This is a genomic window from Streptomyces sp. NPDC039430 (assembly GCF_055639435.1).
This window is the reverse complement of the sequence record NZ_JBVKAK010000004.1, coordinates 226,363-284,033: the sequence shown is the minus strand read 5'-3', so window position 1 is coordinate 284,033 and position 57,671 is coordinate 226,363. Positions and strand designations below refer to the sequence as shown.

The 57,671-nt window shown below is 72.1% G+C and carries 45 protein-coding genes (2 of these 45 only partly in view); 23 read left to right on the top strand and 22 right to left on the bottom strand.

The genetic code is table 11. The features are described 5' to 3' along the window. From ACZ7LS_RS13040 to ACZ7LS_RS13025, 4 genes are all read right to left on the bottom strand, one after another. Positions 1-527, bottom strand: the 5' portion of a protein-coding gene (locus ACZ7LS_RS13040; RefSeq protein ID WP_385129707.1) for a DUF5947 family protein. Its footprint begins 232 nt before the window's first position; 527 of the gene's 759 nt are visible here — the first part of the coding sequence; the start codon lies at positions 525-527; the stop codon falls past the left edge of the window. After that, the gene (locus ACZ7LS_RS13035) at positions 524-1,477 is read right to left on the bottom strand and encodes a NifU family protein (RefSeq protein ID WP_382519011.1); all 954 of its coding nucleotides are present in this window, start codon (positions 1,475-1,477) and stop codon (positions 524-526) included. Before ACZ7LS_RS13035 ends, ACZ7LS_RS13040 begins: the two co-directional genes overlap by 4 nt. A 69-nt stretch (positions 1,478-1,546) precedes the next feature. Then, complete coding sequence (locus ACZ7LS_RS13030; protein WP_382519013.1) at positions 1,547-3,328, bottom strand: nickel-dependent hydrogenase large subunit; 1,782 nt, start codon at positions 3,326-3,328, stop codon at positions 1,547-1,549. Between the two features lie 113 nt (positions 3,329-3,441). Continuing rightward, positions 3,442-4,530, bottom strand: coding sequence for an NADH-quinone oxidoreductase subunit B family protein (locus ACZ7LS_RS13025; protein ID WP_385129705.1), 1,089 nt, complete (start codon positions 4,528-4,530; stop codon positions 3,442-3,444). A gap of 318 nt (positions 4,531-4,848) precedes the next feature. Here ACZ7LS_RS13025 and ACZ7LS_RS13020 point away from each other — a divergent pair, with 318 nt between their 5' ends. Further along, positions 4,849-6,435, top strand: a complete 1,587-nt coding sequence (locus tag ACZ7LS_RS13020) for a PstS family phosphate ABC transporter substrate-binding protein (RefSeq protein WP_382665528.1) — start codon at positions 4,849-4,851, stop codon at positions 6,433-6,435. Here the strand turns inward: ACZ7LS_RS13020 and ACZ7LS_RS13015 are convergent. After that, positions 6,429-6,680, bottom strand: coding sequence for a hypothetical protein (locus ACZ7LS_RS13015; protein WP_385129703.1), 252 nt, complete (start codon positions 6,678-6,680; stop codon positions 6,429-6,431). The genes ACZ7LS_RS13020 and ACZ7LS_RS13015 overlap by 7 nt on opposite strands. Before the next feature lie 14 nt (positions 6,681-6,694). Further along, positions 6,695-7,840 carry an inorganic phosphate transporter gene (locus ACZ7LS_RS13010; protein WP_382519024.1) on the bottom strand — a complete coding sequence of 382 codons (1,146 nt, stop codon included), beginning with the start codon at positions 7,838-7,840 and terminating at the stop codon, positions 6,695-6,697. A 396-nt stretch (positions 7,841-8,236) separates the two neighbouring features. Here ACZ7LS_RS13010 and ACZ7LS_RS13005 point away from each other — a divergent pair, with 396 nt between their 5' ends. The 4 genes from ACZ7LS_RS13005 to ACZ7LS_RS12990 all read left to right on the top strand — a co-directional run bounded on the left by ACZ7LS_RS13005 (position 8,237) and on the right by ACZ7LS_RS12990 (position 16,883). Then, on the top strand, positions 8,237-11,134 hold the full coding sequence (locus tag ACZ7LS_RS13005; protein WP_385129701.1) for a carbohydrate-binding protein: 2,898 nt from the start codon (positions 8,237-8,239) through the stop codon (positions 11,132-11,134). A gap of 134 nt (positions 11,135-11,268) precedes the next feature. Continuing rightward, positions 11,269-13,887, top strand: a complete 2,619-nt coding sequence (locus ACZ7LS_RS13000; RefSeq protein ID WP_385129860.1) for a ThuA domain-containing protein — start codon at positions 11,269-11,271, stop codon at positions 13,885-13,887. A gap of 168 nt (positions 13,888-14,055) precedes the next feature. Continuing rightward, positions 14,056-15,483: a polyprenol phosphomannose-dependent alpha 1,6 mannosyltransferase MptB gene (mptB, locus tag ACZ7LS_RS12995; RefSeq protein ID WP_385129699.1), complete on the top strand. Its 1,428-nt coding sequence runs from the start codon at positions 14,056-14,058 to the stop codon at positions 15,481-15,483. Next, positions 15,480-16,883 carry a glycosyltransferase 87 family protein gene (locus ACZ7LS_RS12990; protein ID WP_469448319.1) on the top strand — a complete coding sequence of 468 codons (1,404 nt, stop codon included), beginning with the start codon at positions 15,480-15,482 and terminating at the stop codon, positions 16,881-16,883. Before mptB ends, ACZ7LS_RS12990 begins: the two co-directional genes overlap by 4 nt. On the opposite strand, the gene ACZ7LS_RS12985 is transcribed toward ACZ7LS_RS12990, so the two are convergent. Further along, on the bottom strand, positions 16,795-18,042 hold the full coding sequence (locus ACZ7LS_RS12985) for a PP2C family protein-serine/threonine phosphatase (protein ID WP_385129697.1): 1,248 nt from the start codon (positions 18,040-18,042) through the stop codon (positions 16,795-16,797). The genes ACZ7LS_RS12990 and ACZ7LS_RS12985 overlap by 89 nt on opposite strands. Positions 18,043-18,353: 311 nt before the next feature. On the opposite strand from ACZ7LS_RS12985, the gene ACZ7LS_RS12980 reads away from it, so the two are divergent. After that, positions 18,354-19,007, top strand: coding sequence for a DUF4232 domain-containing protein (locus ACZ7LS_RS12980; RefSeq protein ID WP_382665518.1), 654 nt, complete (start codon positions 18,354-18,356; stop codon positions 19,005-19,007). A gap of 40 nt (positions 19,008-19,047) precedes the next feature. Here the strand turns inward: ACZ7LS_RS12980 and ACZ7LS_RS12975 are convergent, their stop codons facing one another. After that, positions 19,048-20,394, bottom strand: a complete 1,347-nt coding sequence (locus ACZ7LS_RS12975) for a CAP domain-containing protein (protein WP_385129695.1) — start codon at positions 20,392-20,394, stop codon at positions 19,048-19,050. 283 nt (positions 20,395-20,677) lie between these two features. Between ACZ7LS_RS12975 and ACZ7LS_RS12970 the strand changes: the two genes are divergently transcribed. Then, on the top strand, positions 20,678-21,547 hold the full coding sequence (locus ACZ7LS_RS12970) for an aldo/keto reductase (protein WP_382665514.1): 870 nt from the start codon (positions 20,678-20,680) through the stop codon (positions 21,545-21,547). Positions 21,548-21,602: 55 nt separating this feature from the next. Here the strand turns inward: ACZ7LS_RS12970 and ACZ7LS_RS12965 are convergent, their stop codons facing one another. After that, on the bottom strand, positions 21,603-22,616 hold the full coding sequence (locus tag ACZ7LS_RS12965) for a ferric reductase-like transmembrane domain-containing protein (RefSeq protein ID WP_385129692.1): 1,014 nt from the start codon (positions 22,614-22,616) through the stop codon (positions 21,603-21,605). Between the two features lie 156 nt (positions 22,617-22,772). Between ACZ7LS_RS12965 and ACZ7LS_RS12960 the strand changes: the two genes are divergently transcribed. Together ACZ7LS_RS12960 and ACZ7LS_RS12955 are read left to right on the top strand one after the other, a co-directional pair. Further along, positions 22,773-23,450: a hypothetical protein gene (locus tag ACZ7LS_RS12960; protein WP_382665511.1), complete on the top strand. Its 678-nt coding sequence runs from the start codon at positions 22,773-22,775 to the stop codon at positions 23,448-23,450. 193 nt (positions 23,451-23,643) lie between these two features. Next, the gene (locus ACZ7LS_RS12955) at positions 23,644-24,327 is read left to right on the top strand and encodes a sigma-70 family RNA polymerase sigma factor (RefSeq protein ID WP_382519051.1); all 684 of its coding nucleotides are present in this window, start codon (positions 23,644-23,646) and stop codon (positions 24,325-24,327) included. Positions 24,328-24,420: 93 nt separating this feature from the next. Here the strand turns inward: ACZ7LS_RS12955 and ACZ7LS_RS12950 are convergent, their stop codons facing one another. From ACZ7LS_RS12950 to ACZ7LS_RS12935, 4 genes are read right to left on the bottom strand one after another with little or no spacing between them, the layout of a single operon-like run. Then, the gene (locus tag ACZ7LS_RS12950) at positions 24,421-25,749 is read right to left on the bottom strand and encodes an MFS transporter (protein ID WP_385129690.1); all 1,329 of its coding nucleotides are present in this window, start codon (positions 25,747-25,749) and stop codon (positions 24,421-24,423) included. Then, positions 25,736-26,980, bottom strand: a complete 1,245-nt coding sequence (locus ACZ7LS_RS12945; protein WP_382519057.1) for an ATP-grasp domain-containing protein — start codon at positions 26,978-26,980, stop codon at positions 25,736-25,738. The genes ACZ7LS_RS12950 and ACZ7LS_RS12945 overlap by 14 nt, the downstream gene beginning before the upstream one ends. After that, positions 26,977-28,002 carry a pyridoxal-phosphate dependent enzyme gene (locus ACZ7LS_RS12940; protein WP_382519445.1) on the bottom strand — a complete coding sequence of 342 codons (1,026 nt, stop codon included), beginning with the start codon at positions 28,000-28,002 and terminating at the stop codon, positions 26,977-26,979. Before ACZ7LS_RS12940 ends, ACZ7LS_RS12945 begins: the two co-directional genes overlap by 4 nt. A gap of 35 nt (positions 28,003-28,037) precedes the next feature. Further along, the gene (locus tag ACZ7LS_RS12935) at positions 28,038-28,778 is read right to left on the bottom strand and encodes a class I SAM-dependent methyltransferase (protein WP_382519060.1); all 741 of its coding nucleotides are present in this window, start codon (positions 28,776-28,778) and stop codon (positions 28,038-28,040) included. A gap of 126 nt (positions 28,779-28,904) precedes the next feature. Here ACZ7LS_RS12935 and ACZ7LS_RS12930 point away from each other — a divergent pair, with 126 nt between their 5' ends. Next, on the top strand, positions 28,905-29,225 hold the full coding sequence (locus ACZ7LS_RS12930) for a DUF6191 domain-containing protein (RefSeq protein WP_382519062.1): 321 nt from the start codon (positions 28,905-28,907) through the stop codon (positions 29,223-29,225). Between the two features lie 53 nt (positions 29,226-29,278). Here the strand turns inward: ACZ7LS_RS12930 and ACZ7LS_RS12925 are convergent, their stop codons facing one another. From ACZ7LS_RS12925 to ACZ7LS_RS12885, 9 genes are all read right to left on the bottom strand, one after another. Beyond that, a complete protein-coding gene (locus tag ACZ7LS_RS12925) occupies positions 29,279-29,968 on the bottom strand; it encodes an NADPH-dependent F420 reductase (protein WP_382519065.1) in 690 nt (229 codons plus the stop codon). Positions 29,969-30,048: 80 nt separating this feature from the next. After that, positions 30,049-31,281, bottom strand: coding sequence for a sialidase family protein (locus tag ACZ7LS_RS12920; RefSeq protein WP_385129687.1), 1,233 nt, complete (start codon positions 31,279-31,281; stop codon positions 30,049-30,051). After that, the gene (locus tag ACZ7LS_RS12915) at positions 31,278-32,075 is read right to left on the bottom strand and encodes an HpcH/HpaI aldolase family protein (protein WP_382665502.1); all 798 of its coding nucleotides are present in this window, start codon (positions 32,073-32,075) and stop codon (positions 31,278-31,280) included. The genes ACZ7LS_RS12920 and ACZ7LS_RS12915 overlap by 4 nt, the downstream gene beginning before the upstream one ends. Before the next feature lie 135 nt (positions 32,076-32,210). Further along, positions 32,211-33,191, bottom strand: a complete 981-nt coding sequence (locus ACZ7LS_RS12910) for an aldo/keto reductase (protein WP_385129685.1) — start codon at positions 33,189-33,191, stop codon at positions 32,211-32,213. Then, positions 33,188-34,066: an ATP-binding cassette domain-containing protein gene (locus ACZ7LS_RS12905; protein WP_385129683.1), complete on the bottom strand. Its 879-nt coding sequence runs from the start codon at positions 34,064-34,066 to the stop codon at positions 33,188-33,190. Before ACZ7LS_RS12905 ends, ACZ7LS_RS12910 begins: the two co-directional genes overlap by 4 nt. Continuing rightward, the gene (locus ACZ7LS_RS12900; protein WP_382968318.1) at positions 34,063-34,953 is read right to left on the bottom strand and encodes an ABC transporter ATP-binding protein; all 891 of its coding nucleotides are present in this window, start codon (positions 34,951-34,953) and stop codon (positions 34,063-34,065) included. The genes ACZ7LS_RS12905 and ACZ7LS_RS12900 overlap by 4 nt, the downstream gene beginning before the upstream one ends. 3 nt (positions 34,954-34,956) lie before the next feature. Beyond that, positions 34,957-35,955 (bottom strand): ABC transporter permease, encoded by a 999-nt coding sequence (locus ACZ7LS_RS12895; protein WP_382665495.1) that lies wholly within the window; start codon positions 35,953-35,955, stop codon positions 34,957-34,959. Between the two features lie 3 nt (positions 35,956-35,958). Beyond that, positions 35,959-36,888, bottom strand: a complete 930-nt coding sequence (locus ACZ7LS_RS12890; RefSeq protein WP_385129681.1) for an ABC transporter permease — start codon at positions 36,886-36,888, stop codon at positions 35,959-35,961. Between the two features lie 3 nt (positions 36,889-36,891). Continuing rightward, a complete protein-coding gene (locus ACZ7LS_RS12885; RefSeq protein ID WP_385129679.1) occupies positions 36,892-38,514 on the bottom strand; it encodes an ABC transporter substrate-binding protein in 1,623 nt (540 codons plus the stop codon). Positions 38,515-38,744: 230 nt separating this feature from the next. Between ACZ7LS_RS12885 and ACZ7LS_RS12880 the strand changes: the two genes are divergently transcribed. From ACZ7LS_RS12880 to ACZ7LS_RS12820, 13 genes are all read left to right on the top strand, one after another. Beyond that, complete coding sequence (locus tag ACZ7LS_RS12880; RefSeq protein WP_385129677.1) at positions 38,745-40,067, top strand: four-carbon acid sugar kinase family protein; 1,323 nt, start codon at positions 38,745-38,747, stop codon at positions 40,065-40,067. Further along, positions 40,064-41,122: a 4-hydroxythreonine-4-phosphate dehydrogenase PdxA gene (gene pdxA, locus ACZ7LS_RS12875; protein ID WP_385129675.1), complete on the top strand. Its 1,059-nt coding sequence runs from the start codon at positions 40,064-40,066 to the stop codon at positions 41,120-41,122. Before ACZ7LS_RS12880 ends, pdxA begins: the two co-directional genes overlap by 4 nt. Positions 41,123-41,157: 35 nt before the next feature. Continuing rightward, the gene (locus ACZ7LS_RS12870) at positions 41,158-42,000 is read left to right on the top strand and encodes a DeoR/GlpR family DNA-binding transcription regulator (protein ID WP_385129673.1); all 843 of its coding nucleotides are present in this window, start codon (positions 41,158-41,160) and stop codon (positions 41,998-42,000) included. 517 nt (positions 42,001-42,517) lie between these two features. Further along, a complete protein-coding gene (locus ACZ7LS_RS12865) occupies positions 42,518-44,371 on the top strand; it encodes a BTAD domain-containing putative transcriptional regulator (RefSeq protein ID WP_385129671.1) in 1,854 nt (617 codons plus the stop codon). A 65-nt stretch (positions 44,372-44,436) separates the two neighbouring features. Further along, positions 44,437-46,809, top strand: a complete 2,373-nt coding sequence (locus ACZ7LS_RS12860; RefSeq protein WP_385129669.1) for a TOMM precursor leader peptide-binding protein — start codon at positions 44,437-44,439, stop codon at positions 46,807-46,809. Between the two features lie 31 nt (positions 46,810-46,840). Next, the gene (locus ACZ7LS_RS12855; protein WP_385129856.1) at positions 46,841-48,781 is read left to right on the top strand and encodes a TOMM precursor leader peptide-binding protein; all 1,941 of its coding nucleotides are present in this window, start codon (positions 46,841-46,843) and stop codon (positions 48,779-48,781) included. Between the two features lie 135 nt (positions 48,782-48,916). Further along, positions 48,917-50,536, top strand: coding sequence for a SagB/ThcOx family dehydrogenase (locus ACZ7LS_RS12850; RefSeq protein ID WP_382968308.1), 1,620 nt, complete (start codon positions 48,917-48,919; stop codon positions 50,534-50,536). 5 nt (positions 50,537-50,541) lie between these two features. Then, complete coding sequence (locus ACZ7LS_RS12845; RefSeq protein WP_385129667.1) at positions 50,542-53,433, top strand: lantibiotic dehydratase; 2,892 nt, start codon at positions 50,542-50,544, stop codon at positions 53,431-53,433. Further along, entirely contained in the window at positions 53,421-54,548 is a 1,128-nt protein-coding gene (locus tag ACZ7LS_RS12840; protein ID WP_385129665.1) for a lantibiotic dehydratase C-terminal domain-containing protein, read from the top strand. The genes ACZ7LS_RS12845 and ACZ7LS_RS12840 overlap by 13 nt, the downstream gene beginning before the upstream one ends. Continuing rightward, positions 54,545-55,669, top strand: coding sequence for a peptidase M50 (locus ACZ7LS_RS12835; protein ID WP_385129663.1), 1,125 nt, complete (start codon positions 54,545-54,547; stop codon positions 55,667-55,669). Before ACZ7LS_RS12840 ends, ACZ7LS_RS12835 begins: the two co-directional genes overlap by 4 nt. 29 nt (positions 55,670-55,698) lie before the next feature. After that, complete coding sequence (locus tag ACZ7LS_RS12830; RefSeq protein ID WP_385129661.1) at positions 55,699-56,700, top strand: ABC transporter ATP-binding protein; 1,002 nt, start codon at positions 55,699-55,701, stop codon at positions 56,698-56,700. After that, a complete protein-coding gene (locus ACZ7LS_RS12825) occupies positions 56,697-57,452 on the top strand; it encodes an ABC transporter permease (protein WP_382519103.1) in 756 nt (251 codons plus the stop codon). The genes ACZ7LS_RS12830 and ACZ7LS_RS12825 overlap by 4 nt, the downstream gene beginning before the upstream one ends. A 50-nt stretch (positions 57,453-57,502) precedes the next feature. Continuing rightward, positions 57,503-57,671, top strand: partial view of a TOMM precursor leader peptide-binding protein gene (locus tag ACZ7LS_RS12820; protein ID WP_385129854.1) — the beginning only. 1,760 nt of this gene lie beyond the right edge of the window; 169 of the gene's 1,929 nt are visible here — the first part of the coding sequence; it begins with the start codon at positions 57,503-57,505; its stop codon lies beyond the right edge, outside the window.

Below are 57,671 nucleotides of genomic sequence, written 5' to 3'. Positions count from 1 at the left end.
AGCGCCGCCAGCCGGCTGTGGCCGAGGACGTCGCGCCAGGTGTCCGGGTCCAGCTCGCTCTCGGTGGCGCCCGCCGGGCTGGGGTAGAACGCGGCCAGCCGGTCCAGCTCGGAGTTGCGGAAGAAGAAGGCGAGGCCGACGGGGATCTGGAGCCGGTTCCAGCTCTCCTCGTCCAGGGTGAAGTCCGGGTCCGCCAGATAGCGGTCGGGCACCGCGCGGAAGTGGCCCGCACCCGCGCCCGGCCGGGTGAACAGCAGATAGCAGCCGGCGCAGGCACACATCAGCGACCGCTTACGGGTGTCGACCAGATGCCGGTGCTCACCGGACAGCGGCTCGGCGCACAGCTCGCACCGTTCCCGCGCGGGCGGCGGGCGGCGGGTGAAGCCGCGGAGCCCGGACGGGCCCGATACGGCGGCCGGTCCGGTCGGCCCCGTCGGTCCGGTCGGTCCCGTCGGCCCGGTCGGTCCGCCCGGGGAGTGCTCCGCCGCGCCGGGGACGCCCCCTGCCGGGGCGGGGCGGGCCGTCATGGCCCCGTCCCCAGCAGGACGCCCGGCAGCGCCACCCGCACGGAGCCGTTCTCCTCCAGCAGGGGGACGGGCTCCAGATGGCCGCGCTCGCCCCGGCCGGCCCGGCGGATGTCGTACTCCGCCGCGCAGGACGGACAGCGCAGCCGTTCGCCGACCACCGCCGCCTCGCCCAGCCGGCCCGCACAGCCCGGACAGTGGTCGCGGTACGCGTACAGATTGCCCGGCAGCCGGACCAGCAGCAGCGGGGTGCCCGCGCTCCCGTACACGGCGGACTCGCCGTCGGCGAGAGCCGGCAGCCCCGTCAGCGGCTGCCACTCGGCCGGAACACCCGCCGAACCGCCGGCGTCACCGGCGGGTACGTCACCGGCGGGTATGTCGCCGGCCGGCGCGTCCGGGGGCCGGGACATGATCTGGAGAAGCTCCGGTCCCGGCCGCTCCTCCGTCACTCCCTCGACCTCCACCTTCGAGATCTCGGGCACGCGCCGGGCCACGGCCTCCTCGATCGTCCAGCGCACGGTCTGCGCGGAGGACGGACAGCCGTCGCAGCTGCCCCGCAGCCGCAGCCGGAGGGTGAGTCCGTCCGCTCCCTCGCCGCCCTCCGGATCGAGCCCGGCGATGTCCACATCGCCCGCGTGCGACCCCAGATACGGGCGGACCTCGTCCAGCGCCCGGCCCACCCGGGTCAGCGTGTCCTCGGGGTGGAGGTCGTGCAGCACCAGCAGTCCGCCGACGAGTTCGTCGCCGCCGAGCAGGCTCAGCGGGTCGGCGCCGTCCGGCGCGTCGCGCAGCAGCTCGACCACACGGGCCAGCCCGCTCCCGTAGAACTCGACGATGCTGTGCACGAGTTCGTCCGCGAGATCGCGCCCCGCGGGCCCCATCGATCTCCCGAGATCATCGAGCAGCGCGGCGATGTGCTCACCCGCCTGCTGCTCCTTGGCCGTTGCTGCCATGTCACGGTGCCTTTCCTCCGGTGGGGACGGCTCCGGGCGGACCTGCGACTGCGACTGCGCCTGCGCGGATCAGCCGGCGAACCCGCTGAGCCCGGTGGGCATATGGGTCTCCTGGATGGTCCTGCCACCGCCGACGTACATATGGACGCCGCACGGCAGACACGGGTCGAAGCTGCGCACCGCCCGCATGATGTCGATGCCCTTGAAGGACTCCGGGGGGTTCTCCTCGAAGATCGGTGTGTTCTGCACCGCGTCCTCGTACGGGCCCGGTGTGCCGTAGGAGTCACGCACACTGGCGTTCCACGGAGTGGGCGGGTACGGATGGTAGTTGGCGATCTTGCCGTCCCTGATCACCATGTGGTGGGAGAGCACACCGCGTACCGCCTCGGTGAAGCCGACGCCGATCGACTCGTCCGGCACCTCGAAGCTCTCCCAGGTCTGGGTGTGGCCCGAGCGGACCTCCTCCATCGCCTGCTCCGCGAAGTGCAGCGCGCAGGCGGCGGCGTACGCCTGGAAGTAGGTGCGCGCGCGGTTGCGCTCCAGGGCGTTGCTCCACTGGGGGATCCGCCACTCGAAGGTGGTCTCCGGCTTGGTCATGGTGCGCGGGAGGTTGATCTCGACGCTGTGCCCGGTCGAGCGCACGTACCCGAAGTCGACCAGCCCCGACAGCGCGGTGGACCAGAGCCGGGCGAGGGGGCCGCCGCCGGTGTCCAGCGCGAGATGGTCCGTACCGTCGAACCAGCGCGGGGACATCACCCAGCTGTACTTGTCCTCGAAGTTCCGCTTCTGCGGGGCCGGGATGGTGTGCTGGTTCCACGGATGACGTCCGTCCACCGGGTTGCCCAGCGGGTCGCGCTCGACGAACTTCTCCTGGCCCGCCCAGTCGTCGTAGTACGAGCTGCCGAGCAGGATCCGGATGCCGAGGTTGATGTCGACCAGGTCGTTGGTGATGAGCTTGCCGTCGACGATGATGCCCGGTGTGACGAACATGCGCCGTCCCCAGTCGGACATGTTCCGGTACGTGAAGTCGCAGTGCTCCGGGTCGTTGAAGGCGCCCCAGCAGCCCAGCAGCACCCGTCGCCGGCCGACCTCCTCGTACCCGGGCAGCGCCTCGTAGAAGAAGTCGAACAGGTCGTCGTGGAGCGGGACGACGCGCTTCATGAACTCCACGTAGCGCGTCAGCCGGGTCAGGTAGTCCGTGAACAGCTGGATGGTGGCCACGGTTCCGACGCCGCCGGGGTAGAGCGTGGACGGATGGACATGCCGCCCCTCCATCAGACAGAACATCTCCCGGGTCTCCCGGCTGACCTGGAGCGCCTCGCGGTAGAACTCACCCTCCAGCGGGTTGAGCGAGCGCATGATGTCCGCGATGGTGCGGTAGCCGTGGTCGCCCGCGTGGGGCGCCTCGGTGCGCTCGGCCAGGTCCAGGACGCCGGGGTTGGTCTCGCGGACCATCTTCTCGCAGTAGTCCACGCCGACCAGGTTCTCCTGGAAGATGTTGTGGTCGAACATGTACTCCGCGGCCTCGCCGAGGTTGATGATCCACTCGCCGAGGTGCGGGGGCTTCACGCCGTACGCCATGTTCTGCGTGTACACCGAACAGGTCGCGTGGTTGTCGCCGCAGATGCCGCAGATGCGGCTGGTGATGAAGTGCGCGTCCCGGGGGTCCTTGCCCCGCATGAAGACGCTGTAGCCGCGGAAGACGGACGAGGTGCTGTAGCACTCCGCGACCCGCTTCTGCTTGAAGTCGATCTTCGTGTGGATCCCGAGACTGCCCACGATCCGGGTGATCGGATCCCAGGACATCTCCATCAGGCCGTTGCTGTCCTCGGCTCGCTTCGTCGGCGCCATGGGGTGCGCACCTTTCCTCAACGGTGGGGGACCGGATCACCAGGGGGTGGGACCACGGGGTGGGACACGGGGCGGGGCGGTTCACCAGGGGCCGGTACACCGCGCGGGGCGGCTCACCACGGAGGGTGGTAGCCGGTCAGGACCGTGTCGCCCTTGCGCCGCCACTTCGGTTCCTTGTCGACGGTCCTGGCCGTGACACCGCGCAGTTTGCGGATGACCTTGCCGTAGGCACCGCTGGCCGCCGCCGACACATGACCGCCCGGTGGCTCGTCCATGAAGGGCATGAACTTGTCCGGGAAGCCGGGCATCGTGCAGGCGATACAGATGCCGCCGACGTTGGGGCAGCCCCCGACGCCGTTGATCCAGCCGCGCTTGGGGACGTTGCACTTGACGACCGGACCCCAGCAGCCCAGTTTCACCAGGCACTGCGGCGAGCCGTACTCGGTCGCGAACTGGCCCTGCTCGTAGTAGCCGGCCCGGTCGCAGCCCTCGTGGACGGTCGCGCCGAACAGCCAGGTCGGGCGGAGCTGTTCGTCGAGCGGGATCATCGGCGCGGATCCGGCGGCCTGGTAGAGCAGATACAGCAGCGTCTCCGACGCGTTGTCCGGGTGGACCGGACAGCCGGGGATGCAGACGATCGGGATGCCCGCCCCGGACTTCCAGTCCCAGCCCAGATAGTCGGGCACCCCCATCGCGCCGGTCGGGTTGCCCTCCATGGCGTGGATCCCGCCGTACGTCGCGCAGGTGCCGATGGCCACGACGGCCAGCGCCTTGGGGGCGAGGCGGTCGATCCACTCGCTGGTGGTGATCGGCTGCCCGGTCTCGGGATCGTCGCCGAATCCGCACCAATAGCCTTCGCTCTTGATCGATTCATTCGGAATGGATCCCTCGACGACCAGCACGAAGGGTTCGATCTCTCCGCGATCCGCCTTGAAGAACCATTCGATGAAATTGTCGGCGCCCTGCACCGGGCCGCATTCGAAATCGATCAGGGGCCAGTGCACGGCTACCTTGGGCAGTCCGGGAAGGGCCCCGAGCGCTATTTCCTCGATGCTCGGCTGGGTGGCCGCGGTGAGTGATACGGAGTCTCCGTCGCAGCTCAGACCCGCGTTGATCCAGAGAATATGGACCGTCGGGTCTTCTTTCTCATGCTCTCCGCCGGGCGTGGCGCTGCCCTCGGAGACCGGTGTGGCGGTATCCATCATCCCCTCCTCGCGGGAATCGGGGCGAGGCTTTCCGGGAGGGGTGCGCACACGAGTGGCGCGCCTCTCCCACGAGCTTCCCTACCTGGATAGCGGAGACGGGCCGCTTTCGGTAAGTGCGGGATGGTCCTATGAACCGGCCGACGGACGGCCCCGCCCGGAGCCCGGGTTCCGCCCGCGCCCCGCTGAACCTTTGGCGAACAGCGGAGCACGGAGTGGCGAAGTGGGCGGCCCGTCGCCCATGGCGACCGTACGGTGACCGGACGATTTCGCTATCGGTCGCTTGTTCGAGTCCGTTTTCGAGGGGGGCGCACGGCCATGGAATGGCTCAGCGCGGAGAACATCATCGCCGTCGGCACCGCGGTCCTCGGTGTCGTCGCCTCACTGGGGGTGCTCTGGTACGAGCGGCGCGTGCCACGGCGCACCCGCATCGGCTACCGGGTCCAGTTGGACACCCCGGTGAGCAGCGCGGAGCGCACCGGCCGGGCCGGGGTCAGGCTCGGCCTCTTCCAGGACAACCCGCATCTCTCCGATGCCACGCTCGTCCTGCTGCGCATCGAGAACGACGGCTCCCAGAGCATCGCCGACGCCGACTACACGGGACGCGAACTCCACGGTCTGACGGTGGAGTTCAGCTCCCGCACCATCCGGGGCATCGCCGTCACCGCGCCGGGCGGCGCCGACCATCTGCTCGACCACTTCACCCCCTCCGCCGGGCTGCGCCACGCCGACGACAGCGTCTACCTGCCCCGGGTACCGCTCAACCAGGGCCAGTACTTCAAACTGCTCGTGCTGCTCACCGGCGGGCGGGTCGGCGACGCGATCCGGGTGACCGGTGGCATCAGGGACGGCGGGGTCTTCCCGAACCGCGGGACGACCCCCGACGACACCCCGCCCCTGTTCAGCAGGGCGTCCCGGCTGATCATCGTCCTGCTGACCGTCTGTGTGGTCACACTCGCCTCGATCATCGTCGTACGCGACGACGTCCGGCCGCCGATGGGGTGCGCGAGGGGCGTGCTGACCATCACGGGGTCCACCGCCTTCAACCCGGTCGCCCGGGAACTCGCCGACAAGTACGAGAAGGACTGCGCCGGTTCCACCGTGCACGTCGACGCGCGCAGCAGCCGCGAGGGCATCCAGGAGCTGGACGAGCGCGGCGCCGCCGCGAAGGACGGCTCACCCGCGCTGATCGCGTTCTCCGACGGTCCCAAGACGGACGGCTTCCCCCGGCTGCGGGAGAACCCGGTCGCGGTCTCCGTCTACACCCTGGTCGTCAACGACTCCGTCCCGCTGCCCGGCCTGACGACCGAGCAGGTCCGCCGGATCTACCGCGGCGACCTCACGCGATGGAACGCGCCCGGACTCGGCGGCCCCGATCTGCCCATCATCCTCGCCAGCCGGAAATCCGGCTCGGGGACCCGCGACATCTTCCAGCGCAGGGTGCTCGGCGGCGAGTTCGAGGAGGCCGACTCGTCGGCGGACTGCCGCCGCAAGGACGACCCGCGCGCCCGGGTCTTCCGCTGCGAACTCGACAGGACGGACCGGGTCCTGGCCACCGTCGCCGGCACTCCGGGGGCCATCGGCTACACGGAGCTGCGCTCCGGCAGCATGCCGGAGGGCCTGCATCCGCTGAGCCTGGACGGACTGTCCGCCTCCGCCGACACCATCGCCGAGAGCGCCTATCCGTTCCGGGAGGTCGAGTACGCCTACACCTACGGGAATCCGCCCGCGGACTCCCTCGTCTCCAGCTTCCTCAACTATCTGCTGCGCGGCAGCGGGCAGGACGTGGTCCGTACCCACGGCCATCTGCCGTGCTCCTCGCCGAAGGGGCAGACGGTCTGCGCCGGTGGGGCCGTCGGCGAGAGCCCGCCCGCACCCGCCGGCGGGACCGCCCGGTCTCAGTGAAACTGCGGGACGATCAGATAGAGGCCGTACGCGACCGCCGCCGCGCAGGAGAGGAAACAGACCGCGGCGACGGCCTTCGCCCCCGCGGTCGGCGGACGGACCCGGGCTCCGTCCCTGCGCCGGACGCCGTTCACGTCCCGAGGCGCCACGGCGCGTACGCCCAGCGAGAAGACGATCACGACCCCCACGGTGGCCCCGATGCTGACGAGGGCCACCTCCCCGAAGTCGTTCCAGTTCAGAGCCATGCGGTCTGCTCCCTTCAGGCACTCGCCTTGGCGCTTCCCGAGCGGACGGTGACGGTGCGTTCGTCGTTGACGTTGACCGGTGTGACGGGATGGCGCCGGGAGACGATCACGATGAAGACGGCCACGGCCGCGGCGGCCAGGGCGATGACGATGGTGCCGATGGTCCCGCCGTAGACGACCATCACGGCGGCGAGCGCGCCGACGGCCGCCGCCGCGGGCAGGGTGACGCACCAGGCGATGAGCATCCGCCCCGCGATTCCCCAGCGGACCTCCGCCAGCTTCCGGCCCAGCCCCGCGCCGAGGATGGCGCCGGAGCAGACCTGGGTGGTGGAGAGGGCGAAGCCCAGATGGGCGGAGGTGAGGATCACGGTCGTGGCGGACGACTCGGCGGCGAACCCCTGGGGAGCGCGGATATCGGTGAGACCCCGGCCCATGGTCCTGATGATCCGCCAGCCGCCGATATAGGTACCGAGGGCGATGGCCAGCCCGGCCGAGCCGATGACCCAGAGCGGCGGTCCCGACTTCGGCGCCAGCGCGCCCACGGAGATCAGAGTGAGGGTGATGACGCCCATGGTCTTCTGGGCGTCGTTGGTGCCGTGCGCCAGGGAGACCAGGGAGGCGGAGACGACCTGCCCCAGCCGGAAGCCCCGGTCGACCGAGGGGCCCCGGCCCCGGACGGTCAGCCGGTAGGCGAAATAGGTGGCCGCCAGTGCGGCGAGCCCGGCCACCAGCGGTGAGGCGATCGCCGGCAGGATGATCTTCTCGATCACCTGGTCGAAATGTACGCCCTGCCGCCCCGCGCCCACCCACACGGCGCCGATCAGTCCCCCGAACAGCGCGTGCGAGGAGCTGGAGGGCAGACCGAGCAGCCAGGTCGTCAGATTCCACAGGATGGCCCCGATCAGTCCGGCGAAGACCATGCCCGGCGTGACCAGGCTGTCGTTCACGATGCCGCCGGAGATCGTTCTGGCGACCTCGGTGGAGAGGAACGCGCCCGCGAGGTTCAGTACGCCGCTGATCAGTACGGCGATCCTGGGGCGGAGTGCCCCGGTGGCGATCGACGTCGCCATCGCGTTCGCGGTGTCATGGAATCCGTTGGTGAAGTCGAACGCCAGAGCGGTCAAGATCACCACTGGCACCAGCAACGTGATGTGGTCCATTCGCCTCATACAAGCGCAGGTACCGGTGTCCGGACGCCGGGCGGAGCGGGGACACCAGGTGCTTCCTCCCAAAGGATGAGTGGATCAGCCACTTCGCGCCGTGCTCCGACGAGAGCCGCCTTCGGGCGTGCCCGAACGGGCTCCGAGGGTGCGGACCGGAATTTTGACACGGCCTTGACAAATTAGGGTGGCCGTTGCCAGCATGCAAAACTCTCGCGAGTTTTCGCAATACGTTGATGCCGCATCGAAAACCCTCCGCCAATACGGTTCCACTGCACCGCGGGTGACGGGACATCACCCGTGGACGCAGGCTTCGCCCCTCAGTGAGACGGCTGCGCGGTTTCGCGTGCCCGCACGCCTGGCTCACGCCCCCCACCAGGTCAGGAAGGAAGCTCCATGTCTGGACCGTCAGGACTGTCAGGGCCGCCGAAACGGAAGCGGTCGTGGACGAGGTGGCTCGCCGTGCTCTCGCTGGTCGTCGCGGGCGGTGCCGTCACCGGCCCCGCGGCGGGCGCCCCCGCCGCCCCCGCAGCCGTGGCGCCCGCCGCGCCGGCCGCCCCCGCGGTCATTCCGGCCGGCGACTACCAGCAGGTACAACTTGCCCTCGGATCAGCCGAGTTGGGCGAGGCCATGTCGCTCGCGGTGCTGCCCGACCGTGCGGTCGTGCATACCGCCCGTGACGGCACGGTGCGCTTCACCGACGCCGCGGGCAACACCAAGACGGCGGGGAAGCTCGACGTCTACACCCATGACGAGGAAGGGCTCCAGGGCATAGCCGCCGACCCCGGCTTCGCCTCCAACCGGTATCTCTACCTGTACTACTCACCTAAGCTGAACACCCCGGGCGGCGACGCCCCGGTCACCGGCTCCGCCGCCTCCTTCGAGCCGTGGAAGGGCCACCTCAATCTCTCCCGGTTCACCCTGAAGACCGACGGCACCCTCGACATGGCGAGCGAGAAGGTCGTCCTCGAAGTGCCCAACGACCGCGGCCAGTGCTGCCACGTCGGCGGGGACATCGACTTCGACGCCGCCGGGAACCTCTACCTGACCACCGGTGACGACACCAACCCGTTCGAGTCGAGCGGCTACTCGCCGATCGACGAACGGACCGACCGCAACCCGCAGTTCGACGCCCAGCGCTCCTCCGGCAACACCAACGACCTGCGCGGCAAGGTCCTCAGGATCAAGCCGACGGCCGCCGGCGGCTACACCGTCCCGGCGGGAAACCTGTTCGCCCCCGGTACGGCGCAGACCCGTCCCGAGATCTACGCGATGGGCTTCCGCAACCCCTTCCGGATGTCGGTCGACAAGGCCACCGGCATCGTCTACCTCGGTGACTACGGACCCGACGCGGGCGGCACCGACGGGGGCGGGCGCGGACCCAGCGGCCAGGTCGAGTTCAACCGCGTCACCGGACCCGGCAACTACGGCTGGCCGTACTGCACCGGCACGAACACCGCCGCCGAGACCTACGGCGAGTACACCTTCCCGAGCGGTCCCACCGGGGCGAAGTACAACTGCGCCGGCGGCCCGGCCAACAACTCCTTCCGCAACACCGGCCAGGCCACGCTGCCCCCGGCCAAGGCGAGCTGGATCAGGTACGGCGGCGACGCCGGCTCCCCGCCCGAGTTCGGCGGCGGCTCCGAATCCCCCATGGGCGGACCGGTCTACCGCTACGACGCGAACCTGAACTCGAACGTGAAGTTCCCGGAGTCCCTCAACGGCCGCTTCTTCGCCGCCGAGTACGGCCGGAAGTGGATCAAGGCCATCGAGGTGAAGGCCGACGGCTCCCCCGGGGTCATCGAGGCCTTCCCCTGGACCGGCACCCAGGTCATGGACCAGGCGTTCGGCCCGGACGGCGCGCTGTACGTGCTCGACTACGGCACCGGCTCCAACAACCAGGCCCTCTACCGGGTCGAATACGTCGGCGGCAGCAACCGCAACCCGGTCGCCGCCGCGGCGGCCAACAAGACCTCGGGACCGGTCCCGCTCACCGTCGCGTTCTCCTCGGCGGGCAGCTCCGACCCCGAGGGCCAGGCCCTGACCTACTCCTGGAACTTCGGTGACGGCACCACGTCCACCGCGGCCAACCCGTCGCACACCTACACCACCGCGGGCACCTTCCGGCCGACCCTGACGGTCAGGGATCCGCAGGGCCTCACCGGCACGGCGAGCCTCGTGGTGACGGCGGGCAACACGGCGCCGACCGTCAATCTCACCGGCCCCAAGGACGGTGAGCTGTTCTCCTTCGGCGACACCGTGCCCTTCGCGGTCACCGTCAGCGACCCCGAGGACGGGGCCATCGACTGTGCCAAGGTGAAGGTCACCTATCTCCTGGGCCACGACGAGCACCGTCACGCGATCACCTCGAAGAACGGCTGCACCGGTACGATCGCCATACCGACCGACGGTGAGCACGACAGCGCCGCCAATCTCTACGGTGTCTTCGACGCCGAGTACACCGACGGCGCCGGACTGACCACGCACAGCATCCGTATCCTCCAGCCCCGCCACCGGCAGGCCGAGCACTTCTCGGCGCAGTCCGGCATAGAGGTGGCGGGACACGGTCCCGCCGAGGGCGGCAACACGGTCGGCTTCACCGACAACGGTGACTGGATCTCCTTCAAGCCCTACGCGGTGGGGAACGCCAACAGGATCACCGCCCGGGTCTCCTCCGGCGGCCCCGGCGGCACGATCGAGGTACGCACAGGATCGGCCACCGGCACCCTGCTCGGCACACTGACCGTACCGACGACCGGTGGCTGGGAGACCTTCACCGACGTCTCCGCCAATCTGACCAACGCACCGGCCGCCTCCACGGAGTTGTTCCTCGTCTTCAAGGGCGTCACGGGACAGGGCAACCTCTTCGACGTGGACGCCTTCACCTTCACCACCGGCAGCGGAGCCACGAGCCAGACGGTGGAGGGGGAGTCGTACTCCTCGTCCCAGGGCGTCCAGATCGCCGACCACGCCCCGGCCAGCGGCGGCAAGACACTCGGCTACATCGAGAACGGTGACTGGGCGGGGTACGCGTCCGTGCCCACGGCCGGGACCAAGACCTTCAGCGCGAAGGTCTCCTCGGGCGGCGCGGGCGGCACCATCCAGGTCCGGTCGGGATCGGCGACCGGCGCCCTGCTCGGCTCCGTCGCCGTCCAGCCCACCGGCGGCTGGGAGACCTTCACCACCGTATCCACCGCTCTGACGGGCACAGCCTCCTCCGGACCGCTGTTCCTCTCCTTCACCGGCGGCGCGGGCTCCCTGTTCGACATCGACACCCTCACCCTCACCAAGTGAGGCGCGGGAAAGGGACCGTGATGACACATCAGCCCCCACACCGACCCGCCGCACGCCGGCGCCGAATACCATCGGCGCTGGCCGCGGCCCTCGTGACCGCCCTCGCCCTCATCGGGGCGTTCCTGACACCGGCCATGACCGCGCAGGCCGCCGACCCCGCCTACAAGGTGCTCGTCTTCTCCAAGACGGCGGGCTTCCGGCACGACTCCATTCCGGCCGGTACCCAGGCCATCCGTGATCTCGGTGCGGCCAACAACTTCACCGTCACGGCCACCGAGGACAGCGGAGCCTTCACCACGGCCAATCTGGCCCAGTTCAAGACGGTGGTGTTCCTCAGCACCACCGGCGATGTGCTCAACGACTCCCAGCAGTCGGCCCTCCAGTCGTACCTCGACGGTGGCGGCGGCTATGTCGGTGTGCACGCGGCGGCCGACACCGAGTACGGCTGGCCGCAGTACGAGGGGATCGTCGGCGCCTGGTTCAAGAGCCACCCGGCGATCCAGCAGGCCACGCTGAAGACCGAGGACCGGTCCCACGCGGCCACCGCCCACCTCGGCCAGACCTGGTCCAGGACCGATGAGTGGTACAACTACCGCACCAATCCGCGTAACAACGTGCGCGTGCTGCAGAGTCTCGACGAAAGCAGCTACAGCGGCGGGGAGATGAGCGGCGACCACCCCATCACCTGGTGCCACGCCCAGGGCAGCGGCCGGTCGTTCTACACCGGCCTCGGCCACACCGCCGAGTCGTACACCGACCCGGCCTTCCGCACCTTGCTCCTCGGCGGGATCCGGTACGCGGCGGGCTTCGCCAAGGCCGACTGCCGGCCGGAGAGCGGCTACACCACGCTCTACAACGGCTCGACCACCGGCTGGTCGCAGGCGGGCCCCGGCAGCTTCAGCAACACCGACGCCACCCTCACCTCGCAGGGCGGCATGGGGCTGTTCTGGTACCGCGCGAAGGAGTACAAGGCGTACTCCCTCAAGCTCGACTGGAAGGCGCAGGGAGACGACAACTCCGGTGTCTTCGTGGGCTTCCCCGCCTCCGACGACCCCAACTCGGCGGTGAACCAGGGCTACGAGATCCAGATCGACGCCACCGACGCGGCCGACAAGACCACCGGCGCGGTCTACGGCTTCAAGTCGGCCGACATCGCCGCCCGGGACGGTGCGCTCAACCCGCCGGGGGAGTGGAACGGATACGAGATCCGGGTGGAGGGGGAGCGGCTCCAGGTCTTCCTCAACGGTGTGAAGATCAATGACTTCACCAACACCGACCCCGCCCGGTCCCTGTTGCAGGGCCATATCGGCATCCAGAACCACGGCACCGGCGACGACGTGTCGTTCCGCAACATCCGGATCAAGGAACTCGGCGGCACCGGCACGCCGCCGTCGACCTTCGAGGGCGAGTCGTACACCTCGTCCTCCGGGGTGCAGCCCGCCGACCACGCCTCCGCCAGCGGCGGCAGGACCCTCGGCTACATCGAGAACGGCGACTGGGCCGGCTACTCCCAGGCCTCGCTCGCCGGGACCAGGACCTTCACCGCCAAGGTCTCCTCGGGTGGTTCCGGCGGCACCATCCAGGTCCGCTCCGGATCAGCCACCGGACCAGTGCTCGGTTCACTGGCCGTACCGAACACCGGCGGCTGGGAGAACTTCCGTACCGTCTCCACCGCGCTGACCGGCACCCCGACAGGACCGGTCTTCCTCACCTTCACCGGCGGGGCGGGCTCCCTGTTCGACATCGACACCTTCACCCTGGAGAAGCAGGCGGCGACCGCGGCCCTGTCGTCGAACGTGCACCTCTTCTACTACCCGTGGTACGGCAGCCCGGTGAAGAACGGCAGCTACCGCCACTGGCAGCAGGGCGGCCGCACCCCACCGCAGGACGTCGGCGCCGACCTCTACCCCAAGCTGGGGGCGTACGACTCCGGTGACTTCACCGGAGCCGTCGCCCAGCACATGCGCTGGGTCAAGCAGTCGGGCGCCGGCGTCATCGTCTACAGCTGGTGGGGAAGGGGCGGTTACGAGGACACCCTGGCCAAGGGCGTGCTGGACGCGGCCCAGCAGCAGGGCGTCAAGGTGGCCTGGCACATCGAGCCGTACGCGGGGCGCACCGCGGCCTCCGTCGTCTCCGACATCCAGTACCTCAACTCCACCTACGGCAGCCACCCCGCCTACTACCGCGACGCCGAGCACAACAACCGCCCGGCCTTCTACATCTTCGAGAGCCTGAAGATCACGGACTGGGCCGCCCTCGACCAGGTCACCCAGAACAACACGGTCCTGGCGCAGACCACCGACACCTCCAAGATCGCGCACTTCTCGGGTCTCTACACCTACGACGGCATCGCGGGCGCCACCGCCCCCGGCTGGAAGCAGGCCGGTGACTACGCCAAGGCCAACGGCCTGATCTGGGCGCCGTCGGTGGCACCCGGATACATCGACGACCGCGCGGTGCCGGGCAACACCACCCCCACGCTCGGCCGGGACAACGGCGCCACCTATGACAAGGAGTGGAACAACGCGCTCGACCCGGCCATCGGCGGATCGCCCACCTGGGTCTCCGTCACCTCGTTCAACGAGTGGCACGAGGGCAGTTCGATCGAGCCCGCCGCCGCCAACCCGCCCGCCGGTTTCGGCTACCAGACCTTCTCCGGCGCGTACGGGAAGACCGGCGCCGAGGCGGAGACCGTCTATCTCGACCGTACGAAGTACTGGGTGGACCAGTTCGACGCGCGGCGCGTGCGCTGACGCCGTGACCAGCTGATCCGCCACCGGTGACCGCCGAGCGGCGGCCACCGAACGGGCCCCGGCCTCCCGCCGGGGCCCGTTCCGGTTTAAGACGGCGGCTATGCGCCTGCCACCCGGCCGTGGTGATCACGTCGTCTTCCGGCCACCCCCTCCTGCGAGCCTCCACGAATGCTCGCCCTGAACGCTGATGTGGACCCGAACCGATGCCGGACGCTGGGGCTCGCGGGTTCCGTCGCGCTCACCGTCGGCGGGCTGACCGCGGGCGCGCTGCCGGTACGCGACGCGCTGCTGCCCTCCTCGGGCCGGGCCGCCCTGGGCGTGCTCTGCGCGTACTTCGGGCTCGTCCTGCTGATCGCCGCCTGGTGGTGGCTCGGCCGCGCGGTCCGCCGCCCCCGCCCGCCCGCGCCCCGCGAACTGCTGGTGACGCTCGCCGTCTGGGCGGCGCCCCTGCTGATCGGACCGCCCCTGTTCAGCCGGGACGTGTACAGCTATCTCGCGCAGGGGGCGATGGTCGACGCGGGGATCGATGTGTACAGCCACGGGCCCGCGCACCTGGGCGGCCCGCTCGCCACCGAGGTCGCGCCCGTATGGCAGCACACCCCCGCCCCGTACGGCCCCGTCTTTCTCGCCGTCGCCGCCAGGGCGTCCGGTCTCGCCCATACCGACCTGTCCGCCGGGGTGTTCGGCATGCGGCTGGTCGCGGTGCTCGGTGTCGCGCTGATGATCGTCTTCCTGCCGCCGCTCGCCGACCGCTGCGGCGTCGACCGTTCCGCCGCCCTCTGGCTCGGCGCGCTCAACCCCCTCGTACTGCTGCATCTGATCGCGGGAGCCCACAATGACGCCCTCATGCTGGGCCTGCTCGGCGCCGGACTCGTGGCGGCCCTCGGCGGCCGGCCGGCGACGGCCGCGGTGATCGTCGCACTGGCGGCGCTGGTGAAGGCGCCCGCCGCGCTGGGGCTGCTCGCGGTGGCGGCGCTGTGGGCGAGCCGGCTGACAGGCCGGGCACGTACGGTCAGAGCCACCGCGCTGACCTGCGCCGTCGCCCTGGCCACCACCGCCCTGGTCACGGCCGCGACCGGCACCGGCTACGGCTGGCTCGGCACGCTCTCCACCCCCGTGTCACCCGACAACTGGTCGCTGACCAGCGCGCTCGGCCGGCTCAGCGGCGCCCTGCTGGACACCGTGGGCAGCGGACTCGCCGACCGGGCCGTACCGGCGTGGCGGTGGTTCGGCCTCTTGGCCACAGCCGGTGCCGTGGCGGTGCTCTGGCTGCGCCGGGTGCCGTTGGGACCGGTCTACGCGCTGGCGCTGAGTCTGCTCTCGGTCTTCGCGCTCGGCCCGGCCTTCCGTCCGTGGTACGCGCTGTGGGGACTGTTCCTGATCGCCGCCGCCGCGCGCGACGGGCGGGTACGGCGCTGGGCCGCGGCCGGCAGCGGCGTACTGGCGCCGGCCCTGTTGCCCAGCGGATACCCGCCGGACGCCATGCAGGTGACCCTCGCCGTGGGCGGCGCCGCGTTCGGCCTGATCGCGCTGTACTGGATGTTCGAGATGTCCGACCCCGGCACGGTCCACTCCCGGGCGCGGGTGGCGTCATGAGGCGCGGACCCGGCACGGTCATGAGGCGCGTACGCGACGCACTGACGACACCGCCGGCCACCGGACGACGGCCGGCCATCGCGGCGGTCCTCGTCGTGGCCACCGCGGTCTTCCTGGCGACCGTTCCCCTGCACCGGGGATTCTTCGACGTCGGCGTCTACTACGGCACGGTCAACGACTGGATCCACCACGACGGCCGGATCTACGACTACCTCCGTCCCGGCACGCAGTACGGCTTCACGTACCCGCCCTTCGCCGCGGTGGTCATGCTGCCGATGGCGCTGGTCTCCTGGCACGTGGCCATCGCCATCAGCGCCGTGCTGAGCGCCGTGGCCTCGGCGCTGCTGCTGCGCTGGCTGGCCGGTCCGGCCGTGCGGCGCCTGGTCGCCCGGCGCACGGCCCCGGGCACAGGTACGGAGCGGAGCGGGGAGCGGCGGCCATGGTTCGTGTTCGTCGTGGCCGGGTGTCTGTTCGCCCTGTTCGAGCCGGTCCGTGACACCTTCAGCTTCGGCCAGGTCAATCTGCTGCTCGTCGCGCTCGTCTTCGCCGACGCGCGGCTGCTCGCCACCGGGCGCGGCCGGTACGCGGGCATCGGCATCGGACTGGCCACCGCGATCAAGCTCACGCCCGCGCTGTTCATCGGCTATCTGCTGATCACCGGCCGCCGCCGGCAGGCCGGGGTGGCGACGGGCACGGCGGGCGCGGCCACCCTGCTCGCCGCCCTGATCGATCCCGGCGCCTCCCGGACCTTCTGGACCGGCGCCCTGTGGGACACCGACCGGGTCGGCTCGCTCGGCTATGTCTCCAACCAGTCGCTGCAAGGCGTCCTGGCCCGGCTCCAGCCGGACCATCCGAGCCGGCTGGTGTGGCTGGTGTGCGTCCTGGCCGTCCTCGCCGTCTGGGCGTACCGCGCCCGCGCCGCCGTCCGCGACGGCGACGACCGGACCGGATTCGCCCTCACCGGTCTCACCGCCTGCCTGGTCAGCCCCGTCACCTGGGTGCATCACCTGGTCTGGCTGATTCCGGCCCTGCTCGTCCTGACGGACTCCGCGCTGAGCCGGGAGCCCGGCGCGCGCCGGCGGTCGCTGGCAGTGTGCGCCGCGCTGTACGTCGTGCTGTGCAGCAGCGTCGTCTGGCTCTGGCGCTGGGACTCGACCGGACCGGCCGCCTTCCTCGGCGCGAACGCCTACGTCTGGATCACCCTCGGTCTGCTGCTCGTACCCACGGGTCCCGGGGAGAGGACGCGACCCGTGCCCGGACCGGGCCCCGGGCCCCGCGCCCGGCGGCTGCCCGGGGCGGAGACCGCCGTCGTCACGGACGGGGTGGCCGCCACTCGATCAGCAGGAGCGTGGCGTCGTCGCGCAGCTGATCCTTCTGGTGGTCGAGGATCGCGTGGATGATCCGGCGCAGCGCCTCGGGGGCCGGCTCGCCGGCCGCCGCGCCCCGGATGATGGAGTCGGTGAAGCGCCGCAGGCCGAACTGGGCACCGCCCTCGATGCGCGCCTCCGTCACCCCGTCCGTGTACAGCAGCACCCGGTCGCCGGGTTCGAGTGCCACCTCGTGGGCGGCGCGCGGGGTCGCGGAAAACTGCTCGGGCAGTCCCATCGGAGGCTGCGCGGGCCGCTCCAGCGCCGAGTCGAGCACCCGCTGACCTCGCAGGAGCAGAGGCGGCGGATGGCCGCAGTTGCACCAGCGGAAGACACCCGTCGCCAGATCCAGCTGGGTGATGACGCCGGTGCAGTACTGGTCGGGCAGCCACTGGCCGAGCGCCCGGTCGATGGTGTCGACGAGGGCGGGCAGCTCGGCGCCCGCGCGGCGGGCGTTGCGGCAGCCCGCCACGGCCACCGTCGTGGTCAGCCCCGAGGCCAGATTGTGGCCCATGGCGTCGAAGATCGCGGCGTGCAGGGTGGACTGGGTCAGCGAGTGATCGAAGGCGTCACCGCCGATGTGGTACGCGGGCTCCAGCACCGCGGTCGACACGGCGTGGCTGTTGCCGATGGTCCGCGGTGGCAGCAGCGCGCGCAGCATCTCCGCGGGCAGATCCATGGGTTCGGTACGTGACTGGCGCGCGAAGCTGTCGCTGTAGGCACGCTTCGAGGTGACCGCCATCGCGAGTACCGACGCGAGCATGCGACAGCGGCGCAGCCTGGCGGGGTCGATCGCCGCTGTCCTGATACCGAGGACACCGAGCCGCTCCGCTCCGTCGACCAGCGGCAGCCAGGCGACGAGCCCTCCCTCGGGGGCTTCCTCGACCCGGAGATCGAGCGTGCGGTAGGCCCAGCCGGGGGTGGAGGTGTCCAGCTCGATGGTGGGCAGTCCACGCGTCAGCGGGATCAGATGCCGCTGCTGGATGTCGACGAGGTAGATGACCACGCTCCGCACGCCGATCATGGGCGCGCACCGGTCGACGAGGCCGGGCAGATCCATCGGCGCCGCGGTGTGGACCTCGGCGAGCAGCGTTTCGAGCAGCCGTTCGCCGGTGCCGGTGCCGGTGCCGGTGCCGCCTGTGCCTGTGCCTGTGCCGGTGTCGGGTTCGGGGCTGGAGGATCCGGTCGCCATCGGCGCTCACCTCCTCCTCTGAAGTCTCACACCACCGCCCCGGTTCCGCCCCGCCGGACGGGCCCGGACCCGGCCCCCGCCGCGGGCACGAGCGCTCCTCGCTTTTGCGGGTATACGTACGACGGGCATACGTACGACGCGAGGGGCAGGTGGGCAGAGTGTCCGGTCACTTCCAGACCTTCAGGACGTCATCCCAGGAACGGGTGCAGGGCCGGGCCCAGGGCAGGGCCCGGCGACCTGGCCCGGTCGTGGACCAGGAAGCGGGCAGGTCACGGCGGGCACGGGCCGGCCGTGCGTGGCGCGGGGGTGCCATGGCGGCGTCTGTGACGCTGCTGGCCGTCGCGACCGCGGCATGCGGCGGCGGTGGCGGCTCGGGCGGCTCCGCGGCGTCCGCCCCCGACGGTTCCGGCGGATCCGCCTCCTCGGCCCCGCCCGCTTCGTCCGCCACGGAGAGCGGCGGCGACGGAGCCCCCGGCACCTCCAGCGCGCCGCCCTCGACTGCGGCCTCGGTGCACTCCGCGCCCCAGGCGCGGGCCAGCGGTACCGGGCAGGCGGCCGCCGCGTCGGCGCGGTGTACGGCGGACCGGCTGGGGCTGAGTCTGAGCGCCCCGGACGTGGGCGCGGGCAATATCCGCTATGACCTGCGGCTCGTCAACAACGGCGCGGGCGCGTGCGTGCTGCGCGGCTTCCCCGGTGTCTCCCTGCTCGCGGGCGACGGCGCCACCATAGGCAAGCCGGCCACCCGCGAGGGCGAGCAGCTGCCCGCCGTGACCCTCGCTCCCGGCGGCACCGCTGACGTCACCCTGCACACCCTGAACAAGGGCATCAAGGGTTCCTCCTGCTGGGCCGCGCCCAGCCTCCTCAAGATCTATCCGCCCGGCTCCAAGGACGCCATGACGCTGCGGACTTCGACGCCGGTCGTCTGCGGCGACACCTTCACCGTGACCGCGGTGCGACCCGGCTGAACGGCCCCCGGACCTGGTCGTCGCAGCGGCGCCGTCACCGTCACGTCCGGCCGAAGAGCTGCGTCCAGTACGTCCCGGCCGGTCCGCCGCCCGCGAAGCCGACTCCCAGGTGGGTGAAGTCGGGCTTGAGGATGTTGGCCCGATGCCCGGGGCTGTCCATCCAGCCACGGACCACCTCGCGCGGATCGCGCTGACCGCAGGCGATGTTCTCGCCGATGCCGCGGTGCGCGGCCCCCGCGGCGGCGGCCCGGTCCCACGGCGCGAGTCCTTCGGGCGAGGTGTGGGAGTAGAAGGCGCGCGCGGCCATGTCGGCGCTGTAGGCCTGCGCGGCCGTCGCCAGCCGTGTGTCACCGGCCAGCGGACGGAGTCCGGCGCGGGTCCGTTCGGTGTTGGTGAGGGAGAGGACCTCCGCCGCTGTCCGCAGCAGACCGTCCGCGGTGAACGGCGCCGCCCACAGCGCCGTCCAGTAGACGTCTCCGGAGCGGGAGTCGTGGTGCTGGGCGATGCCCGCGTCCGTCAGGGCCGCGTCGTGGAGCGGGCGCCGCGTCGCCCCGTCGGTGAGGCAGTAGTCGACGAACTCGGCGGCGGTACGCGGACCGGAGACGAGCTGCTGGTCGATACGGAGATAGCGGTAGCCGCCCGCGGTGATCCGCTGGAAGACGGAGAGACCGTCGGGGCCCTCCGCGCTCAGCCGCCGCTGTCCCGCCATCACCGCCGCGTGGGCCCGCGCCGCGGCCGAGAGCCGCCAGTCCAGGGTCACGGGCGCGACCCCCGCCCCGAGGCGGGCGGCCCGTACGAGCCCCGCGAACTCCGCCTCCATACCGCTCGCCGGAACGGCCGGCACCGCGACACCCGGCACCGCGACGGCAGGCACCGTGAAGGGGGACGGCGATACGGGGCCGGGCGCCTCCTCCGCGACCTCGACGCCGAAGTCACGGGCGATTCCGGCCAGTCCGTCCGCGTACCCCTGGCCGAGCGCGCGCAGCTTCCAGGCGCCGCCGCGCCGGTAGATCTCCGCCAGCAGCAGCACCGTCTCCCGGGCCGGTCGCGCGGGGGTGAACCGGGCCAGGACGCGTGCGCCGGGCCCGGTGACCGTCAGCGCGGGGGCGGGCAGCCGGCCCAGGGGGGTGCCGGGCTCGGCCGGGCTGACGACCACGGTGGCGCGGCTCGCGCCCGCCCGCAGCCGCCGGGGATCCAGGCCGACGCCGTCGGCGCGCAGCCGGGCACCGGGGGCCGACGGCTGGTTGTAGAACACGAAATCGCCGTCACCGGCGACCTTCCCGCTGTCACCGGTGATCAGTACGGAGAGGTCGAAGGGGCCGGGGACGCGGAACCACAGCTCCGCGTCCGGCAGGGGCATGTTTCCGCCGGGAACCAGCTCGCTCATCGGTACCGTCCGTCCGGCTCGGGTCGCGTCACATCGCTCCGGTGGTGACACTGTCCGGGAAACGTCGCGGGAGGGCGCGACGGTTCCGTACGGGCGTCACGGTCCGCACGGGCGCCACGGCCGGCACGGGCATGACGGTCCGCGCGGGCATGACGGCCGGGTACGGAGGAGAATGGGTGCGGAAGACGGGGCTCCGCTGATGTCGGGCCATGGGAAAGAACCCGTCGCCCTCCTCACGTTCGCCCCCGAGTAACTAAACGTGTAGTTCAATCGGGAGCTGATCATGACCGTCACCCAGCAGCCCGCTCACGCGTCCGGCACGTTCCTCCTCGGCGGCGATCTGCCCGTCACGCGGCTCGGCTACGGCACCATGCAGCTGACCGGCCCCGGCATCTGGGGGGACCCGGAGGATCCGGCGGAGGCCGTGCGGGTCCTGCGCCGCGCCGTCGAACTGGGCATCAACTTCTTCGACACGGCCGACTCGTACGGCCCCTTCACGGCGGAGTTGCTGCTCAAGAAGGCGCTGCACCCGTACCCCGCCGGTCTGGTGATCGCCACCAAGGCGGGACTCGCCCGCACCGGCCCCGACGAGTGGGTGCCGGTGGGGCGTCCGGAGTATCTGCGCCAGCAGGTCGAACTGAGCCTGCGTCATCTCGGCGTGGAGCGTATCGATCTGCTCCAGCTGCACCGCATCGATCCGCAGGTGCCGCTCGCGGAGCAGCTCGGGGCGCTGGTGGCGCTGCAGCGCGAGGGCAAGATCCGTCACCTCGGCCTGAGCGAGGTCTCCGTCGCGGAGCTGGAGGAAGCGGGGAAGACCGCGCGGATCGTGTCCGTGCAGAACCGCTTCAACCTCGCCGACCGCGCGGCCGAGGACGTGCTGGAGTACGCGCAGGCCCGGGGCGTGGCGTTCATCCCCTGGTTCCCCCTGGCCACCGGCGCCCTGACGGGGGCCGACAGCCCGCTGACGAAGATCGCGGCCGACCGCGGGGTGGCTCCGGCGCAGCTGGCCCTGGCCTGGCTGCTGCGGCGCTCGCCCGTCGTCCTCCCGATACCGGGAACCTCCTCCGTGGCGCATCTGGAGGAGAACACCATCGGCGCCACCCTCGAACTGACCGACGCCGAGTTCGAGGCGCTCTCCCGCACGGCGGGCTGACGGGAAGCGGGCCGGCCCGGGCCCGGTACCGGGGCCCAGTGCCGTACCGGGCCGCTCAGTCGTGATTGTGGGTCGAGGACGTATCGGCGGGAGGGACGGTGCGACCGCCGTCCCTCCCGCTGAGGACGACCGCCAGGATCGCGACGACGACACCGGCCACGGCGACGCGTCCGAGGAGCCGCAGGGACCAGCCGGACCAGATCCGCCAGCCCGCGCCCCCGGTGCCGGTTGCGGCGCCGGGGCGCGCCAGCTGCTCGGAGCGGCGGGCCGGACGCAGCAGCCGTACGAGCAGCAGGGCCGCGATGGGCAGTTGCAGCAGCCAGACGGAGGTGCGGAACCACCCGTCGTACCAGACGTTCGTTCCGTACAGCAGCGTGTGCCAGACGCTCAGGATGTAGACGACGATGACGAAGCGGTGCAGTACGCGCCAGGTCTTGGGGCCGATGCGGTGTCTGACGTAGAAGAGCAGCCCCAGGGGGATCGCCAGATACAGCGCGGCCTGGCCCACCGGCATCGCGATCTGCCCCGTGCCCGAGTCGTAACCGCCGGGCACGAACGCCTCGATGAAGGCCGTCCACAGCCGGGAGTTCCAGCGCGCCGTGTCGTGCCGTACCAACTCGGCGGCGAACAGCAGGGCGTGAGCGGCGATCAGCGCGATCGTGTTGAGGCTCGTCGTACGGTGCATCCGTTCCAGCCGGGGTCCTGACAGCGGCAGCCGCTTCGGGCGGGGCCCGGAGAGCAGCAGACCGAGAATCACGGTGCCCCACGCCCACAGCAGCGCCGCCCAGCCGAACGCCTGGCTGAGGAAGTACATCCAGAAGCCCCCCGCGTCCGCCATGAAGGGCATGACGGTCACGGTCGAGGATGTCTTCGCCCGGATCCGGGCGTAGAGGAGTGCGAAGACGGCGGCGGTCACGACCAGCGCGATCAGACCGTCGGGGACCGACGCCCTGAGGTCGGACCGGAGTGTGGGCCGGGGAGGCCGTCGGCCCGGGGCGGCGACGGGCTCTTCGGCCGGTGCGGCCGGTTCGCTCGGCTCGGGGACGGCGGACGCGGGGGACGACTTCATACCGGAGCAGTCGGCCGCTGGGCCGGGAAAGTTCCCGGCGACGTGCTGTGACGTGGATCACATTTATCGGTGTCGTTCTATAACGGGCGAACCATCGACGTATCCCCATCAGCGGCTCTGTTCCGAAGCTCGGCCCCGGATGACACGATGTCAGCCATGGGAGCCGGGCCCGCATTCCGCCTCACACGTGCCGCGATCTTCGCGGTCGTGTGCGTAGCGGTGTCCGGTCTCGGACATGCCCTGAGTTCCGAAGTCCCGCTGCCCAGAACCGTGTTGGCCCTCGCCCTGCTGATGGCGGGTGGCGCCGGATGGTGGCTGGCCGGGCGGGAGCGCGGGGGTCTGGCCATCGCCGGGGCGAGCGCCGCCGGGCAGCTGATCCTGCACGCGCTGTTCAGCTGGACCCATACGTTTCCGCCACCCGCCGGGACGGCGGCGCCCACGACCGGCGTGCCGGGGGAGGGCCGCTACGGTACGGCGATGGCGCACGCCCACTCCGGGATGGGCGAGGCGCCGCAGGACGTCCTGGCGCTCGTCCTCGCCTACGACGGCCATTCCCTGACCTCGGGCATGGCGGCCGCCCACTTCGCCGCGGGGCTGCTGTGCGGCTGGTGGCTGTGGCGCGGCGAGTCGGCGGTCCTCCAACTGGGCCGCACACTCGCCCTGTTCGTGGCCGCGCCGCTGCTGCTCGCCTGGCGGGTGCTGGCCGGCGTGGGGTTCGCCGCGCCGCGTACGCCGGTCCGCGTCCCGGGCGGGCCGCGGCGCGGGCCGCGCCCGCTCGTCCTTCTGCGCGGCATCACCCGCCGGGGTCCGCCGGTCCTTCCGTCCCTCCGCTGACCCTTCGTCCGTCCGCGCTGTGCCGCGCGCGGCCGAGGGTCCTTCCAGGCACGTGCGCGTGCCTGTTCACAGGCATGCCGGTCGCAGCGGCCCCACCGCGGGGACCGGCCACCGAGGCAGCCGCGCGGACATCGCGTCCGGCGTGGCTCCGCGAGGACACGAAGGACCACCTGCGATGTGCCCTGCTCCGACGATGAATCCCCCTGCCCGCGGTGCGAGACCCGCCGCCACCACTCCCCGTACTCCCGCCGCCACGGCCCGCGCCCCGGAGGGCGGTTCACCGGGCGTCAGATCCGCACACCGCGATCCGCAGATCACCGCCTGGGCGCTGGCCGCGGGCAATGGCGACCGTGAGGCCGCCGAGCGGTTCGTCCACGCGACCTACGACGACGTACGCCGGTTCGTCGCGCATCTCACAGCCGATGTGCCCGGGGCCGACGATCTGGCCCAGGAGACCTATCTGCGGGCCCTGACCAGCCTGGCGAAGTTCGCGGGCCGCTCCTGCGCGCGCACATGGCTGCTGTCGATAGCGCGGTGTGTGGTCATCGACCGGTACCGGGGCGCCGCCGCCCGGCCCCGGCTCGCCGACACCACCGACTGGCAGAGCGCCGCCGAGCGTGCCCAGCCGCGCCAACTGCCCGGCTTCGACGAGGGCGTCGCGGTGTTCGACGCGCTGGGCGCGCTGGACCCGGCGCGGCGGCAGGCGTTCGTACTGACCCAGGTGCTGGGGCTCTCGTACGCCGAGGCCGCCGACGCCGCGGGCTGCCCCGTCGGTACGGTGCGCTCACGGGTCGCGCGGGCGCGGCGCGACCTCACCGCCGTATGGCTGGCGGACCGTGACCCCGGGCTGCTGCTCGTTCGCGCGGCTCCCCGGTAACGGCCGGGCCCGGTCCGCGCCGTCCTGTGTTCAGGTACGGCGCGGACCGCCGTTCGGCCGTCTCAGCCATGGCGCGGACCGTTGCCGGCCGGCTCAGGCGCGGCGCTGACCGCCGTCGGCCGTCGCGTGCTTCCGCGGCCGGGAGCCGGGGTACCGGCGGCGCGCCGCACCGGCCAGCGGGACCAGCAGCACCGGCAGGACCAGCGCCTGGAGCGAGACCGCGAACCAGAAGCCGCGCGCCGTCCCCAAGTCCTCGGCCACGCCGTACAGCTGACCGCCCGCCACCCCGCTGGCGAACGCGCCGATCCCCGCGGCCAGCCGCTGCCGGCCGAACACCACGGCGGGCACGGCGGACGAGCGGTCCAGTGCCTCCAGATCGTTCTTGAGGAAGAGCACGATCTCGCCCAGACAGATCAGCGCGGCCCCCACGCCGATCCCCGTCCGCCCGCCGGCACCGATGACCGCCGTGCCGGCGGCCATCGCGCCGAAGCCCACCCGCATCGCACGCCGGTAGGAGAGTCCGGCGATCCACTCCGACAACAGGGGCTGCGCCACCACCAGCAGACACGCGTACCCCATCAGCACCGCGGCGTAGAACGACGCCGAGGTGCGGGGGACGGCGTAGAGCGCCAGATAGTGCTGGAAGAACATGAAGACGTACACGCTCAGTACGGTCACCACGAACGGCAGACCGTCCCCGCCCGGACTCCCCGCCCGCGCGGCGCGCTCCTCCTCCGCCCGCGGCTCGCTCCCGCCGGGCCCGGAGGAGGACACGGCCGGCAGCAGTGCGTGTCCGAGCCCGACCACCGCGAAGAGCGCGGTGACACCGGCGAACAGGGCGCCCGGCGAGGTCATGACGAACGGCGCCGCGGCCGGGGGGCCCAGCGCGATGCCCGCGTTGAACGCCGAACCGCTCGCGGACAGCAGCCGGGGCCGCTCCGACTCGGCCGCCCCCTCCACCAGATACGCCTTGTTCGCGGGGAGATACAGCGCCGCCCCGCACGACACCAGGAACAGCGCGCCGATCGCGGCCGTCGGACTGCTGAGGCCCGGCACGAACGCGGCGAACCCCGCCGTACGCACGGCCAGCGCCACCAGCATGGTGGCGCGCAGCCCGATCCGCCGGGCCAGGGCGCCCCCGGCCACCCCGCCGGAGAACTGCACCAGCGAGGCGACGGCGAGCACGAACCCGACGGTGCCGAGTCCGAGCCCCAGCCGCTGGTGCAGCAGCACCGACATGTAGGGCAGTACGGCGAAGCTGCCCAGCGTGATCAGGAACGAGCAGACCAGCAGGAACGACCGCGGCCCGCTCGGCCGCCCTCTCCCGGTGACCCGCTCGTGCCCGGCCCCGCCGCCGCTCCGCCGGCCGCTGCTCTTCCGGCCGCCTGCCGCGCGTGCCGGCCCGCGCTCACGTCCCGCCATCGGCGACCCGGACGGGAGCCAGGACGGGACGCACCCGCGCCGCGGCGCTCGCCGCCCGGTGCAGCGCCAACTCGGCGGTGGCCGCCTCGGCGAGCACCATTCCCGTACAACCGCGCTGGTCGGCCACGGTGTGGATCGCGTCCCCCGGTGCCCTGACCGGGTACCAGCGCACCTCACCCGGATAGGCGGCCAGCTCATCGAGCCCCTGCCAGCCCACCAGCGTCCCCGGCCGGTCCGGATAGACGAGCACGAAACCGCAGGCGGCGCCGGAGTGGTCGAGTGGCTCATCCATGAGCCGGGGCCGGCGCCCGAGCGCGGCCTCGATCATCGCCTCGTACACATTCGTCCCCAGGGACCGGCACAGTGCCTCACCGACCAGGGCGCCGCCGATCCGCCGGTTGATCTCGACCAGCTCGGGCCCCTGGCCGGTGAGGATGAACTCCACATGGGCGAAGCCGCCGTCATGCCCCGCCGTCCGCAGCACCCGGCCCACCCACGCCTCGATCTCGCCCCGCTCGGCCGGCGGCAGCGCGACGGGAAAGGCGGCGGCCTCCTCCCGTACGGCGATGTCCCGCGAGGTCTGCCGGCTGAGCACTCCCAGCAGCCGGGTCTCGCCGGCCCAGCTGAGCGTCTCCGCGCTGTAGAGCGGCCCGGCGAGGAACGACTCCGCGAACAGCCCCCCGACGAGGGCCTGTTGGGCCGACTCGCGAAGCGCGGCCCGCAGCTCCTCCTCGTCCCTGACCACCCAGACGTTCCGCGACGAGGTGCCCGCCGAGTCCTTCAGGACGAGTGGCGGCGCGAGCGTACGGAGCACCTCGCCCGCGCTGTCCGGATCCGGCGTCACCGGCACGGCGGGGCTCTTGCTCAGCCCATGGCGGTGCAGCAGCTCGCGCACCCGTGCCTTGTCGCGAAGCACCCGCACCGCCTCGGGATCGGGCCCCGGCAGCCCGAACTCGGCCGCGAGAGCGGCGGCCGGCACACTCCATGTGTCCGTGGTGTTGAGAAGGCCGGCCAGTCCCGGCAGAGCGGCGAGCGCCCGCCGGGTCGCGGCCGGGTCGAAGGTGTCGACGTCGACGACGGACAGCGGCGCGTCGTCCGGCAGTGTGTCCAGCTCGTGCCGGTACACCGACCGGTCGCGGGTGAGCAGGGTCAGCCGGTGCCCGGCCGCGGCGGCCGCGGCGGCCATCCGGGCCAGTCCGAACGACAGTGACTCCAGCGCGGCGATGGTCACAGCGCGTCCCCTTCCGAACCGACTTCCGCCACCACGGGCTCCTTGTGCGGGCGGCGCGCCCACTCCATCACCGACCACGGCGGACCGAGGTCGTCGAGGGCGTGGATCCTGCGCGGCCGCAGCGTACGCAGGTCCAGGGCCTCGGTGTGCCGGGCGAACACCCGCTCCACGTAACGGTGTCCGGTGTCCGCGCCGATGACGAGATGCTGCCGTCCCGGGTCGCGCTCCGCCTCCCACGACGCGACCAGATGCCCGGCGCCCGTCGACAGCCCCGCGAAGACGGCGTGTTCGCGCAGCAGACCCACCGCGCCCGCCATGGCATGCCGGAAGTCCACCCAGTGCATCGTGTCGTACAGCTCGTGCCGGACGTTGCCGAAGGGGATCGAGCTGCCGATCCCCGCGATGATCGCCTCCGGATCGCTGAAGCGCTCGCTGCCGAATGTCACACTCCCGAACGGCTGGATGCCCACCAGCCGCACCGCCCGCCCGGAGCCGTGCCCCGGTTCCCGCAGCGCCCTGACCAGGCCGCCGGTGGAGGCGCCGGTGCCGACGGCGCCGACGACGGTCAGCGACCGGTCCGGCAGCGCCGCCGTGACCAGCTCGGCGAACTCCCGGTAGCCCGCGTAGTGCACGGCGTCGTGGTACTGCCGCATCCAGTGGAAGTCCGGCCTGCGGGCCAGCAGTGCGCGTACGTGCCGGACCCGCCGCTCCTGATCGAGCCGCAGACTCTCCGACGGGGGCATCTGGTCGACCGTCGCGCCCAGTACCTCCAACTGCGCCCGCATCACCGCGTCGACCGTGGTGGACGCCACGATGTGACACCGCAGCCCGTACCGGTGGCAGGCCATCGCGAGCGCCAGCGCGTAGATACCGCTCGAACTGTCGATGAGTGTCTGTCCCGGCACGATACGGCCGCGCCGCAGCAGCGTACGGACCGCGCCGAGCGCCGCGTAGACCTTCATCGTCTCGAAGCGCGCGAGCACCACATTGGGGCCCAGCCGGATCAGGTCCGGGGCCTTCATCGCGTCGGTGACATGCTCGTGCACGCGTACGCCCGTCACTTCCGTACCCCCCTGACGATCAGGCGGCGGGAGTTCTGGTCGTAGGGGCCGCCGTCGAAGCCCCCGAAGCACTCGACATCCGTGAACCCGGCCGCCACGAACAGATCGTGCAGCTCCGCGGCGCTGTAGAGAAAGGAGGTGAGGGACGCCGTACGGGCCGAAGTACCGCGTACCAGCGTCCAGTCGGTGCGCAGCCGGCGCCAGCTGTCGAGCACCACATCACGCTGCACCACATAGGAGCCGTCGGGCAGATCCACGGCCTGGGGCCGCCCGATCCAGCCGGCGAGCACCTCCTTGCCCATCACATCCACCACGAGCCGGCCGCCGGGGGCGAGGGACGCGTGGGCGTTGCGCAGGACCCGCAGATTGTCGTCGGGATCGTCGAAGTAGCCGAAGGAGGTGAACACGTTCAGCACGACATCGAAGGAGCCCGGTTCCCCGTAGTCGAGCATGTCGGCCCGCACCAGCCGGACGTCCGCGCCGGCCTCCGCGCAGACGGCCCGTGCCCTTTCCAGCATGGACGGACTGAGATCGACACCGGTGACGGTGTAGCCGCGCCGCGCCAGCGGCACCAGGAACAGCCCGGGACCGCAGCACAGATCGAGCACCCGCGAGCCGGGCGGGAAGTCGAGGAGCGGGGAACTCGCCACGATGCCGGCGGCCTGCTCGGCGCGGCCGGGAGAGAACATCGTGGGCGCGAAGTCGGACCAGAGGGAGTCGTCCTCGTACCACTGCAAACCGGCTGTCCTCCTCCGGAGCCTCAACGGCTCCTGACATGAGCGCTGGTACTCGCTTTCGTGTCAGTAGTCGGCCGCCGCGCCCGGCTGGTTCCCGGCGAGTTCCGGAACCCGCACACTGGAGCGATGGAGACAGTGGTGTTCATGACGCTTCCCGGCCTCGTCATCGTGCTGACGGTGGTGGCCTTCGCCGATCAGCTGCTGCTGCGCGCGGGGCGCGCGGGCATGCTGCCGTGGCGCAACAGCGCGCGGCAGGGGCAGATTTCCGCCACCGGGTTCGAGCAGCTGCACGCGAGCTTCTCGCCGGGCAAGCAGAACGAACTGAAGGAGCGGCAGTCGGCGCTGCTGCTCAGGGACGATGAGGAGGACGGCGCCCCGCCGCACCGGACCACGGTGGATCTGGACGGCGGGACGGCGGTCATACGGATGCCGGACGCGCGGCCGTAGCGGACCCCCTGGCCGGTGACCCCGGCCGGGGTCACCGGCCAGGGTTACCGGGCTCAGCCGCGGGTGGCGGCGGCCAGCGCCGTGCGGAGCGTCGCGGCGTCCGCGCTCCTGCCCGGGTCGTCGGCGATGGCGAGACCCTCCGGGTCCTGCGCGTACGGGGCGCCGTACGCCGGTGTGCCGGGCTGGAAGCGCCAGCTGTCGGCGAGCGTCCCCACGTCGACGGCGTCGAACCCGAGGAGATCGAGCAGCCGGGTCGCGGACGCCTTCGCCCCGGGATCGTCACCGGCGATCGGGAGGGCCGTGCGGTCGGCCGCGCCGGTGGGCCGGGCGAGTGCGGTCAGATGCAGGAAGAAGATGTTGTTGAACGCCTTGACGACGTGGGCGTCGGGCAGATGCCGCTGGAGGAGCTCGCTGCTGGTGGTCTCCTCCGCGTCCAGCTCGGCGATCCGCCCGTCGCGCTCGGGGTAGTAGTTGTTCGTGTCGAGAACGGCCTTCCCCGCCAGCGGCGCCACCGGCACCTGGCGGTAGTTCTTCAGCGGGACGGTCACCACGACCCAGTCCCCGGCCGCCGCCGCCTCGGCGGATGTCGCGGCCCGCGCCCGCGGCCCCAGCTCCGCCACCAGCTCGGCCAGGGTCTCCGGCCCGCGTGAATTGCTCAGGACCACATCCAGCCCGGCGGCGACGCCGAGCCGCGCGAGGGTGCTGCCGATGTGTCCACTGCCGATCAGTCCAAGAGTGCTCATGCTGGTCCCAGCCGCGTACCCGGCCGCGGTATTCCCCGTTCGCCCGCGACCGGTCACGACGGGCCACGAATGGCCCAGCCTCAGCCGTTCATATCCTCCCCGCCCGTCCAGGCGGGGCTCAGACGCAGGTACTTGATGACGCGGCGATGGTGGGTGAAGGCGATGTGCAGCGTCCCGTCGGGGGACCGGGCGATGGACGGGTAGGACAGTTCGCGGTTGAGGCCGTCCCGGGAGTTGTTGGTGAGGCAGTAGCCGTCACCGGTCTCCAGATCGTGGCGCACCGGCCAGGAGCGGCCGCCGTCCGACGAGAAGGAGAGCGTGAGCGGGGCACGCGGAGCGCCCCAGAAAGCGGTGTCGGTTCTTTCCGCGTCGTCCGGAGTCGCGGCCTCGTCCGGGGGCGCGGCGTCCCCCGCGGGCACGGCCTCGCTCACACCGTCGTCGTCGATCTCGTCGTACAGCGACACCCGCCGCTCGGTGGCGTCGGCGGCGCTGCTGTGGTTGTACGCCAGGGCGAGCCGGCCGTCGTCCAGCGGGACGTACTGGAGCGAGGAGTTGTTGTTGGGGACGGACAGCGGCTCCGGCGCCGTCCAGGTCTCGCCGCCGTCCTCCGACCGGCAGCGGTACACATGGTCCGCCCGGCGGCTGCGGAACAGCGCGAGCGCCGAACCGTCCGCCAGGGCATGGATGTTCATGTGCACCAGCCCGGTGGAACCGGGCACCGGCCGCTCGTCCCAGGTCGCCCCCGCGTCGTCGCTGATCATGACCGAGCTGGTGTCCCGGCCGCCCGACCACCGCTCGCCCGGCGTGGTGACACAGCGGAACACGGGCAGCAGCCAGCGCCCCGACGGCAGCACGGCGACCGGCTGGCGTACGAAGACCCCGCCCCCTGCCGTGGCCGGGAACAGGACGCGCGAGGGTCCCCAGGTCACGCCGTTGTCCCGGCTGATCCGCCGCCGTACCTCGGCCGTGTCCTGGTGGCCCGCGCGCTGCGCGGTGTGCAGCAGCCACAGCTCGCCGCAGGGCGCCGGGAACAGTACGGGGTTCTGCTCGGAGCGGGTGGCGTCGTCGGAGAGCCGGACCGGTGTGGACCAGCCGGGGGCCTTCGGGGCGAGCCGGGAGAACCAGACGGAGATGTCCGCGACGCCTTCCTGCGTTCCGGCGAACCAGACGCAGCCCAGGTCCCCGCCGGGCAGCACGGTCAGATTCGCGGCGTGGTTCTGCGCGGCGGGCGCGGCCAGCGAGGCTTCGGTACGGCCCGGTTCGCCGGGATGCGCGCGCAGGACACCGTCGGCGCCCGGGTTCGCCGGGGTCACCGGGCCTCTTCGGTGCCGCGGGCCGCGGCGAGATGGCTGCCCGCGATCTGTGCCAGATGCGTCAGGTCACTGGAGACGGTGGCGAAGGTGAAGCCCTCGGCCAGCCGCCTGGCGGCACTGGCGCCGTCCGCGTTGTGGATCCCCGCGGCGATTCCGGCGGCGGCCGCCGTCTCGCGCACGGTGACGAGCGCGGCCTCGAACCGGTCGGCGACGGCCGGGTCGGTGGAGGTGGCGCCGCCGAGGGCGATCCGCAGATCGGACGGGCCGACATAGACGCCGTCGAGCCCCTCGGTCGCACAGATCTCCGCGACGTTGGCGAGGCCGTCCGCCGTCTCGATCATCGCGAGGACGACGGTCTGCTCATGGGCCTCGGCCGGGTCGGGCCCGATCCGCAGCCCCGAGCGCATCGGGCCGTAGGAGCGGCGGCCGAGCGGCGGGTAGCGTACGGCGGCCACCGCGTCGGCGGCGTCCTGGGCGGTGTCGATCAGCGGGACGATGACCCCGGCCGCGCCCGCGTCCAGCGCGCGGCCGATCGGCGCCGGGTCGTTGGCCTCGGTGCGCACCAGGCCGACGGCGGTGCTGCCCTTGGTGTCGATGGCGGTGAGGGAGGCGAGCAGCCCCGCGTACTCGATCAGGCCGTGCTGGGCGTCCAGCGCCACATAGTCGTAGCCGAGGCGCGCGATGCGCTCCGTGGAGACGGGGGAGTCGAGGACGGACCAGTAGCCGATGAGCTGTTCGCGGGCGCGCAGGGCGGTGGCGAAGGCGGCGGGCGTACCGGACGGGGGGCGGGTCATGGAAGTCCCTTCGAGTGGGGCGGGATGGGCCGGCCCGGTGGCTGGGCCGGGACCGCGGGCCGAGGTGCCGCGGTGCGGGGGCCGGGGGCGCCGGGGGCGCCGGGGGCGTCGGGGGCGCCGGGGAGGGGCCCGGGGTCAGCGGTTGTACGCGGGCATCGGGCCGCGCAGCCCGGCTCCGACCTCGTCACAGGCGGCGGTCACCCCGGCGGGCAGCGGACCGGCCTGCGCGGCGGCGATGTTGGCCCGCAGCTGCTCCGTGCGTGAGCCGCCGAGCAGCAGCGCGTCGGTGGAAGGCCGTTCGAGCAGCCAGCGCAGCGCCAGTTCGGTGAGCGGGATACCGGCCTCGCCCGCGATCCCGGCGAGTTGGCCGACCGCGGCGAACAGCCGCTCGTCCCAGTAGCGCTGCCGGTACATCGCGGCGAGCTTGGAGTCCCCGAACCGGCCCGAATCCGGAGTGTGCTCGAATATATGACGACCCGTCAGGAGGCCGCCGCCGAGCGGGTTGTAGACCATGGTGCGCAGTCCCGTGACCGCCGCGTACTCGACGTACTCCTCCTCCAGCCGGCGCGCGAGCAGGTTGTGCAGCTGCTGGGCGACCACAGGGCGCGGAGCCCCCGTCTCGCCCGCCGTACGGACGAGTTCGGCGATCTGCCAGGCCGCGTGGTTCGAGACCCCGAGCGCGAGGATCTTCCCCTCGGCGACGAACTCGGCGACGGCCGCCAGGGTTTCCGCGAGCGGTGTGGCGCGGTCGGGCTGGTGCAGATAGAAGAGATCGACACGGTCGGTGCCCAGCCGCCTGAGGCTGCCCTCCAGCGCGGCGCGCATTCCGGCGGCGGAGAGCGGGGCGTGCTCGCCCTGGTCGGGGTGGGGGATACCGGCCTTGGTGGCCAGTACGATCCGGTCGCGACGGCCCGGCAGCAGTCCGGCGAGGATACGTTCGCTCTCGCCGCCCGCGTACCCGTTGGCGGTGTCGACACCGGTGATGCCCGCGTCGAGCGCGGTGTCGAGCATGGCGGCGGCGCCCGCGCGGTCGACGGTGTCGCCGAAGGTCATGGTGCCCAGGACGAGCCGGGACAGCGGGACGGGGAGCTGCGGCAGGTGGATGCCGGTGGTCACGAGCGGGTGCCTTCCGATACGGGGGTGGCGGTGCGTGGCTCAGCCGCGATGCCGAGCAGGTGGCGGGGCTTCACGCCCCGGATCGCCGTGGGGTCGAGGGCGGCGCGGCGCAGCGCCCGGGTGTAGGGCTCGGCCGGTGAGGCGAGCACGGCGCCGGTCGGGCCGCTCTCGATGATCCGGCCCGCGTTCATCACCAGCACCTCGTCGCTGATCTCCCGGACCACCCCGAGGTTGTGCGCGATGAAGAGATAGGCGATTCCGGTCTCGGCCTGGAGTTCGCGCAGCAGGTCCAGCACCTGGGCCTGGACGGAGACGTCGAGCGCGGAGGTCGCCTCGTCGCACACCAGCAGTTCCGGCCGGGAGGCGAGCGCGCGGGCGATCCCGATGCGCTGGCGCTGGCCCCCGGAGAACTCCGACGGCCTGCGGTGCAGGGCGGTGGCGGGCAGCCCGACCCGGTCGATCAGCCCGGCCGCGCGCCGCGCGCGCTCCGCCCTGTCCCCGACGCCCGAGAGGCGCAGTGGCTCGGCCACGATCTGCTGGGCGGTCAGATGCGGGTCGAGCGACCCGTACGGATCCTGGAAGACCATCTGGACGCGCCGCCGCAGCGGGCGCAGCCGCCGCTCGGCCATCCCGGCGATGTCCGTACCGTCGAGCACGATCCGGCCCGAGGTGGGCCTCAGCAGCCGTACGAGGGCGCGGGCGAGGGTGGACTTGCCGCATCCCGACTCGCCGACGACCGCGAGCGAGCCACCGCGCTCCAGCTGGAAGCTCACCCGGTCGACCGCGCGGAACGGGCCCCGTGCGGTGGGGTATTCGACCACGAGGTCCTCGACGCTCAGAAACGGACCGGCGCCGGTGGTGTGCGTACGGGTCATGGGCGTGCCTCCCCTGTCGCGGTCCGCGCGAGGGTGTCCTCGTCCCAGGCGCCGAGCCGGGGTACGGCGGCGAGCAGGTCGCGGGTGTACGGCGCGGCCGGCCGGTCTACGATCTGCCCGGCGGATCCCGACTCCACGAATCTGCCCTCCCTCATGACATGGATACGGTCGGAGACGACCCGGGCCACCCCCAGATCGTGTGTGATCATCAGCATCCCGAGAGACTCCTGTTCCTGTAGTTCCATCAGCAGATCGAGCACGCTCGCCTGCACCGTGGCGTCCAGCGCCGAGGTGGGCTCGTCGGCGATCAGCAGCTCCGGTTCCCCGGCGAGCGCGACGGCGATCAGCATGCGTTGCAGCATGCCGCCGGAGAACTGGTGCGGATACGCCTTCCAGCGCGTCTCCGGCCTGGGGATACGCACCTGGGCCAGCAGGTCGGTCCCGCGTTCCCTGAGCGCGGCGCGGGACAGTCCGGGGTGCCGCAGCCGCAGCGCGTCGCCGAGCTGACGGCCGATCGTATGGACCGGGCTGAGGGCCGTCATCGGGTCCTGCGGGATCAGTGACACGGTGCGGCCGCGTACCGCGCGGGCCGCGCCGGGGTCGGCGAGGATATCCCGCCCGGCGATCCGTACGCTCCCCGACAGCACCGCGAGGCCCTCGGGCAGCAGCCGGAGCACGCCCATGGCGGTGGTGGACTTGCCGGATCCGGACTCGCCGATGAGTGTCACGGTCTCGCCCCTGCCGACGGTGAAACTCACTCCGTCCACGGCGCGGACCACGCCGTGCGCGGTGATGAGTTCGATCTGCAGGTCCTCGACGTCCAGCAAGGGAACATCCTTCGGCGGCGCGTCCCTGAGCGGCGCGTCCTTCGGCGGAACATCCGTCATGGCTCAGGCTCCCTTCTCGGCACGTGCGGCGCGCGTGCCACGCGGCACCCGCGCCCCGCGCGGCGCCTTCGTCGTACCCGTACGGTCGCGCAGCCCGTCGCCGAGCAGGTTGACGCCGACCACCAGCAGGGCGATGACGAGACCCGGCAGGGTGACCAGCCACCACGAGGTGGTGATGTAGTCCTGGCCGTCGGAGATGATCCGGCCCCAGGTCGCGAACGGCCGCTGCGGTCCCGCGCCGAGGAAGCTCAGGGCGCTCTCCAGCAGTACGGCCTGGGCGAGCAGCAGCAGGACCACCAGGCTCGCCGGGCGGATCACATTGGGGATGACATGCCGGCCGAGTACCGACCAGCCGCGCAGCCCCAGGACCCGGGCGGCGGCCACATACGGTTTCTCCCGTTCCACCAGCACGAGCGAGCGGGTGAGCCGCGCCACCTCGGGCCACTGCGCGACCGCGATCACGCAGGTGATGACGACGACGGAAGGACCGAACAGGGCGACCACGAGCAGCAGCATCATCAGCAGGGGCAGCGCGAGCTGGGCCTCCAGCAGCCGGGAGACGGCCGCGTCGACCCAGCCGCCGAAGAATCCGGCCGCGGAGCCCGCCGCGACACCGATCAGTCCCGAGACGAGTACGGCGAGGATGCCGACCGTCAGCGAGACCTGGCCGCCGTGCAGCACACGGGAGAGCAGATCGCGGCCGAGCTGGTCGGTGCCGAACAGATGCCCGTCACTGAGCGGGGGCAGCCGGCGCCGGGACAGATCCTGCGCGTCGGCGCCCGGCAGCGGCAGCAGACCCGCGAGGGCGACCGGCAGCACGACGAGCGCGGTGCAGACGGCTCCCGCCCACAGTTTGAACCGGGCGCCGCGCCGCTGCCGGGTGGCGGTGGCACGGGCGAGATCGCGGGCGGTGACGGCGCTCGGCCGGACGCCTGAGGAGGAGGCGGTCGCGCCGGCGGGCGGGATGCCCGGGGACGCGGCGGTACGCGGGGCGGTGGTCATGTCTCAGGCCGCCTTTCCGAGGCGCACCCGCGGATCGAGCAGCGGGTAGGCGAGGTCGACGAGGAGTTGGACGAGGATCGCGAGGGTCGCGGTGACCAGCACGGTGGCCTGGATCAGCGGATAGTCCCGGGTCTCCAGCGCACGGACGACGAGCGAGCCGACGCCGGGCCAGCCGAAGACGACCTCGACCACGACCACGCCGTTGAGCAGCGCCGCGAACCGCGTACCGATGGCCGTGAGCAGCGGCACCCCCGAGTTGGGGAGGGCGTAGCGCCAGGTGAGGGTGCGTTCGGAGAAGCCGCGTGAGCGGGCGACGGTGAGGTAGGGGGAGGCGAGCGCCGTGGTCATCTCGCGCCGTACCAGCCGTGAGATCAGGGCCAGTTGCAGGATGGCCACGGTGACCGTCGGCAGGACGAGACCGCTCCAGGAGGTGAATCCGGAGGCGGGCAGCACGGGTAGCAGCACGGCGAAGACGGTCAGCAGCATCACGCCGGTCCAGAAATCCGGCATGGACTGCCCGGTGATGGTCAGCACATTCGCGCCCAGCTCGCGCTTCGAGTCGGCGCGGCGCGCCATCCACACACCGAGCGGTACGGCCACCACGGCGGTGACGGTGATCGCGGAGACGGCGAGCGTGATGGTGTACGGCATCCGGTCGAGCACCACGTCGAGGGCCGGGGCGTGGAAGGAGTAGCTGGTGCCGAGGTCTCCGGTGAGCAGATCGCGCAGGAAGATGCCGTACTGCGTGAGCAGTGGCTGGTCCAGGCCGAACTGGGCGCGGATACGGGCGAGATCGGCGGTGGTCGCGGTGGGGCCGGCATAGGCGGCGGCCGGATCGCCGGGGGCGAGACGTACCAGCAGGAAGACGGTGGTCAGGGTGAGGAAGACGGTGAGCAGGCTCTGGCCGAGCCGTTTGGCGAGATACGTCGGCACGGCTCAGCCCTCCAGCCGTACGGCGGACAGGTCATAGGAGTTGATCGGGAGCAGCGACAGGCCACGGACGCGGGTTCTGCGGGCGAGCAGCGTCTTGGGCGCGAAGGCCCAGAGGCTGGGCCACGTCTCCCAGATGGCTTTCTGCACGGCGGCCAGCCGCTTGTTCCGCTCGGTGTCGTCCACCTCGGTGGAGGCGGCGGTGAGCTGCCGCTCCACGCGCGGGATCACGTACCCCATGAAGGCGTCGCGGGTACGTTCCTTCGCCGCCGTGCCCCCGTACATGCCCTGGAGTGTGGTGAGCGCCTGGCCGGTGGGGCTGCCGTAGCCGTTGCCGATGACATCCCAGTCGCCCGCGCGGCCCTGACGCCAGGTCAGGATGTCGCCGCCCGGCTCGAACTGCTGGAGCGAGGCGCGTACGCCGACGGCCTTGAGCATGTCCAGGACGGCTTCCATGACCGAGGTGTCGGCGGCGAACTCCCCGGACTCCCAGATGATTCTGATCCGCAGATCCGTCGCGCCCAGCGACCTCAGCAGCGCGCGTGCCCTGCCGGGGTCGTATGTGTACGAGCCGGTGCGCACCGCGCCTTCGAGGGCGAGCGGCACCACACCGCCGGCCTCTTCCGCCGAACCGTTGAGCACGTCGTCGACCAGGGCGTCGCCGTCGATGGCGTACGTCAGCGCGCGCCGCACCCGGGGGTCGGCGAGCGGGGTGCCCGCGGGCTTGCGGAAGTTGTAGAACAACTGGCACATCCGGACGCCGGAGGTCTCCTCGACCTGGACGCCGGGCAGCCCGGTGAGCTGTTCGGCCGAGTCCGGGGTGAGGGTGTCGACGACGTCGAGTTCGCCGCTGCGCAGCGCGACGACCCGGCTGGACTCCTCCGGTACGAACCGGACCCGTACGGTCTCGATCCGCGGCCTGGCGCCCCAGTACCTCGGATTGCGGCCGAGGGTGTACTCGCCGGCTCCCGCGTTGGCCTTGAGGACGCGGTACGGCCCGGAGCCGAGTCCGGTCCGCAGCTCCTCGGGCCGGTTGGCGGCGGCGGGGGTGATGTGGATGTTGGCCATCAGCCGGTCCAGCACCGGCACGGGCTCGCGGGTGTGCAGCAGGAAGGTGCGGGGGCCGGTCTTCTCGACGGTGGGCAGCTCGGGGAAGAGACCGAGCAGGAAGGAACCGTTGACCTTCCCGTACATCCCGAGGGCCGTGGCGACGTCCTCGACGGTGACGGGGCTGCCGTCGGAGTAGCACACGCCGTCGCGCAGCCGCACGGTCCAGGCGGTGGGTCCGGCCATCTCGAACCGGTCGGCGAGGACCAGCCGCGGCTTCATCCCGGGACCGATACGGGTGAGCGCCTGCCGTACCGCGCGCTGCACGGTGACGGCGGCGTCGAACTGGTTGAGCTTGTTGTCCAGGCTCACCAGGGAGCGGTTCAGACCGAGGGTGAGGGTGCCGGGGCCGGGGGCCCCGGTGGGGCCCGCGCAGGCGGCCATCGGGCCGAGCGCCACGCCCGCGCCACCGGCGGCGCCCCAGCGCAGCAGGGTGCGACGGCCGAAGCCCTCACGTGCGGGCTTCGGCGAGGGCTCACGCGAGGGAGCGTCGGGAGGAGCGCTCTGAGGAGTAGGGGTCATCGTCGACCTTCTCGGGTGCTGGGAAGCGACCGGCTCAAGCTGTCGCCGTCGGATCCGGCGGACGCAGGGGCGTGATTCCCGGGGTCCGGTCTGTCCGGCGGCAACAGGTGTCGCGCCGCAAAAGGTGGCACGATTGCGCGTTCCGCGCAAGAGGTCTCGCGCACTTCGCGCAGCATGTGTCATCATCAGGCACCGAGGCAGCCCGCCCGGGCCGCCCGGAGGAGGTATCCGTGGTCATCAAGCCCAGCGCCGGGCGTGAACCGTGCCGCGTACTCGCTCTCGCGGACGATCTGTCCGGTGCGGCCGAGACGGCGGTGGCGCTGCGCCTCCCCGGCCGGATCGTGCTCGGCCCGGCGCCCGCGGCTCCACCCGCCGAGGGCGAGGCGCTGGTCCTCGATCTCGACACCCGCCAGCTTCCCGCCGACGAGGCCGCCCGTATCGTCGGCGAGGCCGTGCGCGGCGCCGCCGCCGGCACCGTACTCATCAAGAAGACGGACTCGCTGCTGCGCGGCAACCTCGCCGCCGAGGCCGCCGCGTACGCGCGGGGCGCCGCCGGACTCGTGATCGCGCCCGCCCTGCCGGTGGCCGGGCGCACCGTCCGCGACGGCGTCGTCCATCTGCGCGGCACCCCGCTGCACGCCACCGACGCCTGGCGCGCCGAGTCGCTGCCCGTACCGCACTCGGTGGCCGCCGCCCTCGGCGGTCTGCGGACGGCCGGCGTACCGCTCGGCGCCGTACGCTCCCCCCGAGCGGAACTCACGGTCCTGCTCCGCGACCTCATGGCGGCGGGGCTGCGCCCCGTCTGCGACGCCGAGACGGACGCGGACCTGGACGCGGTGATCGCGGCCGCGCTCCCGCTGGGACCGGACGTACGGCTCATGGGCACCGGCGGACTCGCCGCCGCCCTCGGCCGGGTGCTGAGCCCCGCCGGCGCCGACGTACCGTCACCGCGCGGGCCCCTTCCCCCGGATCGGCCGCTGCTCGTCGTGGTGGGCACCGCGGAACCCGGCGCGGTTGCGCAGATCGCGCAACTCACCGACGTCGGGGCCCGGCACACCGCACTCCCGGCCGCTCGGCTCGCCGAGGCCGGCCCGCCGCTCTCCTTCCCCGTCGACCCGCACGGCGTCACGGTCGTCAGTGTCGACAACTCCCGTGGCATCCTCGCCGGTTCGGCCCGCCGTGTGGTGGCGGGTCTGGCCCGTGCCGTCGCCGCCGTGCCCCACCCCGCCGATCTCGTCCTCACCGGGGGCGAGACCGCGCGGCGTGTCCTGGACGCGCTCGGTGTCACCCGGCTCCATCCGGCGGGAGAGATCCACCACGGAGCCGTGCACTCCCGCACCGACGACGGCCGCTCCGTCGTCACCCGCCCCGGAAGCTACGGCGACACCGGGTCCCTGCTGCGGATCGCCCGCGCCCTGCGGCCGGTTCACCCCGCCGTACCGGGCGGTCAGCCTGTCGTACGGGATGACCAGCCCGCCGTAACGGCCGCGGGGTCCGTCGCGCCCGTCCCCCCACCGTACGCGTCATCCGCACCCCAAGGAGAAGACCTGTGAACGCAGCCCCGACGACCGCCCCCGTGGAGGCCCCCGTGCAGCCGGAGACGCCCGCCGCGCCGATCCCGATCATCGCGGTCACCATGGGCGACGGCGCCGGCATCGGCCCCGAGGTGATCGTCCCCGCGCTGCTCCACGCCGACACCGCGCGCCGCTGCCGCCCCGTCGTCGTCGGCGACGCGGAACGCCTGCGCCAGGCGGCCCGGATCCTCGGCGTCTCCTGCGAGATCGTCTCCGTCGAGATCCCGGCCGACGCCGTGTTCGGGGCGGGCCGTATCAACGTCATCGACCTCGGACTGCTCCCCGCGGACCTGCCGTGGGGACAGCTGTCCGCGGTCGCGGGCGACGCCGCGTACCAGTACGTACGAGTCGCCGCCGAACTCGCCGTGCGCGGCGACGTACAGGGCATCTGCACCGCCCCGCTCAACAAGGAGGCCCTGCACGCGGGCGGCCACCTCTACCCCGGACACACCGAACTCCTCGCCCATCTCACCGGGGTCGAGGAGGTGTCGATGATGCTGTCCACCCCCAAGGTGAAGGTCATTCATGTGACCACCCACATCGGGCTGATCGACGCCGTACACCGGATCGAACCCGGACTCGTCGAGCGGACCGTGCGCCGCGGCCACGAGGCGATGGTGCGGGCCGGCGTCGCGAAGCCCGTCATCGGGGTGTGCGGCATCAACCCGCACGCGGGCGAGAACGGTCTGTTCGGCTACGGCGAGGAGGAGGAGAAGATCGTCCCGGCCATCGAGGTGCTGCGCGCCGACGGCATCGACGCCGTCGGACCGCTCCCCGCCGACACCGCCTTCTTCCTCGCCGCACGCGGCGACTACGACCTGATCGTCGCCATGTACCACGACCAGGGCCACGGCCCCGTCAAGGTCATGGGCATCGAAGCCGGCGTCAACCTCACCGTGGGACTGCCGGTGATCCGTACCTCCGTCGACCACGGCACCGCCTTCGACATCGCGGGTACGGGCCGGGCCGAGGCCGGTAGCATGGTCGAGGCCCTGCGCCAGGCCGCCGAGATGTCCACCACTCCGGCCCGTTGACCACCCGATCGTCCGCACCGGAGGACAGAAGACTGATGTCTGCGATCGGATCGAAGGCCCGGCGCGACCGCATCGTCCATCTCGCCACGACCACCGGACTGGCCAGTGTGGAGGAGCTGTCCCAGCTGTTCGGGGTCACGGCCTCCACCATCCGGCGCGATCTCGCGAAGCTGACCTCGGACGGGCAGCTCGCCCGTACCTACGGCGGCGCCATGGCGCTGGCCGCCCACCCCGAGGCGTCGCTGCGCCAGCGTACGGGCGAGGCGTTCGAGGCCAAGCAGGCCATCGCGCGCTGGGCGGCGGCGGAAGTACGGCCGGGGGAGTCGCTGCTGCTCGACGCGGGATCGACCGTCGGGGCGCTCGCCCACGAACTGCGCACGGCGAAGGACGTCACCGTGGCCACCACGGGACTGACGGCCCTTCAGGAGCTGGCGGACGTCGAGTCCGTCCATGTCGAATGCCTCGGCGGGACGCTGCGCCCGCTCAGCCAGGGGTTCGTGGGACCGCTCACCGAAGCGGCTCTGGAACGCCTCACGTTCGACCGGCTCTTCCTGGGCACGGACGGTGTCTCGGCGGAGTACGGCATCTGCGAGGCCGACCTGCGCCAGACGCGCCTCAAGGAGCTGATGGCCCGGCGCGCGGAGCGGGTGTACGTCCTGGCCCACGCGGCGAAGCTGGGCCGGCGGCCGTTCCACACCTGGACCCCGCTCCGGCCCGACTGGACGCTGGTGACCGACGACGGGGCGGACCCCCGCGTCGTCGAGGGGCTCCGCGCGCGCGGAGTCACGGTCGTCCTGACGGAAGCGGAGCACACGGACACGGACATGGGCACGGGCACGGACAGGGACACGGGCACGGGCACGGACAGGGCGGGCTGACCCGCTCGGGCACGGCGCCCTGGAGGTCCCGCGGAGCGCGCTCCGCGGGACCTCCCCCTTTGTGTGTGCCTCTTTGTGCGTGTTCGCGACGGCGGGCCGTATTCACACTCAATAAGTGCTTCTTTCCGGTTGGTTCGCCGTCCGGGAATACCCCGCGCGCCGGAGGGTCGACTTTCCATGGGTGAGTTACTAGGATGCCCAACAAGTTCTGGGCGTCGGCATTGTTTTGGAAACCACTGAACTGCACCGCCGAGCCTATTCATCTGTTGGTAAAGCAACGTTAATTTCCTTTGGAACGGCGGTACGTATCACTCCGCTGAGCTGGCCCTCATCGATGGTGACGGGGCAACTCGGCAGCGTGGCTACGGGGGAGTGGGGAATCAGTGGGGCCTGGCAGAGGTCTGTACCAACGAAAAATGCGCACCCTTTCCGTCCACGGATGCCCTGATGTCGTGCGGTGCCCAGGATTCGGCACTTTCATGCGTCACGGACGCTACTGATTCGGGGGCGGGGTCGCGTGCGTTTTCAGCTTTTGGGTCCTTTGAGTATTGCCGAGGGCCATGACGTTGTTGTTCTTAAACCGTCCAAACCGTCCAGTCTGCTGGCGGCTCTCCTCATTCACCCGGGATCCGTCGTGTCCACCGGGTATCTGCTGCGCGCCCTGTGGGACGAGGACCAGCCGGCCACGGCCAGGGCCGCGCTCCAGAGCTGTGTCCTCAGGCTGCGCCGGATCTTCGTCAAGTACGGAGTCACCCGCAATGTCATCGAGGCGGTGCCCGGTGGCTACCGGATGAACGCCGACGCCGACACGCTCGACCTGGTCCGGTTCCGCGCGCTGGTACGGGCGGCGGACGACGCCGACGACGCCGAGGGGGAGCTGTACCGGCTCAAGGAGGCGCTCACGCTCTGGCAGGGGCCCCTGCTGGCGAACGTGCCCTCCCCGATGCTGCACCGCGACGAGGTGCCGGGGCTGACCGAGGAGCGGCTGCGTACGCTCGAACGGGCCTGCGACATCGAGCTCGCGCTGGGCCGATGTCGTCAGGTACTGGTCGACCTCTGGGAGGCCGCGCGCCGGCACCCCGGCCGCGAACGGTTCTCCGAACAGCTCATCGAGGCCCTCTACCGCACCGGCCGGCAGTCGGAGGCGCTCTCCGAGTACCGCAGTGTGAAAGGCCGGCTGAAGGAAGAACTGGGCGTCGATCCCGGCCCGTCGCTCCAGCGGCTCGAACTGTCGATCCTCCGCGGAGACGATCTCGGCCCGCTCGCACTCGATCCGGCGCTCGACCGGACGGTGCCCCCGCCCGGCGGCCGTACGGCGGTGGCTCTCGCGCCGCGCGCCGAACCCCTGGCGATCGCCGCCCCCGCTCAGGTCCCCGTCCCGGCTCCCGCTCCCGTACCGCCCGTACCGCCCGTACCGCTCATGCCCGCCGTACGCCCGGTGCCGCCGGTGCCGTCCTTCACCGGCCGTACCACCGAGCGGGCGGCCATCACCGCCCGCCTCACCGGGGGATCCACGGACACCACCGTCGTGGTCCTCTCCGGAGCCCCGGGCATCGGCAAGACGGCGCTGGCCCGGCAGGCCGCCCATGACAGCCAGGACAGCTTCCCCGGCGGCGTGTTCATCCTGGCCATGACGCGTGAGGACGGCTCCTCCGTCACCCCGGCCGAGGCGCTGGCGCACCTGCCGCCGCCCGGCACCGCCGACGGCGCCACACTGCTCGTCCTCGACGACGTGACCAGCCCCGATCAGGTCCGGCCACTGCTCCCGGCCGGCCCGGGCAGCGCCGCGCTCATCACCAGCAGACGCGGTCTCGCCGGACTGATGGCCACGCACGGCGGCAGCGTGCACCGGCTGTCCACCCTGGATCCGGCGGAATCCCGGCAACTGCTGGCCGCCGTGCTCGGTCCGGAACGCGTGGCGGCGGAACCGGCAGCCGCGGCCGAACTCGCCCGCATCTGCGGCCACTTCCCGCTCAGCCTGCGGATCGCCGCCGCCCGGCTGCTCACCCGCCCCGGGCTGCGCGTCGAGGACTGCGTGGCCTGGCTGGCGGAGGACCTGCCCGCCCGGCTCTCCCTCGCCGACGACCCCCGGCTGTCCGTACCGCAGGTCTTCGGCGGCGCGCTGCGCCGCCTGGAGCCGCGCTGGAGGGAGGCCTTCCACCGGCTCGGCGACCATGAGGGGCTGCTGCTCTCCTCCCACGCACTCGGTGACTCACCCGAGGCGGAAGAGGCGTTGGAGCGGCTCGCCGACGCGGGTCTGCTCGAAGAAGGGCCTCCCGGCCCGTACCGCATCCATCGACTGCTGAAAATCTACGCGCGTCAGCAGGCGCGCGAGAAGCACAACAGCCAGGCGGCGACAGCACGCCACTGACGGGCGATGCCCGAACTCCACCACGATCAGGCCACCTTGACCAAGCATCCAGGGGTGTCATTCTCATGGGCTCAGCGATCTACGCGACCGTTGCCTCGACCCGCCCGCGCATCCGCCGCGACGTGCTCTTCACCGAAACACCGGAGGGGGTGCTCTTCCACAACGCCGACGGCGGTTTCCAGCTGACGGCCAAGTCCGCCTACCGGTTCGCCACACTGATCGTGCCGCATCTCACCGGCGAGCACTCGGTCGCCGCGATCTGCCAGGGCCTCGGCGACCAGCAGCGCTCCATGGTCGGCGAGCTGGTGAAGAGCCTGTACGAACGGGACTTCGCCCGGCCGGTCCCGGCGACCGTGAACGAGGCGTACGGCACACAGCCCGACGTGGCACGGCGCTTCGCCCCGCAGATCGCCTACGTCGACCACTACTCCGATGACGCGGAGCGCCGCTTCGACCGCTTCCGTACGGCACGGGTGGCCGTGCTCGGCGACGAGCTCGTGGCCCGCTGGTGTGTCCTCAGCCTGATCCGCAACGGCTGCGCGACCATCGGCGTGCAGCCGGGACTCGGAGCCGAGAGCGTCACGGCCATCGAGTCCGAGGCGCGGGAGGCGGCGTCCGACGGCTGCCCCGTGGACCTGCGGCGGATCGCGGCGGACGACCCCGGGCAGCCCCTGAGCTGGACGGACCTCGCCTCGTACGACCTCGTGGTGGTCACCGGGGGACCCGCGGCCCCGCGGCGGCTGTTCCCGCTGCTCCGGGCCGGCGTGCCCGAGGGCCGTACACTCCTGCCGGCCTGGTCCTACGGCCGGTTCGCCGTGGTCGGACCGCTGATGACGCCCGACACGGCCGGCTGCTGGTCCTGCGCGGCGCTGCGCGTCGGTTCCCACGACGGGGCAGCGGCGGCGGCCGACATCTGGAGCGGGCTGGCGCTGCCCGGTTCCGTACCGTCCGGTGACCTCCCGAGTCGCCCCCTGGCCGCGATGATCGGCAATCTGCTCGGCTACGAGATCTTCCGTATCACCACCGGCGCGCTGCCGGCGGAGACCGCGGGCCAACTGGTCATCCAGGACATGAAGTCCCTCGATGTCACGGCCGAACCCCTGCTGCCGCACCCGCGCTGCCCGTTCTGCGCCGGCACGGCGGAGGCCGGCGCCCCGGCAGGCTCCGTGGATCTGCCCCTGGACGTCCCCCTGGACGTCGCGTCGGACCTCCCGTCGGCTCTCCCGGTGGATCTCACGGCGGCCGGGAGCGGCACTCCTGCGATGCCGACGGCCGACACGGCCCGGGAGGCCGACGCACTGGTGGAGGAGCTGAACCGCCGCTCGGTCCTGGTCCGGCCGCACGTCGGAGTCTTCGGCCGGTTCGCGGACGAGCCGCTCACCCAGATCCCGCTCAAGGCGACCCTCGTCGAGTTCGGCACAGGCCACGGCGCCTCGCGTCGTATCGCCGCCTTCGACGTGCACCATGTCGCGGGGGCACGGCTGCGGGCGCTGAACGCGGCGGCCGGGGTGTACGCGGAGCATGTCGTGCCCACCGCAGGCATCCTGACGGCGCATCAGGTCGAGTCACTCGGCACGAGCGTGCGTGCGCTGGAGCCCACCGCGCTGACGCTCTTCGGCGGCACGGGCACGGGTACAGGTACGGGTACAGGTACGGGTACAGGTACGGGGACAGGTACGGGTACGGGCGCGGCCCCCGGTGGTGAGCGGGTGACGGCCTGGACCCCGGCCGTCTCGCTGCTCACCAAGGAGCACATCCTCGTCCCGGCCGCGGCCGTACGCACCTTCGGCCCCCACAACGCCGACCGGCTGTTCGAGCCGACGCGCGCCGGGACGGGAGCGGGCGCCACGGCGGCGGACGCCGCGGCCGACGGCCTGCTCTCCGCCCTCGCCCATGACGCGCTGTGCCGCACCCTGCGGGGCGCTACGGCGAGCAGGGTGCCGCTGAAGCCGCTCGCGGAGGGGGAGGGGGCCGATGCCGAACTCACCTTCCTCATCCGGTCCGCGGCCGTCCTCGGCATCGAGCTGGACCTGCTCGACCTGGGCGAGAGCGGCCGCTCCGGGGCGCATGTGCTGCTCGCGCGGGGAGCCGGACACTGGGCCGTCGGCAGCGACCTCGACGCGCGGCGCGCCGCTGTCGCCGCGCTGCGCGATCTGCTGGGGCAGGTGCAGCTGGGCCGGGAGGAGACGGCCGCGCCGTTCGACCTCGGCGACCCGCTGCTCCGCGACCTCGCCGCGACGACCCTCCACGCCACCGACACCGAGGGGACCGGGGCCGTCGCGTCCCGGGCGGTGACCGGCTGGTCCGAGGTGCTCGACCGGCTCCGGGCGGCGGGACGCGACGCCCTGATGGTGGACACCGGTTCCGCGGACCTGGCCACCGCGGGCATCAGGACCGCCCGCGTGCTCCTCACCGCGGAGGCATCCCGTGGCGCCTAGCACACTCGATGTCCGCCCGGCGGAGGACCTGTTGCGTCAGGCCCTGGGACGGCTCGGCGGGCCCGGGGTGAGCGTCGGCGCGCTCGGTACGCACGACGCGTTCGCGCCCGGACACGACACCGCCGGCCGGCGGTCGGCGGACCGCGGGCCGACCGGGCGGGACGCCGCCGGGCAGCACACCGACGCGTCGGTCCCGGTCCGGCTGTACGGCGCGCACGCCGTCATCGGGCCCGTGCCAGGGGCCGACGGCGCGCCGGCGCCGGCCTGCTCCCACTGCCTCGCCCGCCGCTGGCAGGCCGTACGGTCCGTGGCGCTGCGCGACGCCCTCGAACTGGGCGGGGAGACCCGGGCGGCCGGGGAGTGGCCCTACGCCACACCGTTCGCGACGGACGCCGTGGCCGCGCTCGTCACCGCCCTGCGCGAACAGCCGCCGGCCCCTGCGGGCCCTTTCCCCGAGATCCGGCTGGTGGATCTGCGGACCCTCACCGTCCGGCACTACCCGCTCGTGCCCGACCCCGAATGCCCGCGCTGCGCCACGCCCCGTACCGATACCGCCGAGGACGCCCGGATCACCCTCCGTCCCGCCCGCAAGCACCGGCCGGGCTCCTTCCGGCTGCGGCCCATCGAGGCGTACGGCATCGACGTCGCCGCGTTCGCCAACCCGGTGTGCGGCGCGCTCGGGCCGTCCGTGGTCCATGACGTCTCCTCCACCTCCACCTCCGCGACCATCGGCTGCTTCTCGATGCGCTCCGGCGAGTATCTGCGCGAGACGTTCTGGGGCGGCCACGCCGACTCCTTCGGGCACAGCAACCGGATCGGTGTGCTCGAAGGCATGGAGCGCTACGCCGGGATGCGGGCGCGCTCCCGGATCACCAGCGTCACCGGAACGCTCGACCGGTTCGGCGCCGAGGCCGTCGACCCCCGCGAAGTGGGCCTGTACGCACCGGACTTCTACCGGGCCAACCCACGGGTACGCCCGTTCGCGCCCGACCGGGAGATCCCCTGGGTATGGGGCTACTCCCTGCGTGACGAGCAGCCGCGGCTGGTCCCCGAGGTGCTGACGTACTATCACGCACCGGGCCTGGAGAACCGGTTCGTGCAGGAGAGCTCCAACGGCTGTGCCTCCGGCGGCTGTCTGGAGGAGGCGGTCTACTTCGGACTGATGGAGGTCATCGAGCGCGACGCCTTCCTCCTCGCCTGGTACGGACAGCAGCCGCTGCCCGAGATCGACCCGGCCACCAGCACCCGCGCCTCCACCCGGCACATGGTCGACCGGCTGGCGATGTACGGCTACCGGGCACGGTTCTTCGACACCCGGATCACTTTCCCGGTCCCGGTGGTCACCGCCGTGGCCGAGCGTTTCGACGGCGGACCCGGCCGGATGTGCTTCGGCGCGGGCGCCGGGCTCGACCCCGAGTCCGCGCTCGACTCGGCACTCTGCGAGATCGCGACCGACGCCGTGAACCTGCGGGACCGCACCGAGCGCGACGAGTCCCGGCTGCGCGCCATGGCGGCGGACTTCGGCCGGGTGACGGCGCTGCACGACCATCCCCTGGTGTACGGCGTGCCGGAGATGGGCGAGCACGCCGGATTCCTGCTGGACCCGGACAGTCCGCACCGGCACGGAGTCGCCCCCGAACCACCCTGCGCCGTAAGCGAGTTGCGCTGGCCGGACCCCTCCGGCGCCATGGCCGCCGAGGATCTGCGCGAGGATCTGCGGCGTTGTGTCGACGCGGTGACCGGAGCCGGCTTCGACGTGGTGGTGGTCGACCAGACCATGCCCGAGCAGCGCACGCTCGGGCTGTACACCGTCAGCGTGCTCGTCCCGGGACTGCTGCCGATCGACTTCGGCTGGTCCCGGCAGCGCGCCCGCACCATGCCCCGGCTGCGCACCGCCCTGCGTACGGCGGGACTGCGCGACCACGATCTGGGACCGGACGACATCAACCCGGCCCCGCACCCCTTCCCGTGATCCACCGTCCAGTGCCTGAGCCCGGCCGGCAGCGAACTGTCCAGCACCGAACCGACGAGCACCGAATCGACGAGCACCGAACCGACCGGCACCGAACCGTTCAGCACAGCACCGTCCAGCAGAGAGGAGGGTCCCGTGGGCTACGCCCATGACTATGCGGCCGCGATCATGCAGCGCGGCCGGATCCCGATGGAGCCCGCCGATTTCGTCCCCGACTGGGCGGATCGGCCGAGGAAGGCGAAGTTCTACCCCGGCGTCGAGTCCTTCCCGCTGCCGGACACGGACTTCCCCGAGTGGGCGACCGTGGCGGCCGGCTGCCGGCCCGCCGAACCGGGCCACGCACAGCGGCCGTTCACCCTGGGCTCGCTCTCCGGGATGCTGCGCGACTCCTACGGTCTGACCGGACGCCGGCTCGGTGTCCAGACCAATACCGACCTCGCCGCGCTGCCGCACTACACCCAGGCCAACTGGTCCCGGGGCACGGCCTCCGGCGGCGGTCTCTACCCGGTCAGCGTCTACTGGGTCTCCGGCCCCAGCGGGCCGCGGACCCCGGGCGTGCACTACTACTCGGCCCCGCACCACTCCATGCAGCGGCTGCTCGCGGGCGATGTGACCGGTGAGGTACGGGCGGCGCTCGGCGAGGGTGCGGCGGGCACGGACCGCGACCAGTTCCTGGTCCTGGGCATCAAGTACTGGCAGAACGCGTTCAAGTACAACAGCTTCTCCTTCCACGCGGTGAGCATGGATCTCGGGGCGATCGTCGGGACCTGGCGTATCTGGGCCCGCGCGCAGGGGCTGAGTGTCGAACCCGCGCTGTGGTTCGACGAGGAGAGGCTGAGCCACGTGCTGGGTGTGCCCCATGAGGAAGAAGGCGTCTTCGCGGTCGTCCCGCTGGCCTGGGAGGGCGCCGAGCCCAGCGCCGGGCTCTCCACCGCCGCTCTCGCCGACGTCCCCGCCGTCCGGCACACCGACGTCGAACGCTCCCGTACGGTCCTGCGCTTCGAGACCCTCCAGCGCATCCACGCGGCGACGGCGGAAGCCGCGACCGACCGCCCGGAGCCGGGCGCGCTCGCCCCGGCGGCCGCGATCCCGCCCAGCGGGACGGCCACGCCCGTCGCGCTGCCGGAGCCCGAGTCGCCGACGGTGAGTGTGCGCGACGCCCTGCGGGAGCGGCGCAGCAGCTTCGGCCGCTTCGACGCGTCCCGCCCGGTCACCACCGCGCAACTGGCGGCCACCCTCGACGCCTGCGTCACGGCTTCGCTCGGCGGCGACACCGAACAGCCCGCCGAGCCGGGTGGCTCCGCCGCTCCGGGCCTGGTCACGCTGTACGCGTTCATCAACCACGTCGAGGGAGTGGCGCCCGGCGCGTACGCCTACGATCCCGCCGGACACGCCCTGCGCCCGGTGGTGACGGGCCCGCCGGGACCGTTCCTCCAGCGCAACTACTTCCTCTCCAACTACAACCTGGAACAGGCCGGCGTGGTGATCGTCCCCACCATCCGCACCGCCGCCGTCCTGGACGCGGTGGGGGACCGGGGCTACCGGCTGGTGAACGGCACCATCGGGGCCGTCGCGCAGACCTTCTACACCGTGGCCTCCGCCCTCGGGCTCGGTGCGGGCGTCGCCCTGGGCTTCGACAACATCTCGTACATCGAGGAGCTGGGTCTCGAACGCACCGGCGAGAAGCCCCTGTTGATCATGCTGCTCGGCAATGAGCGGACACGGCCGGCCGACTTCCGCTACGAGATCGGCTGACCGGCATGGGGGAACGACTGATGACACCGGACACGCACACCGCACCGGACACGCACACCGCACCCGATACGCACACCGCACCCGATACGCACACGACGGATGCCGGCTGGGAACCGGGCCGCCGCTTCATGCTGCGCGTCGCGGGGCTGCCCGTCGAGTCCGTCGAGGCGCTGCGCTGCGACGACAGCCGCCGGTGGGCGGACGATGTCCTGGCGGCCGAGGACCGGCTCGGGGCCCGTGCGGCCGGGTTGAGCGATCTGCTGCACGAGGTGGTGAGCACCACCGATGTCGCGCCGGACGGTACGGGCGCGGCCCAGCGCCGTGAACTGCTGGGTCTGCGCCGCCAGATCTTCAACAACCGGCTGCCCGCGGATCCCGAGGCGGCCGTCCGGCTGGTCGCGGGACTCGCTCCCCGCGCGGCGGAGGCGACGGCCGAGTGGCTGCGGGACCGGCGCCATCTGGAGAAGCTGCGCGCCGAGGGCGCGCCACTGCTCGCCGCCGATCTCGACAGGACCCGGGCCGCGCTGCGCGGGCTCCTCGCCGAGGACCGGCTCCGCTGCGGTCTCCTGCTGGCCTCCCCGACCCTGGAGGGACAGCTCGACGCCTATATCGGCAAGGCCGGGGCGGGAGCCGCGGCAGGTGTGTCCCCCGACAAGCGGATGCGGAAGATCGAGCGGTCGGTGCTGTCGTATCTGTACCGGACGGCCTGCAAGACCAGCCCGTTCAGCACCTTCACCGGTGTCGCCACCGGCGTGTTCCACGACGCCGCGGACGCCACCATCCGGGTCGACGACGCGTGGTCGAGCCATGTGCGGCTCAATGTCGTCGTGCTGGGCCGGTTCGCCGAACTGATCCTCGCCGATCCCGCCCGGCGGGCCGATCTGCCCGTACGGCCGGCCTCCGGCTGGGAGCGGGACGACGACCGGATCCGGTACGTACGCCAGTGGGTCAGCGCCGGCGACGACTCGGCCGCGGTGACCTTCGACGCGGTGAAGGACCGGCTGTTCTATCTTCGCCGCAGTGGCACGCTGGACCGGCTGCTCGGTGTGTTCGAGGGACGGGACGAGCTGCGCTACGGCGAACTGGTGGAGTGGCTCCGTACCGAGCACGACGCCGAGCCCGCGCAGTGCGAGACATATGTGGCCGCGCTGCTCCAGCTCGGACTGGTGCGGGTGCCGTGCCTGGACACCGACGTCCACAGCCCCGATCCACTGCGCTCCTTCCAGAGCGCGCTGCGCACCCTCGGGCGCCCCTGGGCCGACCGGCTGGCCGACGCCTTCGACGGGCCCGTCCGCGCCATCGGCCGTTTTCCCTCCGCCGGCCGCGCCGAACGGGCGGAACTGCTGCGTGAACTGCGCGCCGGACTGCGGGCGGGCCAGGACCAGTTGGGCGCGACGGAGGCGACCCTGCCACAGACTCTCCTCTACGAGGACGTCAGCGCCGGCCGTGAGGCGGCCTGCGGGCTCGGCGCCTGGACCGGGACGGCCGGCGGGGCACTGCGCTCCGTCGAACGGATACTCCCCGCCTTCGACCTGACGCTCCCTCAGCGGGTCACCTTCAAGGGCTTCTTCGTGGCGCGCTACGGCCGTGGCGGCCGGTGCGACGATCTTCTGGGTCTCGTCCACGACTTCCACGAGGACTTCTTCGACCAGTACCTGTCGTTCGCGGGCAAACGGCGGCCGTTCGACGACCGTGGTGCGTACGTGCCGGAGGAGAACTGGCTCGGACTCCCGGGTATCCGCGCGATCGACGCGGCGCGGCGTACGTTCATCGACCGGATGCGGCGGCTCCGGGAGGAGCACGCGGACGCGGACGAGATCCGGCTCGACGAACGGGACCTCGGGCTTGTCGCGGACGAACTCGCCCCGGTCGCCGCCGACTTCGCACCGCAGTGTCACCATCTCCAGCTCACCGAGAGGGACGGCGCGCCGCTCGTCGTGCTCAACCGCTCGTATGGCGGACTCTCGTTCCCCTTCAGTCGTTTCACCCACGTCTACGACACGGACGCCACACGCGCCACGCAGGACGCGGCCGGCGCCGACGTCATGCCCGGCCCGGTGCAGCGGGCCGAGGAGCGGTCCGGGGCCTTCTCGCGCGGGCTGCGCGACACCGCCGCCGCCATCACTCCCGAGGGAGCGGTGCTGGCCGAGATCACCGGAGGAGCGGTCACCAGCAATCTCAATCTGCACAGCCCGCTCACCGACTACGAGATCGTCTGTCCCGGGGAGTCCAGTACCGTCCCCGAGGACCGGCGCGTCCACCTCGACGATCTTCATGTCGAGCACGACGCGGAGACGGACCGGCTGGTGCTGCGCTCCACCCGGCTCGGCCGCGAGGTCGTCCCCGTCTATCTCGGCTATCTGGTGCCGCTCGCCCTGCCCGAGATCCCCCGTACGCTCCTGCTGATGTCCCCGACCTCGATGGCGCCCCTGGACGTCTGGGGCGGCGTCCCGGAGGGCGAGGCGCGCGGCGGTGTGACCACGCGGCCCCGGGTGCTGCACGGCGAGGTCGTCCTGAGCCGCCGCAGCTGGACCACGACGGCCGGCGCGCTGCCGGTCCGCCGGCCCGGCACGGGCGACGAGGAGTGGTTCCTCGGCTGGCAGCGCTGGCGGCGCGAACACGCCCTGCCCGACCAGGTGTTCGCCACCGTGTCCAGCGGCCCCAGGGGCGGTGCGGGAGCCAAGCCGCAGTACGTGGACTTCGACAGCGTCCTCTCCCTCACCGCCCTCGAAGCACTGCCGGCGCACCCGGACGACCGGGTCGTCCTGCGGGAGATGCTCCCCGGACGCGACGGGCTGCATGTCCGCTCCGCGCGCGGCAGCCATGTGGCCGAGCTGGCCGTGGAGACCTTCACCTCGACCCGACGCAGAGAGGGCGCACCGACATGCCAGAGCTGACCCCCGCGCCGAGCCCCACACCGGCCCCCACACCCGCACCCGCCGGCGTCCTCGCCTCCGGCCCCGCCACCGGCGCGGCCGGCTGGCAGGCCATCCACATCTTCTACGCGGCCAACCCGCAGCCCCTGCTGGTGAACTGTGTCCGCCCGCTGGTGGCCGGCCTGAGCGCCGACGGCCTGCTGGCCGGCCACTTCTTCATCAACTACTGGCTGGAGGGGCCGCACGTCCGCCTCCGCCTCAAGCCCGTCGACGCCACGGCCACCCCCGAGGTGCGGCGCCGCGCCGAGGAGGCCATCAGCGGCTTCCTCCACGCCCGCCCCGCCCTCTACGAGGTGGACTCCGGGTTCCTCAACGAGTTCTACAACACCCTCTTCGAGATCGAGTTCCCGGAGGGCGACCGCGGCGCGTTCATGAACGAGGACGGCCGGATGAACCTGCGGCCCAACAACTCCTTCTCCTACGAACCGTACGAACCCGAGTACGGCAAGTACGGCGGCCCGGCCGGGATCGAGCTGGCCGAGTGGCACTTCGCGTACTCCAGCGATCTCGTCATGGACGCCTTCCGCACCATGAACCTGCATCTGCGTACCGTGCTGCTCGGTACGTCCGCCCAGCTGATGATGGTCATGGCCGGCTGCTTCCTGCCCGACCGGGACGAACTGGGGGCCTACCTGGACCGCTACTACGAGTTCTGGCACAAGGCCTTCCCCGGCACCGGTTTCATCGGGTCGAAGGAGTACGACAAGAACTACGCCGCGATGGCTCCCGGCCTCGGCCGCCGCTTCGAAGGGATCCGGCGGGCCGTCCGCACCGGTGAACTCGGCGCGCTGCCCGCCTTCCTGCGCGGCTGGGCCGAACACTGCCTCGCACTGCGCGCCCGCGCCGAGGAACTGACCGTGGGCGGCGAGCTGGTGTTCCGCTCCTGGGACGGTACGCGCGACGAGCGCGTCACCGATCCCGCCGTGGCGCTGCCGCTGTTGCTCTCCCCGTACATGCACATGACGAACAACCGGCTGCATGTGACGATCCGCGACGAGGCGTATCTCTCCCATGTACTCGGCCGGGTCCTGCGCGAGGACACCGTCACCCCGTCCGCCCCGGCGGCGATCCCATGACCGCCACCCCGGGGGAACTGCTCGCGCAGCGCCCGGCGCTGCGCCCCGGCACGTTGCTGAGCCCCGCCCTGCTGCACGGACCCGCCACCGTGCACCTGATCAAGGAGCCGGAGGGCGGCGCGGCCTTCGAGGTCGGGGCGAAGGAGTACTTCCTGATCTCCCGGCTCGACGGCAGCCGCAGCCTGGCGGAGATCGGCGAGGAGTACGCCGACACCTTCGGCAGACGCCTCGCCGCCGCGCACTGGCAGCGACTGCTGCAACTGCTGGGCGCCAGAAGACTGCTGGCCGGCGCACCGCCCCGGCCGGCACCGTCCACCCCGCCCGCCACCCCGCCCGGCACCCCGTTCAGCGGCACCCTGCTGCGGGGCACCCTGCGGCTGGTCGCCGACGCCGACGCCACCACCGCACGCCTGCACCGGCTGCTGCGCCCCGCCCTGCGGGCCGCGGTCCTGCTGCCGCTGGCCGGGCTCATGGTGGCGATGGAGGTCCTGCTCGCGACGCACCTGCCCGAACTGGCCGCCGACACCTGGTGGCTGTGCCGCCGGCCGGTCGCGCTGATCGCGGTCTTCACCCTGCTCTGGCTGAGCACGGCGCTGCACGAACTGGCCCATGGGGTGAGCGCCCGGCACTACGGGGGTACCGTCAGCGAGATCGGGCTGCGCTGGCGGCTGCCCATGGCCGTGATGTACTGCACCGTCGACAACTACCGCTATCTGCGCACCCGTTGGCATCAGCTCGCGGTGGCGGGCGCGGGCGCCTTCGCCAATCTGCTCTTCCTGCTGCCGTTCCTGGCCTGGTGGGCCGCGCTCCCCGAGGGGGACCCCACCCGCAGGGTGCTGTCCGGACTGCTGCTGCTCGGCAGTCTCCAGGCACTCGTCAACCTGCTTCCCCTGCCTCCGCTCGACGGCTACACGATGCTCGGCCACACCCTGCGCGTCTCCGGTCTCGCGCCGGAGTCCGGCCGCTTTCTGCGGCTGTGCCTCAGCGACCGGCCGGCCGCCGCGGCGTACCCGCGCCGTGCCCGCGTCGTCTATCTCTCCTACGGGGTGGGGTCGGCCCTGCTCGTCCTTTCCCTGGTGGCGGCTCTGGCAACAGGCCTCTCCTTCCTACTAGTTCACTGACCCACAACCCCCGAGGGGCGCAGAAGCACATGAGCGAGGCCAGGACCGAGGAGTCCGTGCCGCACGAGACGGCCACCGGAGCGGCGATCGTCGTCGAGGAGGTACGCAAACGATACGGGGACCGGCAGGCCGTCGACGGGGTGTCACTCCAGGTCGGCCGCGGGGAGTTCTTCGGACTCCTCGGCCCCAACGGCGCGGGGAAGACCACCCTCGTCGAAATCATGGAGGGCCTGCGGCAGGCGGACTCCGGGACCGTCTCGGTCCTCGGCCAGTCCCCCTGGCCGAGGAATGTGGCGCTGCTGCCCCGGCTGGGCGTCCAGACCCAGTCGTCCGCCTTCTTCGTACGTCAGACCGCGCGCGAGCACCTGCGTACGGTCGCCGCGCTGTACGGGGCGAGCCGCGCCGACGCGGACGGCACGCTCGGCACCGTCGGGCTGTCAGAGCAGCGCGATGTCATGGTCGAGAACCTCTCCGGCGGCCAGCGCCAGCGCCTGGCCATCGCCTCGGCCCTGGTCCACGGCCCCGAGCTGATCTTCCTGGACGAGCCGACCGCCGCCCTGGACCCGCAGGCCCGCCGCGATCTGTGGAAGGTGCTGCGCGCGCTGAAGAGCGAGGGCCGCACCATCGTCTACACCACCCACCATCTGGACGAGGCCGAGGCGCTCTGCGACCGGGTCGCCATTCTCGTGGCCGGTTCGGTCGTGGCGCTGGACTCCCCGCACCATCTGGTCACCGCCGCCGGCGCGCCGACCCGTCTGCTGATCCCGGCGGAACGGATGAGCCAGGAGGACGCGGCGGCCATCCCGGGGGTCGACCGGGTCACCGAGCAGGGCGGCTCCCTCGTACTGGAGACGGCCGAGTCGGGGAAGGTCCTCCAGGCGGTCGACGCGCTCGGCGGTCTGGACGGCGTCCAGACCCGCACCGCCACGCTGGAGGACGTCTACCTCGAACTGACCGGCGCCCCCGATCCCACCGCCACCACGGACACCACGGACACCACGGACACCAACGACACGGAGCAGCGGGGATGAGCGCGTACGCAGCACTGACGGGGGCCGGTTACCGGGCGCAGGTCCGGGACAAGGCCACCCTCTTCTTCACCTTCGCCTTCCCGCTGCTCTTCCTGGTCGTCTTCGGGCTGATCTTCCGGGGCCAGGAGGTGGAGGAGACCGGCCGTCCCTACATCTCCTACATCGCGCCGGGCGTCATGTCCTGGGGTGTCGCCAACGCCGCCGTCTTCGGCGTCGCCTTCACCCTGATGCAGTGGCGCCGCGACGATCTGCTGCGGCTGATCCGGATGACGCCCACCCGGCTGTCGTCGGTCCTCGGCTCCCGCTACGTGCTCGCCCTCGGCGTGGGGATCTTCCAGGCGGTGGTGTTCATCGCGGTGGCGATGCTGCCGCTGTTCGGACTGGAGCTGAACGCCCGCTGGCCGCTGGCGCTGCCCGTGCTGGTGCTCGGCATCACGGCGTTCCTCACCATCGGCGTGGTCATCGGCTCGTACGCCGGCACGCCCGAGGCGGTCGCGGCCATCGCCAACTGCCTGATGGTGCCGATGGCCTTCCTCTCCGGCTCGTTCCTGCCGCTGGACATGATGCCGTCCTGGCTCCAGTCCGTCTCGCGGGTGCTGCCGCTGCGCTATCTCAACGACGCGGTGTCCGCGGCCCTTTCGGGCCGGGGCGACCTCGGGGACATCGCCCTCGGATGCGGCGGCCTGGCCGTCTTCACCGTCATCTTCGGGGCGCTGGCCCTGAAGACGTTCCGCTGGAGCAACTCCACGTGACGACGACAACGACAACGCCCTCGACGGACGCCCACGGCGGCACCGACGCGGTGCCGGACGGCGTTCCGCTGGAGGCCGCGCGCGAACTGCTGGGACGGGAACTGGCCCTGCGGTTCGCCCCGGCCGCCGGGCCGGCCGTGGTCCCCCTCGGCGCCGGAGACGTGCTCGGCCACCGGGGCGAGGACCGCCACGCCGCCGTACGCCCCGGCGCCACCGTCC

Coding starts and splice junctions, on each gene's coding strand:
- ACZ7LS_RS12905 (WP_385129683.1), bottom strand. CDS start 34,066: ATGACCCGTACGCACACCACCGGCGCCGGTCCGTTTCTGAGCGTCGAG.
- ACZ7LS_RS12830 (WP_385129661.1), top strand. CDS start 55,699: ATGAGCGAGGCCAGGACCGAGGAGTCCGTGCCGCACGAGACGGCCACC.
- ACZ7LS_RS12980 (WP_382665518.1), top strand. CDS start 18,354: ATGGCGGCGTCTGTGACGCTGCTGGCCGTCGCGACCGCGGCATGCGGC.
- ACZ7LS_RS12835 (WP_385129663.1), top strand. CDS start 54,545: ATGACCGCCACCCCGGGGGAACTGCTCGCGCAGCGCCCGGCGCTGCGC.
- ACZ7LS_RS12965 (WP_385129692.1), bottom strand. CDS start 22,616: ATGAAGTCGTCCCCCGCGTCCGCCGTCCCCGAGCCGAGCGAACCGGCC.
- ACZ7LS_RS12895 (WP_382665495.1), bottom strand. CDS start 35,955: ATGACCACCGCCCCGCGTACCGCCGCGTCCCCGGGCATCCCGCCCGCC.
- ACZ7LS_RS12900 (WP_382968318.1), bottom strand. CDS start 34,953: ATGACGGATGTTCCGCCGAAGGACGCGCCGCTCAGGGACGCGCCGCCG.
- ACZ7LS_RS12940 (WP_382519445.1), bottom strand. CDS start 28,002: ATGAAGGCCCCGGACCTGATCCGGCTGGGCCCCAATGTGGTGCTCGCG.
- ACZ7LS_RS13030 (WP_382519013.1), bottom strand. CDS start 3,328: ATGGCGCCGACGAAGCGAGCCGAGGACAGCAACGGCCTGATGGAGATG.
- ACZ7LS_RS13025 (WP_385129705.1), bottom strand. CDS start 4,530: ATGGATACCGCCACACCGGTCTCCGAGGGCAGCGCCACGCCCGGCGGA.
- ACZ7LS_RS12870 (WP_385129673.1), top strand. CDS start 41,158: ATGTCTGCGATCGGATCGAAGGCCCGGCGCGACCGCATCGTCCATCTC.
- mptB (WP_385129699.1), top strand. CDS start 14,056: ATGCTCGCCCTGAACGCTGATGTGGACCCGAACCGATGCCGGACGCTG.
- ACZ7LS_RS12825 (WP_382519103.1), top strand. CDS start 56,697: ATGAGCGCGTACGCAGCACTGACGGGGGCCGGTTACCGGGCGCAGGTC.
- ACZ7LS_RS12925 (WP_382519065.1), bottom strand. CDS start 29,968: ATGAGCACTCTTGGACTGATCGGCAGTGGACACATCGGCAGCACCCTC.
- ACZ7LS_RS12990 (WP_469448319.1), top strand. CDS start 15,480: ATGAGGCGCGGACCCGGCACGGTCATGAGGCGCGTACGCGACGCACTG.
- ACZ7LS_RS12975 (WP_385129695.1), bottom strand. CDS start 20,394: ATGAGCGAGCTGGTTCCCGGCGGAAACATGCCCCTGCCGGACGCGGAG.
- ACZ7LS_RS12985 (WP_385129697.1), bottom strand. CDS start 18,042: ATGGCGACCGGATCCTCCAGCCCCGAACCCGACACCGGCACAGGCACA.
- ACZ7LS_RS12960 (WP_382665511.1), top strand. CDS start 22,773: ATGGGAGCCGGGCCCGCATTCCGCCTCACACGTGCCGCGATCTTCGCG.
- ACZ7LS_RS12885 (WP_385129679.1), bottom strand. CDS start 38,514: ATGACCCCTACTCCTCAGAGCGCTCCTCCCGACGCTCCCTCGCGTGAG.
- ACZ7LS_RS12860 (WP_385129669.1), top strand. CDS start 44,437: ATGGGCTCAGCGATCTACGCGACCGTTGCCTCGACCCGCCCGCGCATC.
- ACZ7LS_RS12845 (WP_385129667.1), top strand. CDS start 50,542: ATGGGGGAACGACTGATGACACCGGACACGCACACCGCACCGGACACG.
- ACZ7LS_RS12930 (WP_382519062.1), top strand. CDS start 28,905: ATGGAGACAGTGGTGTTCATGACGCTTCCCGGCCTCGTCATCGTGCTG.
- ACZ7LS_RS12955 (WP_382519051.1), top strand. CDS start 23,644: ATGAATCCCCCTGCCCGCGGTGCGAGACCCGCCGCCACCACTCCCCGT.
- ACZ7LS_RS13015 (WP_385129703.1), bottom strand. CDS start 6,680: ATGGCTCTGAACTGGAACGACTTCGGGGAGGTGGCCCTCGTCAGCATC.
- ACZ7LS_RS13005 (WP_385129701.1), top strand. CDS start 8,237: ATGTCTGGACCGTCAGGACTGTCAGGGCCGCCGAAACGGAAGCGGTCG.
- ACZ7LS_RS13035 (WP_382519011.1), bottom strand. CDS start 1,477: ATGGCAGCAACGGCCAAGGAGCAGCAGGCGGGTGAGCACATCGCCGCG.
- ACZ7LS_RS12950 (WP_385129690.1), bottom strand. CDS start 25,749: ATGGCGGGACGTGAGCGCGGGCCGGCACGCGCGGCAGGCGGCCGGAAG.
- ACZ7LS_RS12915 (WP_382665502.1), bottom strand. CDS start 32,075: ATGACCCGCCCCCCGTCCGGTACGCCCGCCGCCTTCGCCACCGCCCTG.
- ACZ7LS_RS13010 (WP_382519024.1), bottom strand. CDS start 7,840: ATGGACCACATCACGTTGCTGGTGCCAGTGGTGATCTTGACCGCTCTG.
- ACZ7LS_RS13020 (WP_382665528.1), top strand. CDS start 4,849: ATGGAATGGCTCAGCGCGGAGAACATCATCGCCGTCGGCACCGCGGTC.
- ACZ7LS_RS13000 (WP_385129860.1), top strand. CDS start 11,269: ATGACCGCGCAGGCCGCCGACCCCGCCTACAAGGTGCTCGTCTTCTCC.
- ACZ7LS_RS12970 (WP_382665514.1), top strand. CDS start 20,678: ATGACCGTCACCCAGCAGCCCGCTCACGCGTCCGGCACGTTCCTCCTC.
- ACZ7LS_RS12840 (WP_385129665.1), top strand. CDS start 53,421: ATGCCAGAGCTGACCCCCGCGCCGAGCCCCACACCGGCCCCCACACCC.